Source organism: Shewanella sairae (assembly GCF_023283535.1).
Classification (GTDB): Bacteria; Pseudomonadota; Gammaproteobacteria; order Enterobacterales; family Shewanellaceae; genus Shewanella; species Shewanella sairae.
In genome coordinates this window covers 1-57671 of sequence record NZ_JAKILT010000033.1, presented here as the reverse complement: position 1 = coordinate 57671, position 57671 = coordinate 1, and the positions used below count along the sequence as shown (strand labels likewise).

The window sequence follows — 57671 nt, the reverse complement described above, 5'->3', positions numbered from 1 at the left end:
TATTGTTTTTTATTGCAGTTCATTATTTACCCGTAAAGCTGTATCTAAAATGAATGGAATAAACTGCATAACATGTGAATGGTTGGTGAATATTTATTGGTGTAGCACCAAGGTTGTTCACAACAGGATACCAATGAGAGGAAAAGATGGCTTCAATATCTGAGCAGTTATATGACGCACTAGGGATCATGGTTCTTGGCATGGCACTGGTATTTATATTTTTAAGTTTTCTTATTTTAGCGATGACCATCGTCGCTCGAAAATTTGGACCAGAACCCAAAGCGGCTAACGCGTTGCCATCGGCAGAACCTCAGGTGAGCAATACTGCTGTGAGTCCATTAATGACTGCGGTAATAACCGCTGCAATTCATCAACATCGTAAAAAAGTATAATAAAAGTAGGGAGTATTTGTATGAGCAAGCCATTGGCTTTAACTGATGTGGTCTTAAGGGACGCGCACCAATCTATTCTCGCTACTCGTTTGCGTACCGAAGATATGTTACCCATTGCACCTCTGCTTGATAAAGTGGGCCTTTGGTCTATTGAATCATGGGGTGGTGCGACATTTGACTCCTGTATTCGTTATCTGGGAGAAGATCCTTGGGAACGTATTCGCGAGTTGAAAAAAGTGATGCCTAATACACCGCAGCAGATGCTACTACGCGGGCAAAATTTATTGGGCTATCGTCATTATGCCGATGATCTTGTACACCGTTTTGTTGAACGTGCACATACCAATGGCGTTGATGTGTTCCGTGTATTCGACGCAATGAACGACGTGCGTAACCTAGAAACTGCGGTTAAATCAGTCATTGAAGTTGGTGGTCACGCCCAAGGTACGCTGTCTTATACAACTAGCCCAGTACATAACTTAGATACTTGGGTCGATATGGCTAAGCGTATTGAAGACATGGGTTGCCATTCACTCTGTATTAAAGATATGGCGGGGCTATTAAAGCCTTTTGAGGCTTTTGACTTAATCAGTCAAATTAAATCAAAAACTGATTTAGTTGTGTCTCTACATTGTCATGCGACAACAGGCTTAAGCACAGCGACTTATCAAAAAGCGATTGAAGCGGGGATTGATGTTCTCGATACTGCTATTTCATCAATGAGTCAGACCTATGGTCACAGTGCAACCGAAACATTAGTGGCTATGGTTGAAGGCACAGAGCGTGCAACAGGTTATGACATGGCACTGCTCGAAGAAATTGCCGCTTACTTTAGAGTTGTACGTAAAAAGTACGCCGCATTTGAAGGTGAGCTCAAAGGTATTGACTCCCGCATTCTGCGCGCGCAGGTACCTGGTGGCATGCTTACGAATATGGAAAGCCAATTAAAAGAACAAGGTGCAGGCGATAAGCTGGATCTCGTTTTAGAGGAAATTCCACGCGTACGTGAAGACTTAGGCTACTTGCCACTAGTCACCCCAACCTCGCAGATTGTAGGCACCCAGTCGGTGATCAACGTTCTAACAGGTGAGCGCTATAAGTCGATGACCAAAGAGACTGAAGGGGTATTAAAGGGTGAGTATGGCGCAACGCCAGCCCCCGTTAACGCTGAACTGCAGCAGCGTGTATTAGCCGGTAAAGAGCCGATTACTTGTCGCCCAGCAGATCTGCTTGAATCTGAGTTAGAGCGTATTCGTATCGAGTTAAAAGATAAAGCCGTTGAGCAGGGGATAACGTTAGCTGAAGAGTTTGATGATGACGTATTAACCTATGCGCTATTTCCACAAATAGGTCTTAAATTCTTAAATAACCGTAATAACCCAGATGCATTTGAACCAAAGCCTGACGTCGCAGCTAAGGCATTAGAAGCAGCGAAAACAGCAGAAGCAAAAGTGACAAACCAACAAGGTCCTGAAACTTACACCGTGACTGTTCAAGGGCAAAGCTTTGTTGTTGAAGTTGCAGAAGGGGGGGATATCAGCCAGATCACCCCAAGCGAGAATGTTGTGCCATTTACTGGGCCTTCGGCATCAGCAGCACCAGTCGTTGACTTATCTGCGGTTAAACATGAGCAAAATGCACCATTGTCAGGCAACATTTTCAAAGTTCACGTATCGCCAGGTGACACAGTAAAAGAGGGCGATGTGGTGATTATTCTTGAAGCAATGAAAATGGAAACTGAAGTCCGCGCTGAAGCCGATGGGGTTATTTCAAAGGTTTGGGTGAAAGAAGGTGACGCAGTAGCTGTTGGTAGCCAATTGTTGGCATTAGCTTAGGAGTCATCATGGACGGATTAATTGCATTTTGGGCTGAATCTGGCATAGCAAACTTTGATGGCGGCCAATTGTTCATGATGGCAGTCGGCTGCATATTGCTGTATCTCGCAATTGCGAAAAAGTTTGAGCCATTACTGCTGCTGCCTATTGGTTTTGGTGCCATATTGGCCAACATTCCTAACGGCGGATTTACTGACGAAGGCGGTTTACTGTACTTAGCTTATTACGTTGGTATTGAAACTGGTATTTTCCCGCTGCTAATTTTTATGGGAGTAGGGGCATTAACTGATTTTGGTGCGCTTATCGCGAACCCTAAAATGTTATTGTTAGGTGCTGCTGCGCAGTTTGGTATTTTTGCAACTTTGCTCGGAGCGATTGCACTTAACTGGATCCCTGGCTTTGACTTCTCAATGACCGATGCTGCAGCGATTGCGATTATTGGTGGTGCAGATGGGCCTACAGCTATTTTCTTGGCCTCCAAACTCGCACCTGAATTACTTGGCGCGATTGCGGTTGCTGCCTATTCTTATATGGCATTAGTACCGTTAATTCAGCCGCCAATCATGCGCTTGCTAACAACTGAATCTGAACGCCAGATTAAGATGGAGCAGTTACGTGAAGTGAGCAAGAAAGAGAAGATTATCTTCCCGTTAATGGTGCTTGGACTAACCATTTTGTTCCTACCTGCAGCTACGCCACTCGTGGGTATGTTTTGCTTAGGTAACTTGATGCGCGAGTCTGGTGTTGTTGATAGATTATCTAGCACTGCGCAAAACGAGTTAATTAATATTGTGACGATATTCTTAGGCTTAGCAGTTGGCTCTAAGCTATCTGCAGATCAGTTTTTGCAGATGGAAACCTTAGGTATCTTAGTGCTTGGTGCTGTTGCATTCTCTATCGGTACGGCATCAGGCGTACTGATGGCGAAAGTGATGAGTAAACTATCGGGTGGTAAGATTAACCCACTACTTGGAGCAGCAGGTGTTTCGGCGGTACCGATGGCGGCGCGAGTCGTTAATAAAGTCGGTTTAGAGTCGAATAACCAAAACTTCTTATTGATGCATGCAATGGGACCAAACGTTGCGGGTGTACTAGGTAGTGCGGTAGCGGCTGGTGTACTACTTGCTGTTTTGGGTTAGTGCTAGTTTACAAACTGTCTTAATTCTAAAAAGTCCTGCTCTATCGCAGGACTTTTTTATGTCTGCTAAGCGAGCAAGTCTTTACCGATTGGTATAGCGAAGTATTAAGAATATAAGATCTGGACGGAGACTTAAAGACCTCTTACATTTTGCCCTGCTGTTAGCCAAAGTAAAAAGGCGAGGGCAAATATAATGGTGAGACTGATACCAATGATATAAAGAAACCCAGTTTTACCTTGTTTCAAGGGGATACCGTTGTAGTTAAGGAAGAGTGCCCAAGCAAGAGAAAGCAATATTGGCAGAATGAAAAGTTTAGTCATGTTATAGCGCTCCAATAAAGTAAGATGTTTACTAGAATATTGAAAAGTATAAAGTAAAAAGACCGCAATTGCGGTCTTTTTGTTGGAGCTAAAGTGAATGTTAGCTGCGAACTTGCTCTACCTGCTCATTTTCCTGAGTATAGAACTGCTGTTCATCAAGCTGACCTTCAGACTTACCAATCACTACCGCTGTCATCATGTCGCCTGTCACGTTTGTTGCGGTACGTATCATATCGATAATACGGTCAACTGCTGCAATAAAGGCGATACCTTCAAGTGGCAAACCCACAACCCCTAACGTCACCGTTAGCATAACCATAGCGCTGCCAGGCACGCCTGCTGTGCCGACTGACGCAACAGTGGCAGTGACTGCAATCAGCATATAGTCGGTCATATCAAGCGGAATGCCATAAATCTGCGCGATAAAAATTGCTGCGATAGCAGGGTAAATACCGCCACAACCATCCATATTCATGGTCGCACCCAATGGCAATACAAACGAGCCATAGCGCTTAGATACGCCCATTGATTCAGTGCAGCGGGTACTAGCGGGTAAAGTGCCAAAGCTTGAGGCCGTGGTAAATGCCACAATTTGCGCAGGAATGGCCTTACGGAAAAACTGCACAGGGCTTAGCTTGGCTGCAAATTTAACTAGGCCACCGTAAACAAAAATAATATGAATAAGCGCAGCTAAATAAATGGCACCAATAAACTTACCTAGTGGCAGTAAAGTCGATAAACCATATTCGCCTACAACCCAAGCCATTAAACCAAATACACCGATTGGCGTTAATTGCAAAACCATACGAGTTAGCTGGAACATCACTTCTGCGCCAGCTTCAATGGTGCGCTTTAATGGCTCGGCTTTTTCACCAACTTTATTAATTGCGATACCAATAAGCGCAGCGAAGATGATGATCTGTAAAACCTTACCTTCAGCCAGTGAGGCAAATGGATTGACTGGGATCATGTCTAACACCACTTGGGAAAAGCCAGGAACGTTGCGCTCACGTACCTCAGTTGCCACTAGTTCCATAGAGCCACCCATATCAATCATTGAGCCAATTGTTAGGCCTATGAGCGAGGCTATGGTGCCAGTAAACATAAACATGGCTAAGGTTTTAAAGCTGAGCCTTTTAAGGCTGACTTCCGAGCCTAGCGAAGTAATACTAACAACGATGGCACAGAAAATGAGCGGCGCAACTAGCATCTTAATTGCACTAATAAACAGGTCGCCCAGTGGTTTTAATACTGTTGCCGACTCACCAAAGATGACACCGACACCGGCGCCTAAGATAAAGGCAGCTAATACTTTCTGCCAAAACGGGATATTTTTAATTGTTTGCCACATTATCAAAATTCCAAATATTTTATTTTTCTTTAAACAACTTCATATAGGTGAGCGCTTGCTTATTGCAAAGTCTAGTCTGCCGATAATCACCCATAAACACTATCGAGATTTACATTTCGTTACCCAATAGTCTTATTCTATAGATAGTGATACTTGCATCACAAACCGATTTGGTTATAACTTATCGTAATATAAGAGTTTGTTTTAATAACTTTAAATTTTAACTCTGTTGCAACATGGTAAGTGCTTTGTCGGTGCAAGTGTAAAAAATTAAGTAAATTCACTAGATAATGAAATTTTGTCGCTTCTCTATTGTCGATAAGGCAACTAACTGAGGACTAAAAGTGTTACAAAAACAGATAGCTTTTTAATCCTTTAATTTAAATATCATCGCTGGTTGTTTTTTCTGATGTGGGTAATACTAGGCGCAATATCAAGCAAGTCAGAAAAGTAACGAGCTGTTAATAAGGAGAGCGTCATTGAAAAAATGGATATTAGCTGCGGCTGTGAGTGCGGCATTAATGGGTTGTGCAGGACAACAACAGAACGAGTCTAACTTACCTGCAGGGGTTAAGTTAATTGAAAGCGTTTCTTTTAGTGGTGATCAGGTAGGGATCCCTTACCGTAAGTACCAGCTTGCCAATGGCTTAACGGTTGTTTTGCATGAGGATCACTCTGACCCTTTAGTCCACGTCGATGTGACCTACCATGTTGGTTCTGGCCGCGAGCTCGAAGGCCGCTCTGGCTTTGCTCACCTATTTGAACATATGATGTTCCAAGGCTCGCAAAATGTTGGTGATGAGCAACATTTTAAAATTATTACTGAAGCGGGTGGAACCCTAAACGGCACCACCAATACCGACAGAACTAACTATTTTGAGACGGTTCCGAATAACCAATTAGAAAAAATGCTTTGGTTAGAATCGGACCGTATGGGCTTTTTTTTACCAGCGTTAACAGAAGAAAAGTTTGAAGTTCAAAGAGAAACAGTCAAGAACGAACGCGCCCAGCGCATCGATAATCGCCCTTACGGCCGTATGGGTGAGCGCTTTAACCAAGCATTCTATCCTCAAGGTCACCCCTATTCATGGCCTGTAATTGGCTGGCCAGAAGATTTAAACCGTGCAGATGTTGAAGATGTGAAACATTTCTTCCAGCGCTGGTATGGTCCTAACAACGCTACCTTAACAATCGGTGGTGACTTTGATGAAATGCAAACTCTTGCATGGGTTAATAAATACTTTGGCGAGATCCCGGCTGGTCCAGAGGTTAATGCGCCGGTAAAAGAATTGGTCACGCTTGATCAAACCCGCTACCTATCGATGGAAGACCGAGTGCATTTGCCTCTGCTTCGTATTGGTATGCCTACGGTTTATGCACGCCATGAAGATGAAGCTGCCCTTGATTTGTTATCAAATATTCTTGGCGGCGGTAAAACATCACTGTTTTACAAAAACCTAGTTAAAGATGGTCTTGCTGTGCAAGCGGGCGTTAGTCACCCATGTCAGGAGCTTGCGTGTCAGTTCTCTATGTATGCGCTAGCGAACCCTGCTCGTGGCGGCAACTTAGCAGAAATCGAGCAAGCCATGCAAGATTCGATAAAAGAGTTTGAGCAGCGTGGTGTAACCGATGACGATCTTGAAAAGGTAAAGGTTAACTTTGAAGCTGGGACTATCTTTGGCTTGCAAAGTGTACAAGGTAAAGTGTCTAGTTTAGCCTTTAATGAAACCTTTTCTAATAATCCAGACATGATAGGTTTTGATTTAAAGCGCTACGCAAACGTTACTAAAGAAGACGTGATGCGGGTGTTTAATCGGTATATTAAAGACAAACCTATGGTTGTAATGAGCGTGGTACCGCAAGGTCAATCACAGTTGATTGCCAAACCGGATACCTTCACACCAGCAGTTGAAAAAGTTGCTGCAGTTGCGGTTGAAGGCCTCGATGTTAAACCGCAAATCGTGTCATCGTTTGATCGCAGTATCATTCCTGCAGAAGGTCCTGCGCCAGTGTTGACTATGCCAGCGCTTTGGCAAGGTGAGCTTGCTAATAAGATTGAAGTGATTGGTACTGAAACCAGTGAGACGCCGACGGTTGAAATTGTGATCTACCTTAATGGTGGTCACAGGCTACTCGGCGTAGAACAGGCTGGTCTTGCTGGCATGACTGCGGCGATGATGAACGAGTCTAGCCAAAAGCGCAGCGCTGAAGAGTTAACTCAAGCATTAGAGATGTTAGGAAGTAACGTAAGCTTTAGTGCTAGCGGTTACCAAAGCCAAGTTAAAATTTCATCACTAACAGCAAATTTAGATAAAACCATGGCGATTGTGCAAGAAAAGCTGTTTGAGCCAGGTTTTAAAGCGGCAGACTTTGAGCGGGTTAAGCAGCAAAAATTACAACATCTACAACGTGAGCTTACTGAGCCAAACTATTTAGCCTCAACGGCGTTTAGTGAGCTGCTGTATGGTAAAGGCAGCCCATTTGGCATAAGTAGCGGCGGTACCCTTGAAACTGTGTCTGCTATGACGTTAGAGGATGTAAAAGCATTCTACAAAAAGCAGTACACAGCGGGTAATGCACAAATCGTTGCCGTGGGTAATTTAAATGAAGCGCAAATGCTCACAAAGCTTGCTACGCTTTCTACTTGGAAAGGCACTGCAACGCCACGCCCTGAGCTTGTAGAGTTGCCTAAAGTGGATGGTGGTAAAATTTACATTGTTGATAAACCAGAAGCGTCGCAGTCAGTGATAAAAATTGGTAAGCGCGGGCTAAAGTACGACGCAACTGGAGAGTTCTTTAAGTCATACTTGATGAACTACCCACTAGGCGGTGCGTTTAACAGTCGCATCAACCTCAATCTTCGTGAAGATAAAGGTTACACCTATGGTGCAAGAAGTTACTTTACTGGCGGCCCTGAAGAAGGTTTCTATCAAGCAACCGCAAGTGTGCGTAGCGATGTAACTAAAGAAGCGTTAGTTGAATTTATTAACGAGATTAACGCTTTCCAAAAAGACGGTATGACGCAGAAAGAACTCGACTTTATGAAGAGCTCTATTTCACAGTCAAAAGCACTTGATTATGAAACGCCGTATCAAAAAGCGGGGCTAATGCGTAATATTCAGCGCTATAATTTGGATAACAATTACAGTGAACAACAGACTGAAATTACCAATGAAATTAGCCGTAATGAGTTGAATCAATTGGCTAAAGAACAGTTGAATTTAGACGATATGGTTATTTTGATTGTGGGTGACCGCGCCAAAATAGAGTCTGAATTATCAACACTTGGTTATCCAATTCAAGTTTTACAGTTGTAAAAGCTTGATGTAGACCATATATCCGGGAGATGGTGTCGATTCTGTGGCATCATCTCATCGTTTATTATGTTGGCAGTTAAATAAACGCTAATTTGGTACGACTTGAAATTTAAGTTGGCTATGGCGGGTCTGACTGACATGCTATTAAAGTTAGAGTCACGTACTAGAGAGTAATATATTGAAATCTTTCAATGAATTGTTAGGCAAACTGTCGGATACGGCAAGTCGTCAGGCGCTAAAATCAATGCAACGTGGCATTGAGCGTGAAGCGTTAAGAATTGAAAAGTCAGGCCATTTAGCCCAGGACAAACATCCACAGGCGCTAGGCTCTGCATTAACGCACTCGCGGATCACCACTGATTACAGTGAGTCACTGCTTGAGTTTATTACGCCAGTTTTTGAAGATATCGATGAATTAGTCGAAGATCTGACTCTGACCCATGCCTACAGTGTACGCCATCTAAATGGTCAACGTTTATGGCCAGTGAGTATGCCGTGTTATTTAGGTGACGCCGGCGATATCCCAATCGCTGATTATGGCAGCTCTAATACAGGGCAAATGAAGCGACTATATCGAAAAGGCCTAACCTACCGATACGGCGCGCAGATGCAAATTATCTCCGGAGTTCACTTTAACTTTTCTGTATCAGATCAGTTATGGAACCGACTCTATGAGCTTTCAGATAAGTCATTAACGCTTGAAGATTTTATTTCTGAGTCTTACTTTGGATTAATCCGCAATTATCGCCGCTTAGTGTGGGTGCTGCCGTATCTGTTTGGCGCATCTCCAGCACTGTGTAGCACCTTTATTCAAGATCCTAAGACCAATAACTTCCCGTTTGAAGTGATTGGCAATGGTACCTTATACCTGCCTTATGCAACGTCTCTACGCATGAGTGATTTAGGTTATACCAACCAAGAGCAAGATAATTTAAACATTAGCTACAATGGTTTACCTTGTTACTTAGAGGGCATGAAGTCGGCGATTAATATGCCGTCAGCTAACTTTGCTAAAATCGGTGTCAAAGTTGATGGCGAATATCGGCAGCTTAATGCCAATATTTTGCAAATTGAAAATGAATTTTATTCGCCGATCCGTGCCAAACGAGTTGCTAAAGGCAATGAAAAGCCATCAGAGTCTTTGGCTCGCGCCGGTGTTGAATATATTGAAGTACGCGCACTAGACGTTAACCCATACAGCTCTGTGGGTATTGAAAAGTCACAAATTCGTTTCTTAGATCTGTTCTTACTTAACTGTTTATTACAGCCCTCTAAAGCGACTGATGCCGCTGAAGAAGCTGAGATTTCTGCCAACCTAAACTCGGTGGTATTAGAAGGGCGTAAGCCGGGATTAATGCTAACCCGTTCAGGTGAAGATATTAACCTCAGTAGTTGGTTAGAGTCGTTATTTGGCAATTTAAAAGATATCGCAAAACTCCTTGATGATGAGCAAGATGATTATCAAGTCGCTTTAGCTAAGTGGCATAAAGCTGTTGATAATCCAGATGAAACCCTATCAGGCCAAATCATAAAAGGTTTGAAAGAAGATCAAATGGACCACAGTGATTGGGTGTTGCAACTTGCTGAAGATTATCACCAACAGCTAAAAGCCTATCCGCTATCAGATGCCATGACAGCTCGCTATGAGCAAGATGCAAAAGCATCTCTGGCAAAACAAGCGGCTATCGAAGCTGAGCCGAGTGTCAGTTTCGATGCGTTTCTAGCTGATTACTTTAAGGCGTAACCTGGGTGGTTATCGGCGCTAAAAATGTCTGTAAACTCGCCGCATTGTTATTGCTTGTATCAGGTTGTGCATCGCAGCCTGATACCGCTAATCAGTGCGGTATTGTATCGACCTTTTCGGAGCCTGACCGCCAAGCGAATATTTATCGAGTCGTTGTCACTCATCTCGATGGTAAACCGGTTATCTCACAGCCTAATTACCGTTTAAGCCCTGGGTTACATACATTTGTTGTTGCGGAGCTTATCGATGCCCCTAGCTTAAAGGTGAAGTTGAGTGCCCGCACGCCTAAAGAGTTGACGGTAAATGTTAGCCATAATGAGCGTTATCATATTGGTGCAAAGTTTAATGTTGATAAAGTTTACCGTGGTAACGATAAAGGGTTTTGGCAGCCAGAAGTCTGGCAACAAGAAGCCTATGAGTGTGAGTATCCTGAGCCCTTGTACTTAGTATTGTAAATTGCTTGTCTCTGCTTGATTTGTAACACAATTTAACCAAACCTCAATTGCATATTCTGCTCATCAATGTGACACTATGATTTTGCTATCACTGTCTGTTGGTATCCCCTTTTATGAAATGGCCTGCATTAATTGCGACTGTTATTCTAGCTAGCTTATTAACTGGCTGTGCAACCCCGCCACCCAAAGATCCTGAGAACCTTTGTTCTATCTATACTGAAAACCGCTCATGGTATAGCGCTGCTAAAAATACCCGTGAAAAGTGGGGCGTACCAGTGCATGTGCCGCTAGCTATGATGTACCAGGAAAGCTCTTTTAAGCATAATGCTGCGCCGCCAATGGAGTACTTTTTAGGCTTTATTCCAATTGGTCGTGCAAGTTCAGCCTATGGTTATGCCCAAGCTAAAACCATGACCTGGGATGATTACGTTAAAGAAACCGGTAACTCATGGTCTAGCCGCAGTAACTTTGATGATGCGATGGATTTTATGGGCTGGTTTATTTACAAAAGCCATAAAATAAACGGCGTTTCAAAATGGGATGCCCGTAATCAATACCTTAATTACCACGAAGGTTGGGGCGGTTATAAACGTAAAACCTACAATCAAAAGCCTTGGTTGATTAAGGTTGCAGGTAAAGTTGATGCTCGCTCTAAGCGCTACGCCGCGCAATATAGGCAGTGCCAAGAAGATTTAGATTCTTCTTGGTTATGGCGACTGTTCTTTGGTTAACCGATAGCCTTAAATCCATAAGATAGAAACATTTAGCCCCTGCAATGCAGGGGCTTTTTGTATTTTAACCATAGATAGACTTAATCTTTTTCTAGTGCGACCGATAACTATGTAGACGAGTTGTTAAAATACTTTTATTCTGCAGCTGAAATTACCAATATGCCAATAGATGGAACCTATATGCAAACGAGTTATGACAATAAACTGCAATTGAAACTGACACTTCCGATGCTTGGTATTGCCAGCATAGCGACTTTTATTTTGCTGTTTTTTTTCTCTGCCAACGTCAGTAAAATGGATATGCTGCTGTTGCTTGTTATCACGGCAACAGCTCAATTTGGTGTTTCTTGGCTGTTGTGTCGGCAATTAGTGAGTTTGCGTTTAGCAAAGCTGAAGCTGTATCTCGCGCTCGTAGTTAGCATTGAGCAAGCTCCTGAAGGTAGAATTGTTGACAATACTAATGACGAGTTAGCAAAAATATCAATCAGCTTGTGTGATTTTATTGAAGGCTTAAAAGATGTGCTGGATAAAATTCGTAATGATGCAGAAAGCTTTCGTCGGGGCTCGGAGCAACTGTCAGAGCAAATGACATCTGCTGAATCGGCGGTTGATAAAAGTGTGACTGAAAATGAACAGATAAGCTTAAGCCTGACAGAAATTGATAGCACAGCCCATGAATTAACGGGCAATGCACAAGAGCTCAAGTCGACATCAACACAGGCGAATGAATTACTGCAACTAGGCACCAATGATGCCCTTAGAAACCAGCAGTTTATGCAGGAGTTTACCCAAGGTATTGAAAGCTTAGTGAATGATTTAGACATCTTGCATCAAGATAGCTTTAAAATTGGTAATGTACTTGAAGTCATTAAGAGTATTGCCGAGCAAACTAATTTGCTGGCATTAAACGCTGCTATTGAGGCCGCGAGGGCGGGGGAACAAGGACGTGGATTTGCGGTAGTGGCCGATGAAGTCAGAGCACTTGCTCACCGCACCCAAGAGTCAACGGTCGAAATTCAAAGTATTGTTGAAGGCTTTCAAGCTAAAACCAGTCAAGCGGTAGCTGCGATAGGTGAGAGTCAAAAAGAGAGCCAAGAGAGCTTATTGCAATGCGACAGAGTTTCTAGTGCATTTAGTGAGATAGATAGCGCCTTTAATCAGTTAGACAATCTTGCGGGTAATATTCGCCATAGTATTGAGGGGCAACAAAATGCCACTTCAAGTATTAAAGGTCGTGCGACAGAAATTGCACGCTTAAGCCAAGATATACATACAAGCTTAAAATCTATCTCCTTGCAGGCGCAAGGGCAAAAAACAACGTCTGCGATGTTAGAGAAAGTGTTAAAGCGAATTTGTGTATAGGGAGTTATCTGGTGTTTGTTGTCGCTCGCAATAAAGCAAGTTAGCATTATCGTGAAGCAGCAAGGCGAATCTGAGACTCGCTTACTTTGCTGCTCTCTGTTTAAGGCGTTTGTTTTGATACATCATCTTATCAGCAATCTTAAAGCTTGCGTCTAAGTGGCCATGGTAATTGGCAATACCGTAACTGAAGCTGATTGTTGAGTGCGGCTGAGCATCTGCAGTTGATGTTGGCTGGGTAATCTCGGTGTCGAGTAATGTGCGTTCTAGCTGTTGCAAATCTGCTTCAATCTGAACTTTCGGTCCATGACAAAGGGCAATAAATTCATCACCGCCATAGCGCGCAATAAGGTGCTGTTTATGCCAGTTTTGCTTTAAAATTTTGGCAAAAGACTGTATCGCTTTGTCGCCCGTTTGATGGCCATAGTTGTCATTGATAACTTTTAAGTTATCTAAGTCTAAAACGATTAAGTAGCTGCCAAAATGGGGTTTTATCTTCCATTGCTTCACCCCTTGTTCAAAGCGCTGACGGTTATAAAGTTCTGTAAGGCTATCATAGTTAGCCAATAGGTTTATTTGGCGGCCTTTTTGGTAAAGGGCGATGGCGTTAGCGGCTTCATGAGTCAGTATTGCCACTAGGTTTCTATCGTAATGACTAAAGGCTTTTGCTCTAGCACTATCTAAGTTCAGCATGCCATAAAGAGCGCCATCAATATGGATAGGACTCGATAGGGTTGAACGAATAGGGCTGAGCGGCGCGGTTAATAGTACATCTTGCTCGGCAGCGGACAAGCTGCTGTGGGCATTGATATTCGCCATATCATCAATGACCACTACTCTGTCGCATTTACCTTTTGTCAGTTTATATTCAAACGATTGATTAAGATTAAACTGCACACTTCTGAGCTTATCGATATCAATGCCAATGGTCGATTCAAATTGTAGTTCACCCGTTGTGCTGTCGACTTTGATAATGGAGCCCATTTCCGCACCATCAATGCTACTAACAGCTTTTTTTAATAAGGCTTCAAGAAACGCGCGTTCATCTTGGTATTGATTAGCAATATTGACCAGCTCAAAGGTGGTATCACTGACATGAATAACTTGCTGTAAATGCTCCCAAAGTCGATTCAGGCGCCCTTGGTGAAAATAGTAACTTAAACTGTATCCAAGTAGATAAATAATCGCGACGAGTATGAGGTTGGCAACGGAGTTAGTTGTGGGGTTAATACTGAAAAAAATACTCCAAACAATGAGCAGCAATAGCATGGGCGTGCCTAGCAGTGCTAGATGCGCTTTTAGGCTAAGTGAGTCTATCTTTTTTTTCTTTAAGCTGTCTTTTATGGGCGTCATGAATATCCTTATTCGTATAGCTCACCGTGTAAAGTTTGAGTCTTACATTTAGAGCGACAGAATAGTCAGAATTCTAAAGTGCTATTCACCGACTATGTCCATCACCATAGGTAAAAAACGACACTGGTAAAGTCGAAGTAGACTTAACCGGATTATTATTCATTTATTTACTGCTGAATAATAATCCTATTTCATGATAATTATAGCCAAACATGCTATTAAAAATATTAATCTACTTTTTTGCCGGTTTGTTATACATATGTATGAATAAGTTATTTGCAGTTCTGCTAAAGCTTAGGGATAATTGCCTCGCAGGCTTGGGGGAAGTCTGTTTACTAAGTGCGCTAAATATCATTATAATGCGCGCAAATATAATAATGTACCGCCCTACTCAAGGACTTAAAATGAGCAAACCATTTGTTGCAGTATTAATGGGATCTGATTCAGATCTGCCTACAATGCAAGCCACCCTCGATGTGCTTAGAACTTTCGAAATCGACTTTGAAGCCAAAGTAACTTCAGCGCACCGTACGCCTGCAGCTACACACGCTTACGTAACTGATGCAGAAGCGCGTGGTTGTAAAGTCTTTATTTGTGCCGCAGGTCTTGCTGCGCACTTAGCTGGTGCAGTTGCTGGTATTACAACTCGCCCAGTAATCGGTGTTCCAGTTGATTGTGGCCCACTACAAGGCCATGATGCACTATTATCAACAGTAATGATGCCTGGCGGCGTTCCTGTAGCTACCGTTGCTATTGGCAGTGCTGGTGCTAAAAACGCAGGTTACCTAGCCGCGCAAATGCTTGCAGTAGGTGATGATGCCCTTGCTGTTGCAGTAAAAGAAGAGCGCGCTAAGTCAGCTGAAGCTGTACAAGCGAAAGATGCTGCACTACAAGCTAAACTAGCTTAAGTTAGTCGTCTATATCTAACTTCGCCTGTTAGTAATGAAATGCCGCTAAGCGTAATGCTTTGGCGGTATTTTTATTTATCCTCCCTTTTTGCAAACACTTCTTTAAGCGCTAGACAAAGCGCAACAGCCCATGCAGACTTAAGCTGAAGATATTTTTAGCTAAGGAAGATGCTGTGGAGCAGTCTTTGTCATTAGATAATCCCTCGACTGATGTCGATACCGACCAAGCGCTTATGCTGCAGTATGCAGCGGGCAGCACCCGAGCATTTGAATTGCTTTACAGCAAGCATAAAGGCCCCTTATATCGTTACTTTGTTAGACAAGTTAATGATCAGCAATTAGCTGAAGATCTATATCAAGATACCTGGAGCCGAGTGATTAAAGCTGCCAGCACTTATGAAACCAGCGCTAAATTTACCACTTGGTTATACCGTATCGCGCATAACCTTATTATCGATCATGTGAGAGCAGTTAAGCCGGTTGATAGCTTTACTGAAGTGTTTGAACCAGAACAAGATTGCGAGTCGCAGCTTGGCAGTGATCAAGCCAGTCTTGAAACCCAATTGCTCGATAGCCAAAAATCCAATTTGCTTAAAGGCTGTGTGGCCAATCTTCCGCAAGTACAGAAAGAAGCATTTTTACTTAATGTTGAAATGGGTTTTACTGCAGCCATCATTGCCGATATTGCAGGTGCCACATTAGAGGCGACTAAAAGCCGCATTCGCTATGCCTATAAAGGCTTAAAAGAGTGCGTGGATTTAAAGTGGCAAGGAGCGAATCATGACTGATAAAGAGCAAGTTGCACTTGAAGCTGAGATCCAGTCTTTGTATCGAAAAACAGCGACAGAACAGCCATCAACATCATTAGATAATGACATAATAGCCTTGGCAAAAGAGCAAGCCTCTAAGCAAAAAGTAAAGACGCAAACAAGTCAGTCTTTCTGGCGCCAACAGCGCTGGTCTCTTGCATCAGCAGCCTCGGTACTTGTCGTTGTAACACTGTTTATGATTAATCCTGCGATGCAAAATAATGACGTGTTAGAGCAGCAGCAACCAATGATGATGTCAACGCCAGAGCAGCCACAAATGATGCGGGCAATGCCAGAACCTGCTGCTAAAACTGATGAGGCAGTGCAAACGTCCCAGGGAAGTTTACCGGCAGAAAACCGTGAGCGACTTGTGCAGTCAACCGAGCTTTCTGCTGATGTTAGTTTAGTTTCAGCGCTCGATAACGTGGCAGGGTTAATTGAAGCTAAACAGATTAAGCAAGCAGATGAGTTACTCAAGCAAACTGCCAAACAGTGGCCTGAAATTATAGATGAAAGCCACCCGCAGCATGCAAGGTATCTTCGCCTGCAACACGCACTGATGTCTGGTCACTAACAATAAGTCAGATTGTTTAAGCCAGATTTTTTAAGCCATAGCAAGCCTGCAGTAGCAGGCTTTTTTATGTCATCATAGCGTTAAATTGACTTAAACCAATCCCAAATCCCCAATGACGAGTCGGCAAATAGATCGATACCCAGCGCAGATTTAAGTAAATAAAGCAGTAATAAACCAAGCAGCAGTGACATCAAAATAAATCCGCTAACACAAAGCACAAACACTAATAAAGTCAGCTGTTTCTCTTTACGACTATAGGCTCGTTTATTACGGCCAATTAACACCACATAGAAAAATCGCCAGCCAATAAAGGGTAAGTAAAAAGTGCCTCTGCTATCGATAAAGTGCTTCTGCCATTGATGACCAATCAATGCCATCCTAATCGCGTGCAGTTGCGGCTCGGTAAAACTCTCTGCGAAGTGCTTTGGCATACTATTAAGTGCGTTACATACTCTGGGGTCATCCTTAAGAGAAGGGCGCATATAATCAGGTGACATATAAACCTCTTAACTTCCTTATCTGTGAGATGGTCGCTGTATGCAGCGTTAGTGGCACTAAGTCATTGTTAGTGCTGAACTGTATACACTTGTAATTAGCTTAGCTGTTTATTTCATAATTTACGTTTTTTTGATCACGGCTTTACATATTTGCTAATACTTAATAGCGAATAATTTGCTGATGCTTTATCAAAAGTTTGCTACCTTGTTGGCCTAAAAGATATTGCCCGAATAAAGGCATTACCCGAATAATAACAATAGGATTGCTAGCTAGATGAAAATTCGTCATTCACTCGCATGCTGTATGCTTGCTCTCGGAACTTTAACTCTTTCGCCTACACACGCCTCAGAAGCCACTATTAAGCCCGGTTACTTTCGTGCGCCGGCGCTAAACGAGCAAACCTTAGTGTTTACCGCTGAGGGCGATTTGTGGACTCAAGCGCTGTCAGACACCCAAGCAAGGCGTTTAACCAGTTTGCCGGCTGAAGAGCTTGGCGCAACCATTTCAAAAGACGGTCAGTTTGTGGCTTACGTTGCCAATTATGAAGGCTCTTCTGAAGTTTATGTTATTCCAATTAATGGCGGTCAAGCTAAGCGCATTAGCTTTGAAAATAGCCGCGTGCGGGTGCAAGGTTGGACAGCTGATGGCAAAGTGCTTTACGCCACAGATAATGCTTTCGGTCCAGCTAACTACTGGGTATTAAGAACGGTCGATCCACAAACCTTACTGACAGAAGACTTACCTTTGGCCGATGCCATTGAAGGGGCGATTGATGATAAAGGTGAGTATGTTTACTTCACCCGCTTTGGCCTCCAAACAACAGGCGATAACGCTAAAGTGTATCGTGGTGGCGCAAAAGGTGAGTTGTGGAAATTTAAACTTGGCAGCAAACAAGAAGCGACGTTATTAACGGCTGCGCATCAAGGCTCAGTAAGACAACCTATGTTATGGGATTCTCGCCTTTATTTCGTTAGCGACAGCGATGGCAATGACAACATTTGGTCAATGGCAACAGATGGCAGTGATCTCAAGCAGCATACCGAGTACAAAGAGTGGCAAGTACGTAATGCGCGATTAAATCAAGGCCGCATCGTATTTCAGCAAGGCGCCGATATTAAGTTGTTTGATATAGCAACTAACCAAGAGCAAACCCTTGCGATTGATCTGATTTCAGACTTTGCCCAAAAGCGTGAGCACTGGGTGAAAGAACCAATGAAATACGCAACAGCCACTAACTTATCGCCTCAGGCTGACAAAGTGGTGATCACCGCCCGCAGCCATGTGGCAATTGCTGGCACCGATGGTCAACGTTTAGTGGAGATATCTTTGCCGGGTCATAACCGCGTACGTAACGCAGTGATGAGCCAAGATGGCTCTTGGGTATACGGTATTAGCGATGCAACGGGCGAGCAAGAAGTGTGGCGCTTTGCGGCAGATGGCAGCGATAACGCCAAGCAGCTAACTAAAGATGGCAAAACCCTAAGACTCGATCTGCACTTGTCACCTGATGGACGCTACCTTGCCCATGACGATTATGAGGGCAATGTATGGTTGTTAGATTTAAACAAAGGCAGTAATAAAAAAATCATCACTCAAGGCGAGGGTCTGGGTCCATATGCCGATATCGTTTGGTCTGGTGACAGCCAATTTATTGCATTAACCAAAGCGGAAATGGGTAAAGCGCGCCCGCAAATAGTGTTGTACTCATTAGACGATAATCGCGCTGAATCACTGACTAGCGATAAATACGAGTCATTTTCGCCAAGCTTTAGCGCCGATGGCGACTGGCTGTATTTCTTATCAAATCGTCAGTTTGTGTCTACACCGACTTCACCTTGGGGAGACAGAAACCTAGGGCCAATGTTTGATAAGCGCACCCAAGTGTTTGCCATAGCCTTGAATGAAGACGCGCGTTTTGCCTTTCAAAAGCCAAATGAGTTGTTATCAAAACCTGCAAAAGCGGATGATGACGAGATTGAAACCGAAGTCGATTGGAAAGGTTTAGCCAATCGTTTATGGCAAGTGCCAGTGCCTGCGGGTAACTACAGCTCACTGCAAATGGCAGACGATAAGTTTTACCTGCTTGATACAACAACTAGCGGTAAATCTAGCTTGAAAGTGGTTAAGTTTGATCCGTTAAGCCCTAAAGTTGACACCTTTGCTAAAGATGTTGGCGAGTATCAATTGTCTCAAGACTCAAGCAAATTATTTATTCGTAAGCAGTCTAAGCAAGGCAGCGAAATGCTGATTGTTGATGCAGGCGATAAATTGCCTAAAGAGCTGACTAACGCCAATGTACAAACCAATCTATGGCAACTGGCGATTGAGCCTGCGAGCGAGTGGCAACAGATGTTTGAAGACGCTTGGTTAATGCACCGCGATTCTTTTTATGACAAGAGTATGCGTGGACTTGACTGGCAGGCAACCAAAGCCAAATACCAACCGTTAGTTGACAGACTAACCGACCGTCATGAATTGAATGATCTGTTTACGCAGATGATGGGCGAGCTAGATTCTTTGCATTCACAGGTGCGCGGTGGTGATGCGCCAAAAGATGCCGATAAAGCAAAATCTGCCAGTCTTGGTGCACGTCTTGAGCAAACTAAGGCGGGAGTGGTCATTGAGCACATTTATCAAGGCGATCCAGAGTTACCAGCACACGCTGCGCCACTGGCGCAAATGGGCGTAAATGCCAAAGTCGGTGATGTGATTGTCGCGATTAACGCGAAGCCGCTCACTAATATTGCCGATGTGACTAAGTTGCTGCGTAACCAAGAGGGTAAGCAAGTACTACTTACTCTAAAACGTGGTCGTAAAACCCATCAAACAATTGTTGAGCCAGTAAGCCCATCTAAAAGTGCCAAGCTGAGATATACCGACTGGGTGCAGCATAACAGCGCCAAAGTTTCTAAAGACAGCGACGGCAAGTTTGGCTACTTACACCTATACGCTATGGGTAGCGGCGATATCTCAAGCTTTGCGCGAGAGTTTTACGCTAACGTCAATAAAGACGGTTTAGTTATCGATGTGCGCCGTAACCGTGGCGGTAATATTGATAGCTGGATCATCGAAAAGCTACTGCGCAGAACTTGGGCATTTTGGGCGCCAACCCATGGCACGCCATCGGGCAATATGCAGCAAACCTTTAACGGCCAGTTAGTTGTTCTGACTGATCAGCTAACCTACTCTGACGGTGAAACCTTTTCTGCAGGCGTTAAGGCGTTGGGCATGGCACCATTAATTGGTAAGCAAACCGCTGGCGCAGGTGTGTGGTTATCTGGCCGAAACTCACTTACAGATAAAGGCATGGCACGTGTGGCTGAATATCCGCAATATGCAATGGACGGTAGCTGGATTATTGAAGGGCGCGGTGTCAGTCCTGATATTGAAGTCGACAACCTGCCTTACGCAACATTTAGCGGCACAGATGCCCAATTAGATAAAGCCGTTAGTTATCTAAAAGACGCGCTTAAACAGCAGCCTGCCCCTAAATTAGTACCGAAACCAATGCCAACTAAAGGCATGGCTGAGGATGTGCGTAAAGCATTCTGATAAACCGCGAATTCGCTCACTAAGTAAGATGGCGTTATAAGCCTGCAATAATGGCTTATAACGTCTGTCTTTCATCCCTCGCTTCCTTAGCAATCTTCTTTCTCCCTTTAGCAAGCTAGACAATTAATCTCGAATGATTCCATCTGGGATCTTGTCTCCGCGATTTTGTTGAATTTATTTTACAAAAACATTGAATATTTACAGTTAGAGACACTAAACTGGATAAAAAATAATGTGAGTAATCAAGCGTTAATTCATACTAAGTTAAAGAATTTATTGCTTAATTATTTAATACGCCATTCGCGCTGAGTTTTTATTTCAGCTTGCCAGTCGGTTACCAAAGGGATGAGTATGACTGAAGAAAAAAGTGCTATCGTAAATGATGAAGTCAAGAGTCAAGAGTTAGCCAATACTGATACTCAAGCTAAGGTTAAAAATAATAAAATTCGTAAAGCGACTAATATTATTTTAATCGTCGTAAGTTTTCTATTCGTGTTCCACCTTATTGCCGACCGTTTTATTCCCTCTACCGATTTAGGCCGAATTCGTGGCTATGTTGTGCCGATTAGCCCGCAGGTTTCCGGTGAAATTATTGATATCTTGGTTGATCCCAACACCCTAATTAAACAGGGGGATGTGCTGGCTAAAATTAACCCGCAAGATTATGAAATTGCGCTGCAGCAAGCTGAGCAGTCCCTTAAAAAGGCGGGGCAAAATGTAGGCGCGCAAACGGCGAATGTTGCCGCAGCACAAGCTAAAGTGACCAACGCCCAAGCCAACCTAAAGAATGCTCAAGTGCAATCTAAACGTATCTTTACCATGGTAGATAAAGCGGTGATGTCACAGGCCGATGCGGATAATGCTAGGGCTGAACTCACCAAGGCTGAAGCCGGGGTTGCCAGTGCTAAGGCAGATCTTGCCAAGGCAGAAGAGCGTTTAGGCGCTGAAGGTGAAAATAATACCAACGTTAAATCCGCATTATTGAGCCTTGAAAAAGCCCAGCTTGATTTGGCGCGCACCTCTATTACCGCACCAACTGACGGCGTGGCGTCAAATTTCAGATTAAAAGAGGGGATTTACGCCAGTGCGGGTCAGCCGGTAATGACCTTTATCTCATCGGAAGATGTGTGGATTGAGGCTTATTTTCGTGAAAACAGCCTAGGTAATATGCAGCCCGGCGATGACGTTGAATTTGCGCTGGATTACGCGCCTGGTGAAGTGTTTAAAGCCAAAGTGGGTAGCATTGATTATGGTATTGACTGGGGGCAGAGCGAACAAACGGGCAAGCTTGCACAGGTGTCTGGTCAAACGGGATGGCTGCGCCAATCTCAGCGCTTTCCGGTCACTATAGTGTTATCTGCTGATGAGGCGGTCGGGTTAAGACGCGTTGGTGGTCAAGCAGACGTGATTGTTTATACCAGCGATAGCAGTGTCATTAATCTATTTGGCAAGTTTTGGATCCGCTTAGTCAGTTGGTTCTCTTATGTCAGATAGTGACAGCGCTTTACTAAACACTGCTGTGGCGTCAGAGGAGGCCATTTACACGCGGCGGGTGTTACGCTTTACCTTAGGTATAGGTTTAGCTGTGGCGGTTTCTGCGATTTTTGCGTGGCCGCTAGCCTTTATCGTGCCGGTATTTGTGGCTAAGTTTTTGGTTGATAGGCAAGAGCCTACAGTGCAAACGGTTTACGAGCTGCTTATTTCAATGATATTTACCATAGGGTTAGCTTGGCTGGTTAGCTTTGGGCCAACGCAATACCCTATGGTGTTATTGCCACTATTAGCCATGATGATGCTATGGGGTTATTACCTATTTAGCGATCCGCGCTGGAACTTTTTTGCGACCATATTCATTGTGGCAACATTACTTTTGCCTTACATGAGCTTGCTGCAGCCGGGAGCCGCTATTTTAGTGGGGGTTGGTTTGAGCTTTTCGGGTGTGGTTGCGGTGGCTATTTTTGCATTATTGCACGCGCTATTGCCCGATCTCTCGCCCAACAGAGAGCAATTAGCCAGTGCGGCGCAAAGTCACGACGAACGCACTCATGAAGCGTTTAGGGCGTTGATTATTGCCTTTCCTGTGATTTGCTTCTTTTACTTCTTGGAGATCTCTGGCGCGCTGCTAACGATGATTTTTATTGCCATTTTGTCGTTGCAAGCAGCAGGGGCAAAAAGTATTAAGGTCAGTTTGTTTTTATTGATCACCAATGGTATTGGCGGCACCTTGGCTATTGTGTTTTACAACATGCTTACCATAGTACCCGAACTGCCTTTTTACATTGGTATGTCGATGTTAGCTGCACTATTGTTTGGGCAAAAGATATATGCCAATCCAGAAAAAGCGCCGCTTTATGCTGGTATTTTATCTGCATTACTGGTTGTGGTTGGCTCAACGGCATCTTCGACTGATAAAGATGTTGCAGTGAATTTCTATTTAAGGATCTTACAGCTGTTTCTGGTTGGGGTTTATATGATCTTCGCATCCTTCTATTTAGAATCTCGCGATTGGAAGTTTCTTAAAAAGCGTAATAGCCTTTAGCACTCATCATCAGCTTAAGTGATGTTACAAGCACATTTGAGCAAAAGTGATAGTGATTAAACTTGTATCAAGTCGCGGTTAAGCTTTGAGGTGATATATAACTGAATCAACAGCTTGAATTTTGTGCTATACGTTAAATAGCTCGAAAAGCTCTATGTAGAGTGCTAGCGCTCTTAATGATTTTGCTAAGGATTATAATCCATGTTTCGATTTAACAGCTTCAAACTTGCCGCGATTGCCGTTCCAGTCTTTTTAGTTGGCTGTGCAACCGGTGATACACCCGATGCTAAAAAAATGCATGCGCGAGAAGAAACTCAATCTGCGTTACAAGAGATATATAAAGAACACCCTGGAGCGAAGTCTGCAGTGGTAAACTCAGTAGGTTATGTGGTTTGTACTGGCAGTAATAGTTATCTGTTTGCACTGTCTACTGGTGGTGGTGTTTGTGTGCTGCATGAAGGCAGCAAACGATCTTACTATCGTTTTGCTACTGGTGGCGTTGGCGCTGGTATTGGTTGGAAGCAAGTGGCGTTTGTGCAAGCATTCACTGAGCGTTCAGCATTAACGCGTTTTAAAGAGTCGGGTTACGAAGGCCAAGCGCAAGCAGAGGCGAGTGCTGAGTATGAGGGCAGTGGTGAGCAAGCATCTGCAAATCAGTCGGTTGACGTTGCCGGTGTAAAAACTTACCAAGTGAACTTAATGGGCGCGGCGGCGCAAGCAACAGTGCAGGGCTATAAGTATTGGGAAACTGACTTTACAGATGACTTTATCGAAAATGATGCTGACTAAGTTAGTTTATGTCAGTCTGAGTTTCTATAAAGCGCTCAGGTGATTTCCGCTAGATTTAAAGCGAGGTGATTGTAAATCACCTCGCTTTTTTTTGCGTTATAAACGCCAGCACATAAAGACCTAGTATTTGATTTCAAAAGCCGTTTCGCTGCTAAGGCTGTTAGCAATAAAACAGTTGCTGTGCGCCTTATCATGCATTTTAGTTATCACATCGTCACTAACCTCTGCTGCAAACTCGACAACGGGTTTAAGGACGATTTTACTCAAGTAAATTTTGCCTGCAGAATTTTTACCAAGCTCGGCGTAAGCCTTATCTTGGTAACTTAATATAGGTAAGCGCTTAAGGTGGGCAATCGTCAGAAACGTCAGCATATGGCAGCTGGCTAGGGCGGCTAGTAAGCTCTCTTCTGGATTGACTTTGTCGCTTGAGCCACTGTACTCAGGGGCGGATGACCCTTGAATTTGCTGACCACTACCAAAGATGATTTTATGATCACGACTGAAATTTTGCGGCTCTGTTAATGGCTCGTTCGAGTGGGACCAACTGAGGTCGATATTAAAACTCATAGTGCGGACTCTTATGGTTGATAAAGCTACACAAAATCTGTGTAGCAGCCTAACTTTGCTCAAGTCAGGCTACTCTCTAACTTATTATAGAGAGTTGATATTAATCAAATAAGCGTCATTAGTGAATCAAGATTAATAGGACATAAAGTACGTACTATAAAAGATTCACTTATAGCGTTGGCTGCCTGTTTGAGGTCACAGCTTAAAGTGTGTCTTTGTTATTTATCGTGCTGGTGGTTGCCGCATAGGTCTGCATTGTGGCGACTTGTTGCTGCTGCGCTTTTATATCGACGGTTGCCGCTCGAGCTTGATCATTATGACTAAGGTAATGCGCGGTTGCTGGCGACATATGATTGTTGTTACCCGTAGCAACATTCGCCATGTCGGCATAGATCTGATATTGGACTTTAGCTTTTCTGTATTCAACGTAAGCAGATGCTTTATCGCCATCGTTGGGTAATTCAGGCTTAGCGATAGGAGCGTTTTCAGTGCTCGTCATTGCAGTCTTTTTACTCTCTGTACTGCTAATGTCAGTAGTAGAGGTACTTTTAGCTGAAAGAGTAAGGGCTGTTGCACTTAAGGTTACCGTGTCTTGGTGTTGATGACCTTTTGTATTGGCAGCGCTATTTGCTGTTTGGTTGGCTTGATTAACGTCAGCTTGTGACTGAGGTAAAACGTTAGCGCTGGGTGCTGGGGGATTGCTGTTAAGCGGTGAGTTAGCATGGGATACAAGCATAGCGCCTCTGATTTAGTTAGCATAAATATCAATGTCTTATACTAACGTGTTTTGCAGCGCTTAAACTGTACCTAAGCTGAATAAGGTTCTTATAACGATTGGTATAAAAGATTAAAATCCAAATCAAAGTAGAGTCGTGCAGATACAAAAAAGCCTTTTGCAAAAAAATGCAAAAGGCTTTTTCTTTACACTGTTATTTTCATAAACGTTAAACGAACTGGTACTGGTTCATCACCACTAATACTGAGCTTAACAATGTGCTGATTGCCATAGAGTAAGGTAAAAGCTTGGCACGATAACTGAGCATTAAAATGACCAGTAAGCCTGCAAATGACAGTAGACCGAAAAACAAAATGCTGCCATAAGCGGCACCTTGAGTGGCTATACAGCCCCAGAATGTGCCTGCAATACCAATCCAACCAGCAACATAAAGCGCTTTTGCTTGTTGCGGGTTAGGCGCTTTGGCAAACGTATCACGATAGTGCGAAAACATAGCCAGAGCTAATAATCCAAATGCGAGATAGCTAAATCCTAAAAGACTTAAAATCACGGCTTATGCTCCCTCTTTAGTCGCGGTTGAGGCATGGTTAAATCCCTCTTTTGGGCTGCGAACGGCTGCAGCCTTCTTTGGTCTGACAGCAGTTTTGTTGATGAGTTTCTTACGTGCAAAAAATAGTGCAGCGCCCATGAATACGCACATCAGGTCAAACCCAACTAACGGCCATTGCTGTAAATTAATATTATCAATTAAATTGCTGTTAGAAGTTAGCGCATTCAGCACTGGGATCGCGCAAAGACTCGCGCCGCCAAGTGCTAAGGCAAAGCGCCAAGCTGATTTACTGCGATTAAAGAAGGCTAAAACGCCCATGGCTGCAAGGGCAATGAAGAAGCAGTTAACTTCCCATTGAGCACGATTAGCAATATCAGTGGGTAATAGCCTATTGGCATAGAAAAATGCAGCCGTTGCCAGTGGTAGACCAGTAATAAAGGTTAGGTTTAAGCCTTCAACCAAACGCAACCCAAAGCTCGCTTTCGCACCTTGTTTAATTTGCTTTTGCTGCTTCTGACGAATTTTAACCGCCCAAAGCAAGGTGCCTGTGGTGATCATTGCACAGCCTAAAATGCCACTGATAAAAAACAGTGCACGCAACCAATGTTCTGCAAAACGGCCAGTATGCAGCGCAATGAGCACATCATAAGTATTTTGTGCGCCAGAATCAGGGTCAATGCCACGGCTAGTTAACTCGCCTGTTACGCCATTGAAGGTAATAGCAGTGCGTCTATCGGTTACAGCTTCTTGAGTATCTCGGTAGAAATTAATCTTACTATTTTGATCGCCAGGGTTATTGATAACTACTTGCTTAATCGGTTCATCAGTCCAGATCTGCTTAACTTGTGGCAACAGTGTATTAAGTGAAACCAATTGCGCGTCAATCCCCACAGGTTTGACTTGCACCCGACTAGGGCTTAGCTGTTGTCGAAAAGATTTAGCATCACCATCAAATGCAGTCATTACGCCCCAAGGCATATACATCATCATTAAAGTGACAAGACCTGTGTAGGTGATCATCAAATGGTAAGGCAGGGCAAGCACTGAGCTGACGTTATGGGCATCAAGCCAAGAACGGCTGCCTTTACCGCGCCTAAAGCTAAAGAAGTCTTTGAAAATACGTTTATGAATAACGATACCGCTAATAAGGGCGACCAGCATAAACATGGTACAAAAACCCACAATCCAGCGGCTGATTTTAGCGGGCAGGTAATGTAAGTCGAAATGTAAGCGATAGAAAAAGTGCCCGCCTTTAGATTCACGCACATCTGTGATGAGCTGATCACCGGTAAGTGGTGCAATATGCTCTACAAACTTACCACGACGTTGGCCCTCTTCGGGTTGAGTTTGCCAAGCGTAGCTAACATAAGGCTTACGGTCGGTAGGAAAGTACACTCGCCAGTCACGAGCATCTGCAGCATGTTCAGCTAAATAACGCTGTGCTTTATCAAGTTCGCTAGCGACCTTGGTGCTGTCATATTGTTGGAAGACGTTTTTGTGTAACTCTGGTTTACTCCATAACGTCATTTCATAGCGGTAGTAACTTAATGTACCTGCAAAAAATACCAGGAGTAAAACCCAACAAACGAGTAGGCCAACCCAAGTGTGCAGCCAAGTCATACTGCGGAAAAATGAATCTTTCATTGTTTAACCTATAGCTAGAATAAGCAGATAAAAAACTCCGCTAAGACAAAGTGGGTCAATTAACGCTCGCCATTGGTTTGATACGCTAAATGCCCAAATACCTGCACAGGCATAAACAGAAAATGACAACATAGTGGCGGTTAATGTACTTTCGGCTGGTGGTAATGGTAGGGCTAAAGCAAGCAATCCAGTTGCTGTGGCTGCTAAAAGGTAACCGACAAAAATAGCTGAAAATGCACGCAAGCCAACATTGAAGTTGTTTGAGTCAATCCGTTGCAATAACTTGGTTTTTATTGTTTGCACTGAGTGGCACACCTAAAGACTTATGATTGTTAACTAATAAAATATTGCCGGCATTCTACATTAAATTTATTAAATGATAACTCTTTTCATTCGCGTTTAAGTGTAAATGTGCCAGACTTGAGAGTTATGTCGCAGATACAAAGCGCGAAATAGAATACTGATCTGGCTGTATATTCACCTGAGCTAGAGCGGGGAGCTTGAAAGCTTGTTGCGTTTTTAGCGTGTAAGTGTCTGATGTGAAATTTGTATATAAATAAATTTAAATTTATTTAACTAAATCGTGACTGAAATCAAGCCAAAGCGACGATTTTTGTCTAAATTAGTAGAGGAGCTTTTGAGGGTTAGATTGCTGTTTGCTAATTTTTGAAGTGCTCAAGGAAGACTGCTTAGCTTATGTTTTAACCATGTAAGCAGGCGGTGTGATTAAAATTATCAATATAACAAAAATTGTTTTTACCCTATGTACACTGGGCTGTAGCGATGAGTTGATTATTTTGCCAGCAAGCATTAGATAAATTATTTTTAATAAAAGCTTGTAATTTAACGCTAAAAACCCAAGTGTAGTAGGTGAAATCATTGTAAAAAGGAAAACCTATGAAAATAAATCTTTCTGGTCACCACGTTGATGTAACTGACGTAGTAAGACAGCATGTCCAAGAGAAGTTTTCGAAGATAGAGAGTCATTTTCCAACCCTGATCGCCCTAGATATTATCATTGCTAAAGAGCACGGCGACTTCCAGGTTGAAATTAGAACGAATTATGAGGGAAGCAGTATTTCCGCTTCTGGTAATGATCCTGTTATGTACCCAGCGATTACCAGCGCAGCTAAAAAACTCGATGCGGCACTAAAGCATCGTAAAGGACAACTGAAGGCTGATTTGCATTCTAAGCCAGTTGTAACCACACCAGAAATTGCACATGAGAAAGTGCAAGAGATGAACTTGGTATAGAGATTCAGTAAGCCTTTAAAACATGGTTTAAAGGCTGACAGTTAAAAGCCCCGCTAACTCAGGTTAGCGGGGCTTTTTTATGTTTATATCAATAGCGATTAATCACTCTCAGATTGCGAGAACTCAGTGGTGTCATTTTTCGGTGGTGGTGTCCAGCCACGCTCCAATTTAGAAAAGCTACGATAGCGCTCATTTTTCATCGCGGCACTAAGTGTTTCTTCTAATTGAATAAACATATCGCGATAGTGGACTAAGTACTTATCGTCCTCAGTGACTTGTTTCCACGCTTCATACAAGGTGTCTTTATGGGTCACCTCTGTTTCATAAAACGTTGCCCGCTGTTGTTCGGCCTTAAATGGGTGTACCCCAAGCCTAATTAACGCATGCTTACCTAGATTTAGCGCCGAGTGGAAAGTTTCACTGACCATAAAATCTGCCCCTGCATTACGCAGGCGGTATAGATGACGACGGTCAAACGCACGCGCCATTACTATCACATGGGGGTGGGTGTGCTTTATGTACTCTACCAAACCCACAGCGCGCTCAGGATCGTCAATGGCTATCACCAGCATTTTGGCTTTATCAATACCGGCGGTATGCAGAAGATCTGGCTGAGTGGCATCACCGTAATAACTCTTGGTATTAATTTTTCTTAAATTCTCAACCTGTTGTACCTCGTGATCCAGTACCACAGTTTTTACGCCATTGGTCACCAGCAGGCGGTTAACAATCTGACCGAAGCGGCCAACACCGGCAATAATTACTGTGCCTTTTTCATCGATATCATCGATATCATCGGGCTCGCGGGTGTTTTCGGTTTTTTCATAGCGCGGTAAAATCACTTTATCAAACAGGATAAATAACCCAGGTGTAAGGAACATTGATAGCGCCACCACCAGAGATAGCAGCTGCGCCAGCTCTGTTGGAATAACATGGTTTTGTACCGTGTAACTGAGCAATACAAAGCCAAACTCACCAGCTTGCGCCAAACTCAGGGCAAACAGCCAGCGGTCACTGCCGCGGATCTTAAAGATAAATGCTAACACTAATAGCACAACGGCCTTAATGAGCATTACCGCAAAGGTCATGGCTAATACGGGGGCAATATTGGCAAACAACACTTCAAAGTTAATCCCCGCACCTACGGTGATAAAAAATAGCCCGAGTAATAGTCCTTTAAAAGGTTCGATATTGGACTCTAGCTCATGCCTAAATTCACTGTTAGCCAATACCACACCGGCAAGGAAGGTGCCTAAGGCTGGCGATAAGCCGACTAAACTCATCAACGCCGCAATACCAATCACTAGCATTAGCGCAGTGGCGGTAAAGATTTCACGCAGCCCTGAGCTAGCAACATACCTAAATAACGGCCGACTTAAAAAATGACCACCCACCACCACACTGGCAATGGCTAACAGCACCACTATGGCGTAAGCCCATCCGGGTAAACCCGCAACTAAGGATATCTCTTCATGGTGAGCAGCAGCGGTTTGCGCTAAAGACTGGGCTTTTTCCACGAGCTCAGGCAAGGCGAGCAGTGGAATAAACGCCAACATGGGGATCACGGCTATATCTTGAAATAACAATACTGAAAAGGCGTTCTTACCGCCTTCGGTTTTCGTTAGGCTCTTTTCATTAAAGGTTTGCAGCACAATGGCGGTAGAAGAAAGTGAAAATATCATGCCCACGGTAAGTGCTATGGTCCAGCCGTAGCCAAAGGCCATGGCGATCCCCATCACCACTAAAGTGGATAAACCGACTTGTAAGCCACCTAAGCCGATTAATTTATTGCGCATGTCCCACAGCATTCTAGGCTCAAGCTCAAGCCCCACCAGAAACAGCATCATCACCACACCAAATTCGGCAAAGTGCTGCAAGGTGTTGGTTTCAGTGCCCACTAAGCCAATAATCGGCCCAATCACCACACCGGCAATCAGGTAGCCCAGCACGGAGCCTAGGCCTAAGCGTTTGGCAATGGGCACTGCAATAACCGCAGCGCACAAATAGATAAAAGCTTGAATGAAGTAAGCTGTCATTAGTGCTCCCGGATCACTTGGTCGAGATGATCATTTAGTTTTTCGACGTTTTGGGCTAGTGCGATATCAAGACGATCTTCACTTAGCGCAGTTAAGGTTGTTAGCCACTGATTAACATGACTATCAACGCGGTTTTCTTCAAAGGCACTACGAGCGCAAAATAGCGCAAACGGCGCAATAAAGTTCATACCAGTTAGGTTAGCGGTTTGCTCTAGCGGGCGAAGTAATTCTCTGAGGGTAAAATGATTAAAGCCATCTTCTTTATAGGCTGCTTCACTGCCGCCAGCGCTAATAACGCACATAAAGGTTTTGCCTCGTAGCGCATTACCATTAGCACCATAAGCAAAGTTGTACTCTAACACTAAGTCTTGCCACTCTTTTAAAATTGCTGGGGTGGAGTACCAATACAGCGGGAACATAAATACCACTACATCATGCTCGACAAGGCGTTGTTGCTCCTTGTCTATGTTGATCCTAAATGTTGGGTATTCGGCATACAGATCCACTGCTGTGACGTTGGCGTGCTGCTTGGTCGCATCAAATAGCGGTTTATTGATTTCAGAACGCTCTTGAGAGGGGTGAGCATATAAGACGAGGATTTTTTTTGCCGCGGTTGTCATGATTGTCCAGTCACTTTGCTTAACAGATTGTTATTAAATCTAGCATAGACATTCCGTTGAGCTAAATCTTTTTTCCGATAAGGGATTGGTGCAGAAATAATTTATCGCGAATACGCTACAGCGTTAAAAACTAACTGAGCTGTTGCTCGCAGTTCTTGCAGGCTAAAGGCGATGATACTGTTAAAAACGGCTAACATTAACAATATGCAAAGTGTTGGGGATAAGGGCTGAGATTAACGAGTTCGCTTTGCAAACTCTTTTTTACTACGATTTTACTCAGGGTAACGCAGTGCTTTTATGCAGGAGATACCTCTAAAGTTATAAGTGAAAACAGTGGGATAGTAACCTAGCTCACAGAAGCCATAATCGTTTTTAATTTCCATTGTTATCGAAAAATGACCTAGTTAAACTAAAGCTGTATTTTAAATGCAAGTTTTGTGTAAGGTTTGAACTATGCTTAATATTGATGATCCCAAAGAGACTGAAAAAATCCCTGCCATTTTTAGATTAGGTTTTCGGCCTTTCTTCTTAGGCGGCGCAGCGGTGGCTATGCTGTTTGTGCCGCTATGGTTACTCACTTGGTTTTATCCGCAATACAGCTTATTTCAAACTGACTTCTGGGTGAAGGTGGTGCCTTTATGGTGGCACCCACATGAAATGTTATTTGGCTTTGCCTTAGCCATAGTGTGTGGATTTTTGCTTACCTCGGTACAAACTTGGACCAATCAACCCGGTATGAAAGGCTGGGCGTTAGCGCTAACTTTTGGTTGCTGGTTACTGGCAAGATTGACCTTACTGCTGCCGGTCTCCATCCCCCTGTGGTTACCTGCAATACTCGACTCACTGTTTTTAAGCTTTACAGCCATTAAGCTATGGCGCTGCATTTATAAAGTAAAGCAATGGCATAACATTGGTTTCCCTATCATGTTATTGGTGGCGATGAGCATTAACTTATTGAGTTATTACGCACTAAGTCAGCGAGATTTCTCTTTGAGCCAACAAATTTGGCAGTCTATGTTGTGGTGGCTTGGTTTGCTGATCACTATAGTGGGTGGTCGTGTTATTCCATTCTTTACCGCTATTCGTATTAAGCAAACCAAGCCTAATCCTATCCCTGTGCTGGATAAAAGCCTCATTGCGATTATGATTTTATTGGTAGTGCAAGCAATTAGCCAAGCGTTGCCAAAAGAACTTGAACAGATCTTGTTGTTTGCCGCTGCAGCACTGCATTTTGTGCGCTGGTCGCGCTGGTTTCCCCATAAGACCTTAGCTGAACCTATGTTGTGGTCTTTGCAGCTTAGTTATCTATTCTTGCCTATTACCCTATTTTTACTGGCCTGGAATATCCATGACTCAATGGCATATAGGCACCTATTGCACCTGTTTGCGATCGGCACCTTAGCTGGGATCTGTTTATCGATGATTTCACGGGTGTCATTAGGCCACACCAGTCGTAATATTTATCAAGGGCCAAATATGATTGTCGCCTTTGCATGTTTACCGATAGCGGCAATTTTGCGAGCCGTGATGCCGATATGGCTGCCAGAGTTTTACCAAACTTGGTTGTGGCTTGCTGGTGGCCTGTGGTCATTAGCGTTTGGTTTGTTTGTGGTTAACTATGCCGCAATATTATCTAAGCCGCGGATTGATGGAAGACCGGGTTAGCGCTATTTGTCGTATTAAAAGTTCGCCATTTTTTATCGTAAAAAGAACGCAAGAATTTAAAAGTAGTAGTTATAAAAATAAAAGGTTGATAGTAAAAAATGATGGTACATAAGCGTGTGAAATTAGCCAGTACATTGATGATAGGCCTGCTTTGGCCAATGGGCTCAGCACTTGCTGAGAGCGCTGCGGCTGATGATAAAAAAAGCCTAAGCAAAGCAGCCGTAGAGCAACAACAACGTGATGCTGCGCTACGTGAAGCGTTTCCGGTGCAGTATCAAAGTTGGCAACAAACTTCAGAGCAAACTGAGCGCGAAGATATGCTGGCAAGCTACCCCGCAGCAGTGATTTTATGGGCGGGCTCATCGTTTGCTAAAGAATATAATAGCCCACGAGGCCACCACTTTGCGGTTGCGGATGTGACCCATACTTTGCGTACAGGCGTGCCACCAAAAGACGGTGAAAAAGGATTATCAGCAAGCTGCTGGACCTGTAAAACCCCAGATGCTACACGTTTGATGAAAGAGTTAGGCGTTGAAGGTTTTTCTGCTAAAAACTTTACCGATTTAGGCACAGAAATTAATAGCGTGGTGTATTGCACAGATTGCCATGTTGATGGTAAAGCTGAGCTAGCAATGCCGCGCCCCCATGCACAAGATGCGATGGCGAAAGTGCATATTCCATTTGATAAGCAAGACGTGAATATGCAAGGCGCGCAAACCTGTGGCCAATGCCATGTGACCTATTATTTCCAGCCAGAACGCAGCGACAAAGTGAATATTCCTTGGATCTTTGGTAACACCGTTGACGATATTGAAAAGTATTACGACACTCGCCGTTTTTATGAGTGGATCCATCCCATATCGCAAACGCCAATATTAAAGGCGCGCCATCCTGAGTTTGAGCATTGGAGCCGCAGTAAACATGCTGAAGCAGGGGTAACGTGTATTACTTGCCACATGCCAGAAGAAACCGATGCTAAGGGTAATAGCTTTACTAACCATAAGATCAGCAAGGCGTTAGACCATTTCGACGCAGTATGTCAGGACTGCCATAAGAGTGAAAAAACCATCGTAAAATCACTTGAACGCAGCAAGGCTGAAATCGATGCAAAAGCGCGTGAAGTCGAAGGTTTACTGGTTAAGGCACATTACGAAGCTAAAACTGCGTGGGATGCTGGCGCGACTTGGCCGCTAATGAACGATGCGATTATGGCAATTCGTCATTCACAGTGGCGTTGGGACTTTGCTATGGCATCGCATGGTCTGTATGCCCATAACCCAGAAGAGGGCAATGCCTTACTGGATATGTCGATTAGACAAGTTAACTACGCGCGGGCGTCATTGGCTGAGATTTTGAAAAAGTTTGACATCAGCAAGATTGACTATCCAGATATCAGCACTAAAGCGTCAGCTCACAAGGCGGTAGGTATTGAACTTGATAAACTCACAGAGCAGAAGAAACAGTTTATTAAGCAAGACGTCGATAAAAAGTGGTCTGAAGTAACCCACTACGGTTACGAATAAGCGAGCGTGTTAACGACCATTTTTTAAACGAATTAGTTAAGACGGGTTAGTTAAGGCTAGTTACTTAAGGAAATTAAGCTAACCAATAACGTTTAAGGCTCAAAGGTTCTCCTTTGAGCCTTTTTGTTTTTAAAATTGGCTAATGCCCTTTAATAATACTGGTCAGTCACGTAGTGTCTTAGATAACAATAGAAAGCCAAAGCTGATAGTCTGTTATTGGCTAATCAAAGACCTGTAGGGAAGAATCAGATTATATGCCGACTTCATCTCATCCTATTAATACCCAAGCTGTGACTCGATACAGCACGATTGCTGCTTGGTCTTTGGCGATAGCCAGAGCGCTCAGCGTGAGTGGTATTGAGCCAAATGGGCTATTTAAGCAAGCAGGCTTATGTTTACAAGCGCTTGAAGCCGCGCCCGAACAGCGGGTTAATATTGATAACATGACCCAGCTTTGGCAGCTGGCGCAAAATGCCACTGGTGCGACGGATTTTGGCTTAACCGTCGGTCAATATGCTTACCCAATTCATTTCCATTCTCTAGGCGCATTGATGCTCAGTAGCGATTCACTCGCACAAGCATTTGAAGCGTTACCTGATTACTCGGCACTGGTCAGCAATAGCGGCCGTATTCGTTTACAGCGTACTCCTCAATGGTTGGGTTTCACTATTACGCCGCTTAATGGGGTAGCAATTAGTGAGCTGGCAATAGATGCGTTTTTTAGCAGTCTAATGCAGCATGGAAAACAGATGGTCGGTCATCGCCATTTTGTTAAACGGGTTGAACTGATGCGCAGTGCACCTAAAAATGCCCAGTTATGGTATGACTACTTTGACTGCGAAGTGGTTATGAATGCCGCTGATAACTGTATGTGGATGGATAGGGGAGTATTAGAGCAAACTGCTGTGACTAAAGATCCAGTACAAGCGCTGCAAACTGAAGCGGATGTGCGGCAGTATCTACATAAGATGCAAGCGCTCAGCTGGCGCGAGAAAACCAGCCAAGGGATCCATGCCGTTTTAATTAACCAAGAGCCGACAGCACAGATGATTGCGCAGATGTTTAATGTTAGTGAGCGTAGTTTGAGTCGCTATTTGAAGGCGGAAGGCACAGGGTTTAGAGAGTTGCTTAAGTTAAAAAGCCTAGAACTTGCGCTGCATTATTTGACCAATACCGATATGGCAGTGAGTGAGATTTCAGATACCTTAGGTTATACCAGCGTGAGTAACTTTACCCGCTCTTTTACTGCTTGGATGGCTATGAGCCCGTCCAATTTCGCCTGCAAAAAGTGGCGTCAATAAAATAAACAATTGCCTTATTTACTAAAATAGAGTGCTTAAAGAGGGTGATTAAAAGGGGGGAATTAAAAGAGAGTGATTAAAAACCGGTGGCTGACAAGCGCATCTTTGATATTGGCGAAAAATGATAAACCCTGTGTTGCTTTTATGTAATAAGTTGGGGGTATCCTGTTAATTGACAAAGCGGTTTATTATGTCAACGTCTTTGATTTCTGTTCAACAAAAGCATCAACAGCTTACTCGCACTCAAGCCCGCTACTTTTCCGGCACTTATTTTAGCACTCGTTTACCCAGTACTTGCACTAAGCGTACGTTCTCCCCACCAGTTAAACTCAGCTCTATCGCTATGATGGGCACGATGTTGGTCTTGACGTTGCTCACAGGCTGTCAGCCAGATCCAAAGGTTAACTCAGTGCAAGCATCTTCAGAGTTACAAGGTGCTGATTCTGCCGGTTTTACTGCCGCAAGTTCACACACGGTTGCCGCCAATCAAGCGGTGCTTAGCTCACTGCCATTCGATAATGTACAAGACTTTGAAGACGCCAAACGTGGCTTTATCGCCAGCATGCCAGAGCTTAAAGTGGTTGATGATAAAGGCAAGGTAATTTGGGATAGAACCGCCTATGACTTTATTCAAGGGGATGCGCCCAATAGCGTTAACCCAAGTCTATGGCGTCAAGCCAGCTTAAATAATATCGATGGCTTATTTGAAGTCACCAAAGGTGTTTACCAACTGCGTGGTTTTGATTTAGCCAATATGACGGTGATTGCAGGTGACAGCGGTTGGATTATTGTCGACCCATTAACCACAGCTGAAACGGCAGAAGTGGCATTCGAATTTTTAAATAAAACACTGGGTAAACGGCCAATATCAGCCATCGTCTTTACCCATAGTCATATGGATCACTTTGGTGGCGCACTGGGACTATTTCAAAATAAAGATGGCAGAGATTTAGCCGCACTTAAGTCAGTTGATATTATTGCCCCCGCTGGTTTTATGCATGAAGCGACCAGCGAAAATGTGATGGCAGGCACAGCCATGAGCCGCCGCGCCATGTACATGTACGGCAAGCAGCTACCTCGCTCTAGCCGCGGCCATATCGATTCAGGCTTAGGTAAAGAGCCAGCCTTTGGCGAGTTCGGTATTCTCAGCCCTAATGTGGTAGTCGAGCAAGATTCAGCGATGGAGATTGATGGCGTCCCGTTTGAGTTTCAAATCGTATCGGGATCAGAAGCCCCCGCAGAGTTTACTTTTTACCTGCCAGAACAGCAGGCTTATTGCGGCGCCGAATTAGTCTCTAAAAACATGCACAATCTGTACACCCTGCGCGGCGCTAAGGTGCGTGACGCATTAGTATGGAGCCGAGCCATTGATGATGCCCTTAACGCTCAGCGAGACACCAAAGTGTACTTTGGCAGTCATCATTGGCCTATTTGGGGCCAAGCAGAGGTGAATGAGTTTTTACAAAAGCAGCGTGATACGTATAAGTATATTCATGATCAGTCGGTGCGTATGCTTAACGCAGGCTTTACTCCGGCAGAAATTGCCGAGCAAATACAGATGCCGCCGTCACTGTCTAACACCTTTGCTAGCCGTGGTTATTACGGCACAGTTAAGCACAATGCCAAGGCGGTATACCAAGCTTATTTAGGCTGGTACGACGCTAATCCCGTTAACTTAGACCCATTGCCTGCAACGGCATCAGCGGTTAAATATGTTGAGCTAATGGGCGGCGCTGACAAGATCATAGCAGCTGCCAATAAGGCGGTTGCTGCTGGCGAATACCGCTGGGCGGCAGAGCTGGTAAATCATCTCGTGGTGGCCGAACCTAAGCGTAAACAAGCCAAAGCATTGCTTGCCAGTATTTATGATCAGCTGGGTTATCAGGCAGAGTCTGCACCTTGGCGTGATGTGTACCTAACTGCTGCCTATGAGCTAAGGCACGGCAGCCCAGAGGTGGGCATTGATTTAGCTTCTATGAAACAGATTTTACTGCAATCGCCAGTCGAGAACTTTATGCAGTCGATGGCATCAAGAGTGATTGGTCCTGAAGTATTCGGCGAAGCGTTTATCCTTAATATCAATTTTACCGATCTTGATAAAAACTATGTGCTAGAGCTTAAAAACTCAGTGCTACACCATAAGCTTGCGCCCAAATCTGCTAAGGCCAACGCGACCTTAAATATTAGCCATGAACTATTTGTCGATTTGATTATTGGCAAAGCAGGCGTCAAAGAGGTGCTGTTTTCCGACGAGCTTGAAATCGAAGGCAGTAAGCTTGATTTGGTCAGCTTCTTTTCATCGTTGGATAGACCCAAAGGGGTGTTTAATATTGTCACACCCTAGTTGTAGCTATGATGATTGGGCGTCATAGCGGGGCGCCCTTGTTATTGAGGCTAACTGTGGGTCTGCGCTTAGCCATCGACCGAACCAATCAAACTTCGTTTGATAAAGGTCGTGAGCTTCCAGCTCACACTCGGGCAAAAGGGGGACAACAGCTTCCCCCTCTTGCATCACCCGAGCCGCCCCGACGAAGTTACATGCATTAGATACGGGCCTCATACTTATGGATAAATCGCTAACGCTTCCGATGGGGCATCCTGCCCCGCGAAAGCTACACCGACATCCCTGTCGGCATCACACGATTTATTCCAACGTACTTCGGCAACTTCGATGGGGAATTGGTGTTTTCTGTGAGTTTGTAATGAGCTGATAGCTTTTAGTTATGGCTAAAGCCCTAGCTCGTTGTTGGACTGGAATTGCTTAGAGTTAAAACTTTTAAAGTGATAAGTCTCATTAGGGAAAATATGGCAAGTGGATATACGGTAACACCGCGTTATAATTCTGCTTAACCACCGTATATATAGCATTCAATTGCTTTAGACCAACCACAAAATGAAATTTCTTTTATTAGGAACAAATATAGGTCTAAACAAGCCACAAACAAAAGAAAGGCTACACCAAAGGCGTATACTGGTGTTTTTTTAAACTCAAGAAAAATGTTCGGGTTTTTAATTCTTTTGATTCTGATTCTAGGGAAAAGTCCGTTTATTTTTCTTGGGCCATAATACTTGTAGTAATAAGGATGACTACTGAAATAAATAATGAATGGTGTAATTAAGCAAATTAAAGCGTTGACGCCAGGCTGATTACTACCAAGACAACCCAAAGCTAATGCAATGATAAAAAAGCCAAGCACATTGTTTTGAAATTGAAAAAATTCTAGATGGATGTTTTCAATTTCTTCTTTTAATTTTACATTCATGTACTACACAGCTCACTTGAAGAATTATTACGCCCGCATTTTCGGCTGCTTTGAAGCGCAGCGGAAATCCAGTCCGACAACATGTGCTTGTTAGGCCAAATCACCACCGTGGAAACCTTAATGGCCGACGCACTTGAAACTTATAGTATGTGAACTGCTCTTGATACCAAACAATCATTTCGCGACAGAAGTTTTTGAATTTTTCATCATTCCAAATCATCTTCATTTGTTTTTTTGACAGCCGTTGACTCGTTTCTTCTTGATGTTTTGAGCTAAAAACACGACCTGTATATGGGTTTAGTTTAGGCCATGGTTTGTTTTGACTTTTATAATGTCCGTGAGGTACAGACGGGTATGAGTCTGGGTCAGCCTTCGTGAAAACCCATTTATTAAGAAAGAGAAATTCAAGCCCATCATCTTCATTTCTCCCTGTCGAACTCTTTCCTGAAGCGTTTTTTAATACAACAGCTTCGTTCTCAGATTCAAACTCTTCACGACTATCATTCATCTCCTCTTCTGGAGGTTCTAATCTTGGATCACCGCCATCAAGTTTGCCAGATAGCCAAAGTGCAACATTAATACGCTCTTGATATTTATCCTGTCCAATGAATCCCAGTTCGTAATGAAATTCAGCCAAAGTTATAAGAGTGTTCTCCATTTCTCTCCTTGTGCCTAACGTCTTATTATCCAGAGTCTCCGATAAATCTTTTCACTTTATTAATTTACGTCAAAGTTAGCAACGCAACTCATTGATGTAAAGCAGTTAATTTCACTGGTGCTAACAAAATTTGAATTTACCACCCTCGCAAAGCAATGCAGAACATTTATCGGGTCTCTTGTTAGATTAAAGCGGAAACCTAACTGTATGATAAGCAAATGCTATTTCAGATGTTAAAAGTTTATCGATGCAATTATTTCACTTTCTAGCATTGATAAATCTGTCTGATTCATCAAGGTCATTATACCTGTATAGGATTATAGTTATTTTTGCATAAAGGGGGCGGAGCGAATAAGAGATAGATAATGAACTAGCCTTTTAGCCATTATTCCTAATCAGCAGAATAATGCTTGTCTAACCAAGTGTAGATGCGGCTGAAGCCGTCGAAAACATGGATGTTTTCGTTGAGCCTACACGGACGTACTAGCGGCGAGCTTCAGAAGTGTCTGCACATCCCCCGCTGGAGGCGATTGATAGCTATGAAGCTAAAACACATGTGGGACTTCACCGTAGCAAAAACAAAAATTGAGTTTGCTTATTTCGAAGCTAAAAAAACCACCTTGCGGTGGTTTTTGGGTGACTGTCTATTACTGCTTACAACACAAAGGGGTCCACAAAGGGGTCGGAGCGAATTAGAGACAGATAATGAACTAGCCATATAGCTACTACTCCGAATCATCAGAATTATGCTTATCTAACCAAGTGCAGATACGGCTGAAGCCGTCGAAAACATGGATGTTTTCGTTGAGCCTACAGGGATTGTACTCGCGGCGTGCTTCAGCAGTGTCTGCATATACGCCCGCTGGAGGCGATTGATAGCTATGAAGCTAAAACACATGTGGGACTTCACCGTAGCAAAAACAAAAATTGAATTAGCTTATTTCGAAGCTAAAAAAACCACCTTGCGGTGGTTTTTTGGTGACTGTCTATAGCTACTTCATGGACAGTTATCGAACTCTAATCTAGCTCTTATTTATAAGTTCGCAACTAGTTAGCGATTTTAAGCTCTGCTCGGTCGCTAATTAGGTTTAGGTCAAAATCGAACTCATCGACGCGGATGGCACGTTCACGCTTAAGATTATAGTCTTGCAGCAATTTATGCTCAGTATCGCTAATGACTTTTGCCTCAAGTGCGGCATCTAAGGTGAGTGCAAAACGAACGCCTGGCTTAAATGTCTTGGCACGAATCGCTTTTTTGACTTTTGCCAATAGCGGTAAACACTCCATTTTAGCAAGGTAAGCTTGCTCGTTAATGTCGTTACCATCGCCAGCAGTTGGCTTAACCAGATGAGTTAGATGCTGCTTAAACTCGGTATTAAGCTGCGCTTGCTCTGCTAACTCACGTACTAGATCATCGTTGATTTTTGGCATCTTGGCTGAGTAAGTCACCGTGATTAAGCGCATAAACTTACGTGTCGCTGAAGACGGGAAGTTATCTAAAAAGTCTAGTAACGCTTTTTCAGCTTGGCACAGTGACCAGCGAGTCGCGTAATGGAAGTAGGGCGCAGCTTCTTTTCGCTCGGCAGCAGTTAGCTTTTGCTCGTAGTAGCGAATTGACGCCATAGCAGCATATAAGTAGCTCATTACATCACCTAGACGGGCTGATAGCATCTCTGCTTGCTTTAACTTGCCGCCCAGTACCAGTAACGAGAAGTCGGCATAGACTGCAAGCTTAGAAGCAAGCTTGTGTACTGATTGCTCGTATGGTTTTACTTCCGCAAGCGTTGATGCCGCTGAAGCAGTAAAAGGTAATAGACCCAGCTTAAAGGCACGTAGGCTGTTACCCACACTGTAACCAACCGTTTTACGTAAAATGCCATTAAAGACTTTGTCGGCACTTTTCTCGTTTGAGTGAATAGACTCCACCATAGACTGCAAGTATGGGTGACAACGCATTACACCTTGACCGAAAATCATCAAGTTACGGGTAAGAATGTTGGCGCCCTCTACGGTGATCGCAATTGGCTGCGCCACATAACCTGAGGCTAAGGTATTTTGCGGACCACATTGAATCGCTTTACCGGCTTGAATGTCCATGGCTGAATCGAGTACATCGCGGCCAAGCTCTGTCATATGGTATTTAGCAATTGCGGTGACGACTGATGGCTTTAAGCCAAGGCCTAAACCTTCGGTGGTTAGTACGCGCATCGCTTCTTGCAGATAAGTTTTACCAGCAATATCGGCAAGCTTTTCTTGAATACCTTCAAACTTACCAATAGATAAACCAAACTGCTCACGCACTGCAGCGTATTCTGCTGATGATTTAAATGATGCTTGGCTGACTGATACGCCCAGTGCTGGCAGTGAAATACCACGTCCGGCGCCAAGACAAGCCACTAGCATGGCCCAACCACGGCCGATGTTCTTCTGACCACCAATGATAAAGTCCATCGGGATAAATACGTTTTCGCCGCGGGTAGTACCGTTGTAAAAACGGATCCCCATAGGATCGTGGCGATTACCGAGCTGCACACCTGGGTGCGATTTCGGAATAAGTGCACAGGTAATACCAAGTTGCTCTTTACCGCCCAGTAGGCCATTTGGATCTTCTACTTTAAAGGCTAGACCTAATACGCTGGCAATCGGGGCTAGGGTAATGTAGCGCTTGTCCCAAGTTACGCTTAAACCTAATACTTGCTCACCTTGGTATTCACCCATAGTGACAGTACCAATGTCTGGAATACCGCCGGCATCTGAACCTGCCTCTGGGCTGGTGAGTGCAAAACAGGGGATCTCTTGACCATTAGCAAGGCGCGGTAGCCAGTAGTTTTGCTGCTCTGAGGTACCGTAATGCATCAGTAGCTCACCGGGGCCAAGCGAGTTTGGCACCATTACGGTTACTGCTACGGCAGAGCTTTTAGCGGCGATTGTGGCAACAATGGTTGAGTTGGCATAAGGGCTGAACTCAAGGCCACCAAAAGATTTTGGAATGATTAATGAGAAGAACTTGTGCTCTTTTAAGAAATTAAGAATGTTGTCAGGCAGATGCTTGCTGCGCTGAATTTCAAAGTCATCGACCATGTCGAGTAGGGTGGCAACGGGACCATCTAGGAAGGCTTGCTCATCGCTTGATAGGCTTGCTAACGGAATATCACGTAGGGCTGCAAAGTCTGGTACACCTTGGTAAATCGAACCTTCTAACCACACATCACCGGCATCGAGTGCCTCTTGCTCTGTAGTAGAAATGCTTGGCAGTACTTTTTTTAGTTTAGTTCTAATGCTCATATTAATGCTCGTCCGACCAGAAGTTATGCTTCACATTACGTCACAAAATGAGTCATAGATCAAATTTTCAAACGATAAATTTAAACGCTTGTTTGGATTTTGTTTTGGTCGGTGTTTAGTTTTGCGCTTTTAGGGTAAAAATTTCATAAGCTTACGCGTGTACGCTTAAATGAATTTATTTTTTTAGCAAATTGATTTGATTGGTGAAAAAAGGCGGGGATTATCGATTAAGTCAAAATATCAGCAGGGATACCTATCAAGTTGTAGCAGATCTTAGCTGTAAAAAAAAGGGCAGGTGACTACCCTTATATAGCCATTATTTGTTAATGATGACTTAGCTAACTAGCAGAGTTATCCAGCCGAGTTAGCTAGCCGCGTTTATTGGCTCGTGCATTTCCTTGAACCCGCTTATACATCTTACTTAAGCTCTTATCTTTAGCACGTTTTTCAGCAATGCTTGCGCCATTTAAGGCTTGCTCTCGCATTAACTTTTGAAAACTGTGTAGGCGTCGCTCGCTTAATTGGCCATTTGCAATTGCTGCTTGCACCGCGCAGCCCGGCTCTAGCTCGTGTTGGCAGTCAGCAAAGCGGCATTGTTTTGCATATTCAACCACATCGGCAAAGGTTTCGTTTAACCCGTCCTCACAATCAGCAAGTTGTAATTCGCGCATACCCGGCGTGTCGAGTAGTAAACCCCCACTATGGGTTAAATGCAGTGAACGGCTGGTGGTTGTGTGTCTGCCCTTGCTGTCATCTTCACGAATGGCCGATGTAACTTGATTCGACTCACCTAACATGGCGTTAACTAAGGTCGATTTGCCCACACCCGATGAGCCAATAAAGGCGACCGTTTTACCTTCACTGCAATAGTGGCTCAGCGCCTGAGTGCTTTGCTTATCTAAACCATTAACGGTTTCGATTAACAAACCAGCGTCCAGTTCGCGTAGCGCTTCGATATAAGGCGTTAGGTCGGCACATAAATCGACTTTGGTTAGCACGATGACAGGGGTGACTTTGGCTTCATTGACCAGTGCTAAGTAACGCTCGATGCGATTGATATTAAAGTCGTCATTGAGCGATGAAACAATAAAGACCCAATCTAGGTTAGCGGCTATCAGTTGCTGTTCCACCTTGGAACCCGCTGCTTTGCGACTAAACAGTGAATGACGCTCAAGTAAGGACACAAACTGATGCTGCTTATCGAGTAGTAGCCAGTCGCCTACCGTCATTTCAGGCATATTTTGATGGATAGCTAAGCTTAACTCGCCGCTTTCAGTTAATAGCTGATATTGACTACGATGATGGGCACTCACTCGTGCGATGCAGGCGTAATCTACTGACTCAGTGATAAGCTGCTGCTGAAAAAAGCCATTCCAGCCTAGTTGCTTTAAACTTCTTAGGGGCGCCTCTGTTGGCGATTGAGTTGTTAGCGTATTTGCTGTGCTTGTTTTAGCAAAAGTACTTGATTTTAAATGATTGAAACGATTTGATTTGGTCATATAAACCCCAGCGCAAAGCGCCTGAATATTGATTCTGGGGGACTTGTTTCGATAAGACCCCGGTACTTAGATATAGTTACCGGGCAAAGCGCGTTAAAAAGTCAGCAGATTAGGTTGGCATGATAAATTTCATACCCGCTCGCGTGACCTGCATGATAACAATGCGTAATACAGACTCTTGTTTTGACAAGAGCGGGTACTTAACGTGCTGCAGCTGCCCAGTTAGGGTTTACTACAATCATCAAATTCTCCATTTTCTAAGGTTATCGTTAATAAGGGCGTTAGTTGAGCGTGCTGGGCACCCCAAAACAAACTTTGTCGGTAATTTAGCAACTCCTTAGTTGCCTTGCTAGGTTTGCTGAATAAATGGTGCTGAACTTGTGCTCAATCTCACAATAGCTGTTTAGTTTTTATGTTTGTAGCTGAGCACGCAAATAGTCGATAAGCGCTAAGTAGCATTGGCATACAATATCGGCTTGGTCGGCGTAATCTGGGATCACACTTGGTGTGTACAAGATACTTTTTGTCCCTGCGTTGTGGGCCGTTTGCAGATCAAACAGGTAATCACCAATAAATAAAATATTGGCAGGCTTTATTTGCCACTGCTCACAAATACGTTTAACGCCCTCTGGATGAGGTTTGGCTTTGGCGTCAAATCGAGTCAACAACGGGTCGAAATCGGTGCCGACGGTTAAGTTGAGATTGGCTAGTGTGATGTGGGCGGCTTCTGGCATGTTACGGGTTAGAATCGCCTGCGGTATATGTAAGCTGGTTAAAAACGCCATCAGTTGTTGCGCACCAGCGATCCAGGTAGCGCCGTGTGAGCTTTCAAGCTCATAGTGCTTGATTATGGCATGGGTTTGCTCTGCCTGAGTGGGCTCTGTGATGGAATTAACGTAGCTTAATATGTCGGTCCCGGGCTTGATGCCTAGCTCAGCTCTTAACCCTTCAAAATTGGGGTTTGAATTTGCTAGTGTGCCGTCTAAATCAAAGATCACTCCTTTGATTTGATTAAAATCGACATGGCTATTAATGGTTATGCTCAATGGATCATCCTTTATAAAGCGTTTTTTACTAAGCTGCTTATGATTAAAGAGGCTATGCAGTCAAAGCTGCTACTTGTATTGTTATTCTTCAGCCCTATTGAAACTAATATCTTTAAACGTGAGTGAAAATGCCCCAGGTTGCTTATCAGCCAGTAGAAAACCAATTTGCTTAACCTGACTCAATTTAAGCGCTGGCGCGTCTACCTCACGGCCTCGATATACTGGGGTAAAGTCTTGTGCTTTAAAGGTTAACTGCAACCATTGACCTTGCTTGGTATTAAAAACCTTGGAGTAAGCATAAGCGTCCCATTGCTCATCTGTTCTTAACCTGAGTTGATATTGTCTGCCATCGCCTTTAACTGCAATACGTATTAAATTGTGAGTGGCTGGCACTGTTACGGTTAATTGCGTTCTGGTTGATGCAAACCCGCCGTTTCGCTCTAATGACAACTCGCCAGAAAAGGTTGCGCTGGTGGGATCCGTTGTAACTGTGCTTTGCGAGATCCCGCCCATTACAGTATCGTTAACTGTGCGCCATATGGTTGGTGTGGTGACATCGAAGTTAATTGTTTGTTCTGCTGCGTTAGCTTGGAAACTTGCGGTCATAGTTAAGCCTAAAGTTAAGCCCATCGTTAGGGTTATGATTAGAGTATACGTGGTGCTGAAAAAGAAAAGTTTAAGCACTTTATTGTTGTTTTTACTTGGTAAACTTTCTGTAGTTGCAAGCCTTAAATCTCTGATTGTTTTTAGCATTGTTTGCCTATCATTGTAATGGCGTTTTATTGTTTACGTTGCAGTAACTAGAAAAGTTTACTGTAGCAATTAAATCAATCTCAGTAAGTGGTTTGCAGGTAAGCGATAACAAGTAAATAGCAGTGATGTGTTGGGTTTGTTTTTTATTTTTCCGCATAAAAAGGCTGCGACCCAGTGGAGAGTGAATCGCAGCAAGCTCTAGTATTTGAATTGAAGGTTAATTCATAGTGAGTACTTGTGAATCTTCGCCTTGTAAGTAGCTCCATTCTACAAATTGTGGCGCTTGACCATCATAAAACCAAATGACGGCAATCAGCTGGCTTTCATGGTTAGCGACCTTGATATCTTTAGATAATTTCCCCTTGGTCAAAGGGCCTCTAAATAAACAAGAGTTGAAGTTAACCTTGTAACCTCCACCATTGGCTTGGTAGTCATCACAAAGCGAGAAGTAACCGCGGTTACTATTACCTTTATCAATATCGACGGTTAATGTGTAGGCCGATTGCAGCTTGTTATCCGCATCAACTATTAAATCATCTAGTGATGTAGGAGTGGGTGCAGGATCCGGATCTGGCGTAGTCGTTGCTGGAGCGGGTGTCGTTGCTACCGGCGCTGGTGTTGCAGCTCCGCTGTCATCTCCTCCACCGCCACATGCGGTCAAAAGCAATGTGAAACATACCATCAAGCCAGTTGGGCGATTAAGCAAAGTGTTAAATTGAATATTCATGGCATGCTCCATTTTAGTTATTGAAAATGAGTGAGTTGTCGGCATTTTCATACCAAGTAGGGTTGGTGTTACCTGTGCTATCGGCAGCAAAGTCAACAAACTCAGTGTAGGCATTGTCTAAACGCTCTTTCTCTTTAGGGTGTTTCCAATCAACAGGGATCTCAATTGCCCATGCCATACCGTTACTATCTTGGAAGTATTGCGATGCACCAGGGTTTGAGGCGTCGTCACGAGCGCCAAAGTAGTTGGTTGAGAACTTGTCAGTAGGTGCTTGGTTCTTTAAATGGATCTCTAACTGACGGCCGGGATTAGCACCAACAACGTTTTTAGCCGCTAAGCCATGGTCGGTGTTCGGGGTTGCGAAGATAAATGGATCATAGGGGAAAGCGGGAACGCTGCTTTCGTCAACTGGAGTGTCAAAAGGAATATCAAATGACCAAGTGGTTCTAAACGCGGTTTCACAACCGGTTTCTGTACGCAGGTACTCACAGCCTTGCTCTAGGGTGACGTAGTCAGACAAATCTTGGGTAAATACAAATACTGCGTTGGTTTGTCCTGTTTCTAACGGTGAGCTCGTTTGAGCAATGTTATCAATAGACCAGCTGATTAAAGATTCTTTAATTTTTCCTCGACCCACCCCCGGTAAATGCACGGCAAATCCGTTGTGGTATGCCGCGCCCATAGCGGCGAGCTGAGCTTCAAATCCAATACGTCTGACCTTGTTATTTTTGACATACTCGATGATGCGTAACTGAACTACCACATCGTTCATATCAAAGTCACCTTGGTCGGGGTAGAGATCCTCATAGGCCAGCGTGGTGTAGGTTGAAGAGGAAGGGTAGTAGTTAATGGTGACGCCTGTTTCGGTAAGGGTTACTGGATAATCTTCGACCTCACCATCACCGATACCACCTGTAGGAGTGATGTCACGCTGGGTACTTAAACGAAAACGTGCCCAAGTAGGCCCCGGTTTTGCCCAGCTTGGTACGTCAATCGTCAGGGTGTTTTGACCGTCATCAATACGTTCACCGAGTATAATTTGTTCTTCTAAGTCAAAGGTGCCACTTTGATCCCAATCAAACCATGCATTGAGGAAGCCGTCGCCACCAGTTGCATCAACCAGTAAAACAGCACTTTCACCGAGCTCAAATCCGGTTGGCATTGAGATCCCGTCTTCATCATCAGCATTATCGCTAGCATCATCAGATAGAGGAGAGGCATAACCGTCTGATTCATTATCGACGCTGCTACCAAGATATAAACTATTACTTATGGTATGGCGAGCACCGTTAGAGGCTAGCAAGGTGCCGTAGCTGTCTGGTGCATCACCAAAATCGACTGTGTTGCCAACAACAACCTCGGCTAATGCACAGCGTGCACCGTCATTACTGGAAGAGGATGGACCATAAGCAAACAACACCGCGCTAGGAGAGGCTGAATTGACGTTAACTTTGTAGATATTACCGTTACTGTTGTTGCTGACGTAAAGATTACCGTCTGGATCAAAGAACTGTGCACCGAAGATAAAGTTACCTGAAGTTGATGTGATAACCGTACCTAAGTTGGTCGCTTCTGCTGTGGCGGGATCGATACGAAGCAGTTTACCTTTTGAGCCATTACTAATGCTATATATATAGCCGTCTGTGGGGTGAAAGGCTAGGTCAGTAATGTTATAGGTGGCGTTAGCTTTACTGCCAGCGACTATTGTCATGTTGTAGCTACTGGGGTTATCCAATGGGATTTTGAATAAACCTTTACCTTTACGGTAGCCGTACCAAACATTCTCACTAATGGCGACATCACCCACATAAAAGTTACCGGCAGAGGCGGCTGATGAGTCTTTGTTTACGGTAAGAGCCACAATCTGATAATCGTCACCTGTACGTCCTAGTGAGCCTGAGGCGTAATCCCAACCGTAGAGATAGTTGTCATGGTAGTTAAACCCCACACCGTTGTAGCCGTTGCCTGTCCCCATATCATTAGAGAGCACCACATAGCTACCTGTTGCTAAGCTAACACCATAGCTTTTTGGTGTGTTGGATTGTTTCTGGATGACAAAGGCTTCTGTGGGACATGCACTAAAAGGATTAGAGGCGCTCACATTCGCTGAGATCAGCACGCTTAAAATTAACGGGGAGCAGCGTAATGTCTTCTTTGTGGATATTTTCATAATGCATCTCTCGCAGTCATGTTATCAATGTATCCAGATAAAGCATAAGCTGTGCCAATAAATTTAAGTGTTACTTATCAGTGTTTTGGCTGTTTTTGTGGTTTTGTTTTTTACACTTATTCGCAATTTGCAAATCAGCAACGACAGAGGTTAATTGCTGTTTTTACTTTTATGAAGGTAAATGACTAATGTTATTTACGTGGTAGATTGAATGGTTATTTAAGTGCGCGGATTGAGTCTATATAAGCGGTTAAATATGGGTGAGTGGTATTCATTATGTAGAAGTTTACTAAATGGATACAGGCATACTGAGTACAAATAGTATTAAAAACAGCTAGATTGGCTGATGATTAATCTTGTATTACACTCACCAAAATAAGTTTCGCCATCATTAATGAGTGCGCGTTCAATACAGGGAGTGTTGTTAGTGAAAAAACTGACCTTAATGGCATTGTTATTGGTATCTACCTCAATGGTAAATGCTGAGGACCAATATGAAATTGGTCCCGATTCATCAACTGAAGATGAATGGAACTACTTGATAGCCTTACCTATGGTTTGGGCGCCGGATATATCGGGCACCATCAATGCTGATGCAGATCGTGTTGATATTGAAGTACCGTTTAACGACATCATTAGTAATCTTAATTTTGGGGTGATTGGTGAGCTTTATGCGCAAAAAGGCGATTGGCTTTATAGCTTGCGAGTTAACTACCTAAGGATAAAAAGCGATAGTCAAACGGCGGGGCTAACAGGGCCGATAACCGGTGGCGTTATCTCTCCAGGGCACAATATTGAAACCGATATGCACTTAGCTGTGAATGATTTTTTAGCCGGGTATGAAGTTACCCCAGGCTTGCGCTTATTTACAGGTGTACGGCATGTGTTTAGCAAAATAGATTTAAATATTAAGCCGCTTAAAGATGATGGCCTAATCAATATCAATGCCCAAGTACCTATAGCTGACGAGCACCTGTTTGACTGGCTGGTGGGCGCAACTTATCGCCACTGGTTTAGTGAGTCCTGGGGCGTATCTGCAGGGGCTGACACTAAGATCTATGGAGATAACGACAGAGACTTTGGCTTTAACGCTTCAGCCTTGTACCGCTTTGGGCATCTGCATAATGTTTGGATTGGTTATCGTTACCTGCAGATAGGCAACGACTCCGAGGTGGATGGCGTTCATTATGAAATGGACTTTGTCGAAAAAGGCCCGCAAATAGGTTGGGCCTTTAGTTTTTAATATTGTCGCGCACTGAGTTACAGTTGCTTGCTGTAACTCAGTACACCGTAGCCATGCCATTTATCACTGTCTGACTCATATTCTTGAGTATATAAATCAAAGCTCCAACTGACTGACCAAGTGGGAAAAGCCCAAATGACGCCAGTGCTTGCTTTAGCCTGTTGGTGTTTGAGCTTTGCATAGGAATCATAGGGTAAAGAGCCATCTAAGGTTAAATCATTAAATCGATAACCTGCTTGTGCTCGGGCGTAAACCGTCCAACTACCTCTTTGGCGTGCAGTATGGCTATATTGACCATAGTGGCCTGCATGGCTACTTAGTTGGCCAAAGGATTGGGCTAAGTCATCTCCCCAGCGAAACATTAAGCCTAAATTGGCTTCACTGCGAAAGTTACCTAACATATTGTGGTTGTATGCACTTATTTCCCATTGGCTGTCTTTACCTGCGGTTTGCCTAGTGAGCAAGCTGTCGGCTTCATACGCTAACTGAATTGTCAGCTGGTTTTCGACTTGGTATTTCCAGCCATTGGGTGATGTTGAATCGGTAATTCTATGGACGAACTCTTGCATGGCCTGAGCGCCAGAGGCTGGGCCAATGACGCCAATACTGAACCAGTTCTTTTGGGCAAAAGAGTCGCTAAAGCTACCGGTAAAGCTTTCTAGCTCTGCAACCCCGGCGTAGGGGCGATCGTAGGGCTGAGGATAATCAAATTCAATTTCTTTAGGTGTCCATAGCCTTTGATAGAATTTAGCTCCCCACTGGCTTGTTTGCCCAGAGTTTGACATTGGAATTTGCAACTGGCTCTGCCAGTTAAAAGGCCATGGGGCTTGGTTAAAGTCTGCTTGAGGTAGCGCTTGCCAGCCTAAAACAAATCCGTTGGAGTAATCGCCGTCTTGTCCGATGATCACATCATTATCTAAGCTAAGGTGCCACTGATCGGCTAAAGACAGGGTGGGAAAGCATAATAAAACAGCGGTAGCGCTGGATGCTTTGATGGCGCGATAAGAAACTAAGAAAGTCAATGTTTGACCCCTCTACAGTTAGGTTTATTTATGATTTCAGGCAATATCTATAAAGCTAACGCTATCAGAATAGCGGTAAGGCTTCTTATTGTGCAAATTTAAATTCCAAGGGTTGTTTGGGGAAATGTAAAACGAAAGAATGGGTTTTGTGTAGCGCCTATGTTCTAGCTCTATTTTTATACAAATTTAAGTTGACCTAATTTTTAAACAGGCGTAAATTCGCGCACTCTTTGAATTGGTGGCCTAAGTTGAATATCCGTAAGTATAATTAATTATCTATACTAACAAATGCTTATGCTTGATTCGTGGCTGCAAAGGTTCAATTTAAGCAATTTGTATAGCGTTAACATACACGGTTGCAATTAAATTCAAGTACTTACTACTGGTAGTGCTTGGTAGATATTAAATGTTTTCATTTGGCACTGCTTAATGCTCAAGTTTGACCCTATTGCTAGAAAGAAAGATCTTCCTTGGCTCATTATCGCCATGGTTTTGCTTTGCGCTGTGACTTCATATTACCTAGTACACTATCGCGTATTTACGACCTTTTCTGCAAAGGTCATAAAACTCGACAATCTTTATGTTGAGGGGGTAGCGACAGCGAATAAAAACCTGTTAGCGATTCAAGGTGAACTAAACGGACTAGAAACACAAGGCTGTTCAGTGGAAACGGTTAATGTGCTTCGAAATCATATTCTCAATTCTAGCGAGCAAGATATTGTTTGGATTAAGTTTAGTGATGAAAAACTGATATGTTCAGCGTTAGGTGCTAATGAAGTGAATGGACCAGACTACTTTAGAATTGATGAGTCTAAAGATCATGGTTTACATATTTACCAACAAGGTAACTGCAGTAACAGTGAGGCACTGTGGCCGATATACGTTGCTCGGATGACCAGTCAGTATCAACTGTTTGTAGGTGTTGATGCTGTGCAGGATATGGCCGATATTTTACCTTATGCGACATTGTCTGATGGTTTAAGTATTGATTTGGATAATGGTAATAACCTATTGAGAATCGATCATGGCGATCCAGACTCAGAGACAATGAAGTTTCATTCGCGGGTAACGGATTTGCGATATTGCTTTTCAATCGACTCACTCGCTAAGAATTTGCTTTGGTTGAATTACTTTCTATTTTCAATGCTAGCTTATGCGTTAGTTTTGTTTATTGGCTTTATTCTTCGAGGAGCGGCTAAGCAAATATACTTGAATCGATCTTTTAAGCAGGCATTGAGAAAAGAGGCGTTCTTCTTAGCGTATCAACCCATAGTCGATACCAGTGAAGATAAGGCTTTTGGTGTAGAAGTACTGCTAAGATGGCGCAATGCAGATGGCAGTATTCGCAATACTGGCGATTTTATTGGTCAGTTGGAACTGTCTCCGGTTATGCCAGAAGTTACCCGCTGGATTATGTTAACAGCACTTAATGAGCTAAGAGGTTTGCTAAAGCAGCAAACAATTGCTTGGTGCAGTATTAATATTAGTGCCAAAGAGATTGAGCAAGGGTTAATGCATCAGTTTCTACTCGAACTTGCGGAGCAGGGCTACCCGGTTGAATATTTAAGTTTTGAATTAACTGAGCGTATCCCGATTTCTGACTGGGACAAACTCAAACAATTTGTAGATGTTTGCCAACAGCTTGGTTGCAAAATAGAGCTTGATGACGTTGGTACTGGCTACGGCGGAAACCTGTGGTTGCAGAATTTAGATTTTGACTACCTTAAGATTGATCAGCAGTTTGTTAGCCGGCTTGGTAAGCCAGGGAATAAGCTATCGCTAATTTTATCTTATATGGCTATTGCTGAAGAGCTAAATATTAGTGTGATAGCGGAGGGTGTTGAAACCCAAGCTCAAGCGGATATTTTAAACTCATTAGGCGTTAATCTACATCAAGGTTGGCTGTATTCAAAAGCGTTACCAGCACTTGAGTTAGAACATTACTTATGTGATAACGCGATAGCGTGCTAGCCTTTTAAATAGTGAGCCCCTGAGACTTGTATGTTACAGGGGCTTTTTAATATAAAGGTGATTATGAATTAACGTGTTGCTTTAAATATTTGTGAGAACGATGGTGGCTGATTAATATCAATTGGTACATTGAGTTTTCTGGCGACATCGTTGGCGGCAATAAGGCCACGTATATGGTGCAGCTCGTGGTCAATCACCAGCATATGGTGTAGCCCGTTTTCTTGTAGAGCTCTTACAACATCACTGACATTGGCGGTAGCCACTTGATGATAATCAAGCGCCATCAAGCCCTCTCTAGGCACCATTAATTCAGTAACTTGCAGATCGTTAATGGTACAGGCGTTTTTGGCTGCTAACTTCATCATCTTGCTGTGGGACAGTTCGTATTGGGTGATGATCCCCAAGAAGCGATTGGTTTTATCGACGACAAGACGCATAAAAGCGTGGGTCTTGACCATGATTTCTGCGGTATCAACAGCGCTGGCTGACGAGTCGATAACCATAGGTTGGGAGTGGTCAAAGTCGGTGAAGATAGATAGAGCAGGTGAGTCTAGGTTGGCTGAATACTCTTTTTGTGACCACATTAAGTGATCGATTGACGCTGTGCTAAATAGTTCTAGGTTTCTCATCAGAATACTCCATGAATATTAATGGCTGACGGAGATGGCGAAATGTGATCTCTGTACCAGATATTTATTAACCTATTCCTGTACTGGAAATAGATCAATAAAGATGAATTACATTTAATTTTAGCTAAGCTTCTGGCTGACTCGATTGTTTTTTGTTCGCAATTCGTGATTTGTACTAGCCGTATTCATTTAGCTACCAAGATTATCTAGCTGCATTTTTAACTAAAAAATCTTTATTTTTAATCGATTAGCTTGTGGCAGTGTTTTAAGGTAAGTAGGCTGTTATTCAAAACACCGCCAGTAGGTCAACCATGAATCACACCATAAAAACCATACTTCAGCACCGCTCTATTCGTCAGTTTACCGAGCAACAAATTGAGCAAGATAAACTGGAGTTAATTTTACAGTGTGCAAATGCAGCCTCCAGTTCCAGTTTTATTCAATGTAGCAGCATTATTCGGGTAACGAATCCTGCAACTCGAGCGCAGATTGCCGAACTCGCTGGTGGGCAAAGCTATGTTGAAACCGCGGCTGAGTTTTTAGTCTTCTGCGCTGATTTTAATCGTCATTTACAAGTGAGCCCTAATGCTCAGTTGGGCTTTACCGAGCAAACGCTAATAGGTGCGATTGATACTGGCTTGATGGGCCAGAATGCATTACTGGCTGCAGAATCTATGGGGCTTGGTGGCGTCTATATTGGCGGGATCCGTAATAATCCAGATAAGATGAAGTCATTATTAGGACTACCTAAGTATGTTGTACCTTTGTTTGGTATGTGCCTTGGTTATCCTGCGAAACTTCCTGAAACTAAACCGCGTCTACCTTTAAGTATTTTGGTGCATCAAGAGCGCTATCAGGCAATCGACAGTGATGAACTCGCGCAATATGATCTGCATATCCGTGAATATTATGCGGCAAGGAGCAGTAATAATAAGCAAATTTCATGGTCTGAACAGATAAGTGCAACACTCAATAAAGAGTCGCGACCTTTTATGCAGGCATATTTAAAGGGCCAAGGCTTTAGTACTCGATAACTACGGTTTGCTACTTGAGTAAAGGCCCGCGTTAAGGCGAGGTTAAGCGTATTTTTGCTAACGACTTATCAGCATCAATAGTTGCAAGGAGCAATGCGTTTAACTGTTAAAATAAACTGTAACTATCAAAATGGATGTTTAATAAGCTTATTATGATAGTTTTGGGTAACTTTTATATTGTTGATTAACTAAACTAGATGTACATTCACAAAGACATCTAGGATCCATTATGAAGCACATCGGTTTATCTATCGCGTTACTGGCGTTTTCGGCTCACAGCTATGCGTTAGAGCTAACGAGTAATGACATCAACGAAGGGCAGTTGATGTCATCTAAGTTTGAATATAATGGTATGGGTTGTAGTGGTGGCAATTTATCGCCGCAGTTGTCTTGGAAAAATGCCCCTAAAGGCACTAAGAGCTTTGCGATAACCGCTTTTGATCCTGATGCACCCACAGGCAGCGGCTGGTGGCATTGGACGGTACTTAATATTCCAGCAGACACCACATCAGTTGCGCAAGGCGCATCTGGTAAAGTCAATATCGGCCTTGAAACAAGAACCGATTATGGTAAGCCGGGTTACGGTGGAGTTTGCCCGCCTGAAGGCGATGGCATGCACCGTTATCAATTTACGATTTGGGCATTACCACAAGCTAAAATCGATTTACCTAGCGACATATCTCCTGCTGTAGTTGGCTTTACATTGAATAAAATGGCAATAGATAAAGCAGTATTAACAGCAACCTATGTGCGTTAAGTTAGTATCTTAGTTAATGCAGCATGAGCTAGATAAGCCTAAGCGAAATCAACCTGATTTCGCTTAGGCAGTTTAATGATAAATGTTAGCTTGCAGTTGAGGAATAATATTGAGTTCACTGCTGAGAATTGATCGTTACTTTGGTCATAAGGCGCAGCCGCTGCGTAATGTGCCAGTATTAACCCCCAGTATTATTGTCGTTACTGCAGGCGTTAAATTTCTGCAGTGGCAAGGTGAGGCAATAGCCTTTAATCGTCATAACTGGTTACTTGCGGCAGAAAACCAACCATTGACCTTTATCAATGAGCCTAGCCAAGATAAGTTTCAGTCAATTCAGATTTCATTTAAATCTTTGCCGTCAGAAGCACTGCTTAAACAGTTATCTGCAGCAGCTATAGAACAAAGCGATTTACTCAATCCGCCAAGCCTTGCTGTTAATGATAGCCTTAATTTTGCATTGTCGCAGTTGATTACCATGGCTGAATTGTCATTAAGCGCTGCTGCGCAGCAGTGTTACCTTGACGGATTTTACCAACAGCTTTTTGAAGCAGGCGCTTTGTCGCAACTGTTTGCTCATAGGCAATTATCCTTGCGACAAAAACTCAGTCGTTATCTTGCTATTGATCCGGCAAGCAACCACAGTATTGAGAATACTTGTGGGCGATTTGCCATGAGCCAAGCAACCTTTATGCGTCATTTAAGTAAAGAGGGCACCTCGTTTAGAGAAGTATTAGCCGAGGTCAGAATGTTAAATGCCATTAGTGTGATGCAAACCGTTAATGCACGCAACGAGCAGCCGCTTACCCAACTTGAATTGGCATTTCGCTGCGGATATCAATCTGAAAGTCGATTTAGTCAGCGTTTTAAGACTCAATTTGGGATCTCTTTAAAGCAATATGCGCAAACTATCACTTGTTAAAACTATCACTTGTTAAAACTATCACTCGTTAAAAGTACTTAGTGCTTTGTTCTTGGGTAGTGAGTGCTAGATACAGCTGTAATCGCTTTTATTGGCTGAATGACTACACCGTAATATTAGCGAGAGCTGTATCAAGCTATAGCGCTTGCTGTGATCAAAGTGGATATATCAAATGGGTAATAAGATTCACTACGCTAAAACTGTAAGAAATCGCTGGTATTGTGTGCGATTTGACTGGTGTTTTGTTATCAAGATCAAATACTGAAAATAGCAAAGACTAGTGGGTTCACAAGACGGCTTTTTGAACCTAGCTGATAATGGAAAATTTTATTATAATATGTGTTTAAAAGGTGGATCGTTTAATGACTGTTAAAAACGGCGCATTGAGTACGATCCAACAATTTATTTATTCAAAGAGAAAATGCCATGAGCGCTATCCCACCATGCCCAAAATGTGAGTCTATCTATGTATACGAAGACGGTACAAACCTAGTTTGTCCAGAGTGTGCTCATGAATGGAATCCAAATGAAGTTATCGTAGATCCAGATGCGATTATTTTAAAAGATGCAGTGGGTAACTTGTTAGCTGAAGAAGACAAAGTCACGCTAATTAAAGATCTTAAAGTTAAAGGCTCATCGCTGGTACTTAAAGTAGGTACTAAAGCTGTGATTAAGCGTTTTGTTGATGCTGACCACGATATTGACTGTAAAGTTGATGGTCACGGCCAGATGATGCTTAAGTCTAAGTTTGTTAGAAAGCAAAACTAATCAACTGGCTTTGAAGTATAAGCTGCTTTAAAACATAAGTTGATATGAAGAAACCTGCCAAGTGCAGGTTTTTTTGTACCTGAATATCAGTGTGAGATTAAGTTCGGTACAAGGATCTACAGTTGGTATACCTAGATGTAATGAATGCACACTCTATCTACAGGCTATAGCTATGCGGAGTGAATACTTCTGTGTGGGCTAGATGTATTTTGGTCATAGAGAGACTGTTAATTATTTATTAAGGAGAGCGGACTGTATAACCCAAAAAATCATTATGATCTCTAGTACTAAAACTAGACACGGCACTAAGCAATGCTCTTTAGTTCGAATGCTTCTGGGCTGAGATAGCCATTCGCACTATGCCTT

Annotated in this window: 47 protein-coding genes; 26 read left to right on the top strand and 21 right to left on the bottom strand. The window is 43.5% G+C overall.

The annotated features are described in order from the left end of the window. Nucleotides 1–146: 146 nt before the first annotated feature. Genes L2748_RS14410 through L2748_RS14400 form a run of 3 tightly spaced genes read left to right on the top strand, consistent with a single transcriptional unit; the run spans nt 147 to nt 3366 of the window. Nucleotides 147–392 carry an OadG family protein gene (locus tag L2748_RS14410; RefSeq protein WP_220781692.1) on the top strand — a complete coding sequence of 82 codons (246 nt, stop codon included), beginning with the start codon at nt 147–149 and terminating at the stop codon, nt 390–392. A 20-nt stretch (nt 393–412) separates the two neighbouring features. Beyond that, entirely contained in the window at nt 413–2227 is a 1815-nt protein-coding gene (oadA, locus tag L2748_RS14405) for a sodium-extruding oxaloacetate decarboxylase subunit alpha (RefSeq protein WP_220781693.1), read from the top strand. Between the two features lie 8 nt (nt 2228–2235). Next, nucleotides 2236–3366, top strand: a complete 1131-nt coding sequence (locus tag L2748_RS14400; RefSeq protein WP_220781694.1) for a sodium ion-translocating decarboxylase subunit beta — start codon at nt 2236–2238, stop codon at nt 3364–3366. Nucleotides 3367–3497: 131 nt separating this feature from the next. Here L2748_RS14400 and L2748_RS14395 read toward each other — a convergent pair whose 3' ends face one another. Then, complete coding sequence (locus L2748_RS14395) at nt 3498–3686, bottom strand: hypothetical protein (RefSeq protein WP_220781695.1); 189 nt, start codon at nt 3684–3686, stop codon at nt 3498–3500. A 100-nt stretch (nt 3687–3786) separates the two neighbouring features. Continuing rightward, nucleotides 3787–5040 (bottom strand): dicarboxylate/amino acid:cation symporter, encoded by a 1254-nt coding sequence (locus L2748_RS14390; protein ID WP_220781719.1) that lies wholly within the window; start codon nt 5038–5040, stop codon nt 3787–3789. A 476-nt stretch (nt 5041–5516) separates the two neighbouring features. On the opposite strand from L2748_RS14390, the gene L2748_RS14385 reads away from it, so the two are divergent. The 5 genes from L2748_RS14385 (at nt 5517) to L2748_RS14365 (ending at nt 12646) form a co-directional block, all read left to right on the top strand. Then, the gene (locus tag L2748_RS14385; RefSeq protein WP_220781696.1) at nt 5517–8354 is read left to right on the top strand and encodes a M16 family metallopeptidase; all 2838 of its coding nucleotides are present in this window, start codon (nt 5517–5519) and stop codon (nt 8352–8354) included. A 178-nt stretch (nt 8355–8532) separates the two neighbouring features. Beyond that, a complete protein-coding gene (gene gshA, locus L2748_RS14380) occupies nt 8533–10098 on the top strand; it encodes a glutamate--cysteine ligase (protein WP_220781697.1) in 1566 nt (521 codons plus the stop codon). A gap of 5 nt (nt 10099–10103) precedes the next feature. Beyond that, entirely contained in the window at nt 10104–10553 is a 450-nt protein-coding gene (locus L2748_RS14375) for a hypothetical protein (RefSeq protein ID WP_246616181.1), read from the top strand. Between the two features lie 113 nt (nt 10554–10666). Continuing rightward, entirely contained in the window at nt 10667–11284 is a 618-nt protein-coding gene (locus tag L2748_RS14370) for a transglycosylase SLT domain-containing protein (RefSeq protein WP_220781698.1), read from the top strand. Nucleotides 11285–11464: 180 nt separating this feature from the next. Continuing rightward, nucleotides 11465–12646: a methyl-accepting chemotaxis protein gene (locus L2748_RS14365; protein WP_220781699.1), complete on the top strand. Its 1182-nt coding sequence runs from the start codon at nt 11465–11467 to the stop codon at nt 12644–12646. Between the two features lie 81 nt (nt 12647–12727). Here L2748_RS14365 and L2748_RS14360 read toward each other — a convergent pair whose 3' ends face one another. Further along, a complete protein-coding gene (locus tag L2748_RS14360) occupies nt 12728–13996 on the bottom strand; it encodes a sensor domain-containing diguanylate cyclase (protein WP_220781700.1) in 1269 nt (422 codons plus the stop codon). Between the two features lie 404 nt (nt 13997–14400). Here L2748_RS14360 and purE point away from each other — a divergent pair, with 404 nt between their 5' ends. The 3 genes from purE (at nt 14401) to L2748_RS14345 (ending at nt 16287) form a co-directional block, all read left to right on the top strand. After that, nucleotides 14401–14904, top strand: a complete 504-nt coding sequence (gene purE, locus L2748_RS14355) for a 5-(carboxyamino)imidazole ribonucleotide mutase (RefSeq protein ID WP_220781701.1) — start codon at nt 14401–14403, stop codon at nt 14902–14904. A 233-nt stretch (nt 14905–15137) separates the two neighbouring features. Next, nucleotides 15138–15692: a sigma-70 family RNA polymerase sigma factor gene (locus L2748_RS14350; protein WP_220781721.1), complete on the top strand. Its 555-nt coding sequence runs from the start codon at nt 15138–15140 to the stop codon at nt 15690–15692. Continuing rightward, nucleotides 15685–16287 carry a hypothetical protein gene (locus L2748_RS14345; RefSeq protein ID WP_220781702.1) on the top strand — a complete coding sequence of 201 codons (603 nt, stop codon included), beginning with the start codon at nt 15685–15687 and terminating at the stop codon, nt 16285–16287. Before L2748_RS14350 ends, L2748_RS14345 begins: the two co-directional genes overlap by 8 nt. 80 nt (nt 16288–16367) lie before the next feature. Here the strand turns inward: L2748_RS14345 and L2748_RS14340 are convergent, their stop codons facing one another. Beyond that, on the bottom strand, nt 16368–16784 hold the full coding sequence (locus L2748_RS14340) for a hypothetical protein (protein WP_220781703.1): 417 nt from the start codon (nt 16782–16784) through the stop codon (nt 16368–16370). 274 nt (nt 16785–17058) lie between these two features. Between L2748_RS14340 and L2748_RS14335 the strand changes: the two genes are divergently transcribed. From L2748_RS14335 to L2748_RS14320, 4 genes are all read left to right on the top strand, one after another. Next, complete coding sequence (locus L2748_RS14335) at nt 17059–20337, top strand: S41 family peptidase (RefSeq protein WP_220781704.1); 3279 nt, start codon at nt 17059–17061, stop codon at nt 20335–20337. 351 nt (nt 20338–20688) lie between these two features. Beyond that, nucleotides 20689–21831, top strand: a complete 1143-nt coding sequence (locus L2748_RS14330; protein ID WP_246616182.1) for an HlyD family secretion protein — start codon at nt 20689–20691, stop codon at nt 21829–21831. After that, a complete protein-coding gene (locus L2748_RS14325) occupies nt 21821–22876 on the top strand; it encodes a DUF2955 domain-containing protein (protein ID WP_220781706.1) in 1056 nt (351 codons plus the stop codon). Before L2748_RS14330 ends, L2748_RS14325 begins: the two co-directional genes overlap by 11 nt. A 201-nt stretch (nt 22877–23077) precedes the next feature. After that, a complete protein-coding gene (locus tag L2748_RS14320) occupies nt 23078–23665 on the top strand; it encodes a lipid-binding SYLF domain-containing protein (RefSeq protein ID WP_220781707.1) in 588 nt (195 codons plus the stop codon). 120 nt (nt 23666–23785) lie between these two features. Here the strand turns inward: L2748_RS14320 and L2748_RS14315 are convergent, their stop codons facing one another. From L2748_RS14315 to L2748_RS14295, 5 genes are all read right to left on the bottom strand, one after another. Continuing rightward, nucleotides 23786–24232 (bottom strand): OsmC family protein, encoded by a 447-nt coding sequence (locus L2748_RS14315; protein WP_220781708.1) that lies wholly within the window; start codon nt 24230–24232, stop codon nt 23786–23788. Between the two features lie 202 nt (nt 24233–24434). After that, a complete protein-coding gene (locus tag L2748_RS14310) occupies nt 24435–24968 on the bottom strand; it encodes a hypothetical protein (protein ID WP_220781709.1) in 534 nt (177 codons plus the stop codon). Between the two features lie 208 nt (nt 24969–25176). Beyond that, on the bottom strand, nt 25177–25518 hold the full coding sequence (locus L2748_RS14305; protein ID WP_220781710.1) for a DUF3325 domain-containing protein: 342 nt from the start codon (nt 25516–25518) through the stop codon (nt 25177–25179). A gap of 3 nt (nt 25519–25521) precedes the next feature. After that, complete coding sequence (locus L2748_RS14300; protein ID WP_220781711.1) at nt 25522–27162, bottom strand: PepSY-associated TM helix domain-containing protein; 1641 nt, start codon at nt 27160–27162, stop codon at nt 25522–25524. 3 nt (nt 27163–27165) lie between these two features. After that, nucleotides 27166–27465 (bottom strand): hypothetical protein, encoded by a 300-nt coding sequence (locus L2748_RS14295; RefSeq protein ID WP_220781712.1) that lies wholly within the window; start codon nt 27463–27465, stop codon nt 27166–27168. 594 nt (nt 27466–28059) lie between these two features. Here L2748_RS14295 and hpf point away from each other — a divergent pair. Then, complete coding sequence (gene hpf / locus L2748_RS14290; RefSeq protein ID WP_220781713.1) at nt 28060–28416, top strand: ribosome hibernation-promoting factor, HPF/YfiA family; 357 nt, start codon at nt 28060–28062, stop codon at nt 28414–28416. 98 nt (nt 28417–28514) lie between these two features. Here the strand turns inward: hpf and L2748_RS14285 are convergent, their stop codons facing one another. Both L2748_RS14285 and L2748_RS14280 read right to left on the bottom strand, forming a co-directional pair. Continuing rightward, nucleotides 28515–30452: a monovalent cation:proton antiporter-2 (CPA2) family protein gene (locus L2748_RS14285; protein WP_220781714.1), complete on the bottom strand. Its 1938-nt coding sequence runs from the start codon at nt 30450–30452 to the stop codon at nt 28515–28517. Further along, nucleotides 30452–31072 carry an NAD(P)H-dependent oxidoreductase gene (locus tag L2748_RS14280; protein WP_220781715.1) on the bottom strand — a complete coding sequence of 207 codons (621 nt, stop codon included), beginning with the start codon at nt 31070–31072 and terminating at the stop codon, nt 30452–30454. Before L2748_RS14280 ends, L2748_RS14285 begins: the two co-directional genes overlap by 1 nt. 453 nt (nt 31073–31525) lie before the next feature. Here L2748_RS14280 and L2748_RS14275 point away from each other — a divergent pair, with 453 nt between their 5' ends. The 4 genes from L2748_RS14275 (at nt 31526) to L2748_RS14260 (ending at nt 37905) form a co-directional block, all read left to right on the top strand. After that, complete coding sequence (locus L2748_RS14275) at nt 31526–32737, top strand: NnrS family protein (RefSeq protein ID WP_220781716.1); 1212 nt, start codon at nt 31526–31528, stop codon at nt 32735–32737. Between the two features lie 158 nt (nt 32738–32895). Then, a complete protein-coding gene (locus L2748_RS14270) occupies nt 32896–34260 on the top strand; it encodes an ammonia-forming cytochrome c nitrite reductase subunit c552 (RefSeq protein WP_373317221.1) in 1365 nt (454 codons plus the stop codon). 254 nt (nt 34261–34514) lie between these two features. Further along, nucleotides 34515–35561, top strand: coding sequence for an AraC family transcriptional regulator (locus L2748_RS14265; RefSeq protein WP_220781718.1), 1047 nt, complete (start codon nt 34515–34517; stop codon nt 35559–35561). Nucleotides 35562–35904: 343 nt separating this feature from the next. After that, entirely contained in the window at nt 35905–37905 is a 2001-nt protein-coding gene (locus L2748_RS14260) for an alkyl/aryl-sulfatase (protein WP_373317222.1), read from the top strand. 502 nt (nt 37906–38407) lie between these two features. Here the strand turns inward: L2748_RS14260 and L2748_RS14255 are convergent. The 8 genes from L2748_RS14255 to L2748_RS14220 form a co-directional block, all read right to left on the bottom strand. After that, the gene (locus L2748_RS14255) at nt 38408–38824 is read right to left on the bottom strand and encodes a hypothetical protein (protein WP_248957710.1); all 417 of its coding nucleotides are present in this window, start codon (nt 38822–38824) and stop codon (nt 38408–38410) included. A 100-nt stretch (nt 38825–38924) separates the two neighbouring features. After that, entirely contained in the window at nt 38925–39482 is a 558-nt protein-coding gene (locus L2748_RS14250) for a hypothetical protein (protein WP_220782776.1), read from the bottom strand. 1047 nt (nt 39483–40529) lie between these two features. After that, nucleotides 40530–42767: an acyl-CoA dehydrogenase gene (locus L2748_RS14245; protein ID WP_220782775.1), complete on the bottom strand. Its 2238-nt coding sequence runs from the start codon at nt 42765–42767 to the stop codon at nt 40530–40532. 368 nt (nt 42768–43135) lie between these two features. Then, complete coding sequence (gene rsgA / locus L2748_RS14240) at nt 43136–44266, bottom strand: ribosome small subunit-dependent GTPase A (RefSeq protein ID WP_220782774.1); 1131 nt, start codon at nt 44264–44266, stop codon at nt 43136–43138. 410 nt (nt 44267–44676) lie between these two features. Continuing rightward, nucleotides 44677–45312, bottom strand: a complete 636-nt coding sequence (locus L2748_RS14235) for an HAD family hydrolase (protein ID WP_220782773.1) — start codon at nt 45310–45312, stop codon at nt 44677–44679. Nucleotides 45313–45393: 81 nt separating this feature from the next. After that, nucleotides 45394–45918, bottom strand: coding sequence for a CIA30 family protein (locus L2748_RS14230; protein ID WP_220782772.1), 525 nt, complete (start codon nt 45916–45918; stop codon nt 45394–45396). A gap of 364 nt (nt 45919–46282) precedes the next feature. Beyond that, entirely contained in the window at nt 46283–46792 is a 510-nt protein-coding gene (locus L2748_RS14225; protein WP_220782771.1) for a hypothetical protein, read from the bottom strand. A 13-nt stretch (nt 46793–46805) separates the two neighbouring features. Further along, entirely contained in the window at nt 46806–48962 is a 2157-nt protein-coding gene (locus L2748_RS14220; protein ID WP_220782770.1) for an LruC domain-containing protein, read from the bottom strand. 427 nt (nt 48963–49389) lie between these two features. On the opposite strand from L2748_RS14220, the gene L2748_RS14215 reads away from it, so the two are divergent. Further along, entirely contained in the window at nt 49390–50205 is an 816-nt protein-coding gene (locus L2748_RS14215; RefSeq protein ID WP_220782769.1) for a hypothetical protein, read from the top strand. 17 nt (nt 50206–50222) lie between these two features. Here the strand turns inward: L2748_RS14215 and L2748_RS14210 are convergent, their stop codons facing one another. Beyond that, the gene (locus L2748_RS14210) at nt 50223–51227 is read right to left on the bottom strand and encodes a lipid A deacylase LpxR family protein (RefSeq protein WP_220782768.1); all 1005 of its coding nucleotides are present in this window, start codon (nt 51225–51227) and stop codon (nt 50223–50225) included. Between the two features lie 429 nt (nt 51228–51656). On the opposite strand from L2748_RS14210, the gene L2748_RS14205 reads away from it, so the two are divergent. Then, nucleotides 51657–53198: an EAL domain-containing protein gene (locus L2748_RS14205; protein ID WP_220782767.1), complete on the top strand. Its 1542-nt coding sequence runs from the start codon at nt 51657–51659 to the stop codon at nt 53196–53198. A 68-nt stretch (nt 53199–53266) separates the two neighbouring features. Here the strand turns inward: L2748_RS14205 and L2748_RS14200 are convergent, their stop codons facing one another. Then, nucleotides 53267–53827 carry a CBS domain-containing protein gene (locus tag L2748_RS14200; protein ID WP_220782766.1) on the bottom strand — a complete coding sequence of 187 codons (561 nt, stop codon included), beginning with the start codon at nt 53825–53827 and terminating at the stop codon, nt 53267–53269. A 311-nt stretch (nt 53828–54138) separates the two neighbouring features. On the opposite strand from L2748_RS14200, the gene nfsA reads away from it, so the two are divergent. The 4 genes from nfsA (at nt 54139) to L2748_RS14180 (ending at nt 57305) form a co-directional block, all read left to right on the top strand. Next, the gene (gene nfsA / locus L2748_RS14195; RefSeq protein ID WP_220782765.1) at nt 54139–54861 is read left to right on the top strand and encodes an oxygen-insensitive NADPH nitroreductase; all 723 of its coding nucleotides are present in this window, start codon (nt 54139–54141) and stop codon (nt 54859–54861) included. Nucleotides 54862–55090: 229 nt separating this feature from the next. Next, the gene (locus L2748_RS14190; protein WP_220782764.1) at nt 55091–55618 is read left to right on the top strand and encodes a YbhB/YbcL family Raf kinase inhibitor-like protein; all 528 of its coding nucleotides are present in this window, start codon (nt 55091–55093) and stop codon (nt 55616–55618) included. Between the two features lie 109 nt (nt 55619–55727). Beyond that, the gene (locus tag L2748_RS14185; protein WP_220782763.1) at nt 55728–56537 is read left to right on the top strand and encodes a helix-turn-helix transcriptional regulator; all 810 of its coding nucleotides are present in this window, start codon (nt 55728–55730) and stop codon (nt 56535–56537) included. A 426-nt stretch (nt 56538–56963) separates the two neighbouring features. Then, nucleotides 56964–57305 carry a zinc ribbon domain-containing protein YjdM gene (locus tag L2748_RS14180; RefSeq protein WP_220782762.1) on the top strand — a complete coding sequence of 114 codons (342 nt, stop codon included), beginning with the start codon at nt 56964–56966 and terminating at the stop codon, nt 57303–57305. Nucleotides 57306–57671: the final 366 nt, after the last annotated feature.

Coding starts and splice junctions, on each gene's coding strand:
- L2748_RS14410 (WP_220781692.1), top strand. CDS start 147: ATGGCTTCAATATCTGAGCAGTTATATGACGCACTAGGGATCATGGTT.
- oadA (WP_220781693.1), top strand. CDS start 413: ATGAGCAAGCCATTGGCTTTAACTGATGTGGTCTTAAGGGACGCGCAC.
- L2748_RS14400 (WP_220781694.1), top strand. CDS start 2,236: ATGGACGGATTAATTGCATTTTGGGCTGAATCTGGCATAGCAAACTTT.
- L2748_RS14395 (WP_220781695.1), bottom strand. CDS start 3,686: ATGACTAAACTTTTCATTCTGCCAATATTGCTTTCTCTTGCTTGGGCA.
- L2748_RS14370 (WP_220781698.1), top strand. CDS start 10,667: ATGAAATGGCCTGCATTAATTGCGACTGTTATTCTAGCTAGCTTATTA.
- L2748_RS14365 (WP_220781699.1), top strand. CDS start 11,465: ATGCAAACGAGTTATGACAATAAACTGCAATTGAAACTGACACTTCCG.
- L2748_RS14360 (WP_220781700.1), bottom strand. CDS start 13,996: ATGACGCCCATAAAAGACAGCTTAAAGAAAAAAAAGATAGACTCACTT.
- purE (WP_220781701.1), top strand. CDS start 14,401: ATGAGCAAACCATTTGTTGCAGTATTAATGGGATCTGATTCAGATCTG.
- L2748_RS14350 (WP_220781721.1), top strand. CDS start 15,138: ATGCTGCAGTATGCAGCGGGCAGCACCCGAGCATTTGAATTGCTTTAC.
- L2748_RS14345 (WP_220781702.1), top strand. CDS start 15,685: ATGACTGATAAAGAGCAAGTTGCACTTGAAGCTGAGATCCAGTCTTTG.
- L2748_RS14340 (WP_220781703.1), bottom strand. CDS start 16,784: ATGTCACCTGATTATATGCGCCCTTCTCTTAAGGATGACCCCAGAGTA.
- L2748_RS14335 (WP_220781704.1), top strand. CDS start 17,059: ATGAAAATTCGTCATTCACTCGCATGCTGTATGCTTGCTCTCGGAACT.
- L2748_RS14330 (WP_246616182.1), top strand. CDS start 20,689: ATGACTGAAGAAAAAAGTGCTATCGTAAATGATGAAGTCAAGAGTCAA.
- L2748_RS14325 (WP_220781706.1), top strand. CDS start 21,821: ATGTCAGATAGTGACAGCGCTTTACTAAACACTGCTGTGGCGTCAGAG.
- L2748_RS14320 (WP_220781707.1), top strand. CDS start 23,078: ATGTTTCGATTTAACAGCTTCAAACTTGCCGCGATTGCCGTTCCAGTC.
- L2748_RS14315 (WP_220781708.1), bottom strand. CDS start 24,232: ATGAGTTTTAATATCGACCTCAGTTGGTCCCACTCGAACGAGCCATTA.
- L2748_RS14310 (WP_220781709.1), bottom strand. CDS start 24,968: ATGCTTGTATCCCATGCTAACTCACCGCTTAACAGCAATCCCCCAGCA.
- L2748_RS14300 (WP_220781711.1), bottom strand. CDS start 27,162: ATGAAAGATTCATTTTTCCGCAGTATGACTTGGCTGCACACTTGGGTT.
- hpf (WP_220781713.1), top strand. CDS start 28,060: ATGAAAATAAATCTTTCTGGTCACCACGTTGATGTAACTGACGTAGTA.
- L2748_RS14285 (WP_220781714.1), bottom strand. CDS start 30,452: ATGACAGCTTACTTCATTCAAGCTTTTATCTATTTGTGCGCTGCGGTT.
- L2748_RS14280 (WP_220781715.1), bottom strand. CDS start 31,072: ATGACAACCGCGGCAAAAAAAATCCTCGTCTTATATGCTCACCCCTCT.
- L2748_RS14275 (WP_220781716.1), top strand. CDS start 31,526: ATGCTTAATATTGATGATCCCAAAGAGACTGAAAAAATCCCTGCCATT.
- L2748_RS14270 (WP_373317221.1), top strand. CDS start 32,896: ATGGGCTCAGCACTTGCTGAGAGCGCTGCGGCTGATGATAAAAAAAGC.
- L2748_RS14265 (WP_220781718.1), top strand. CDS start 34,515: ATGCCGACTTCATCTCATCCTATTAATACCCAAGCTGTGACTCGATAC.
- L2748_RS14260 (WP_373317222.1), top strand. CDS start 35,905: ATGATGGGCACGATGTTGGTCTTGACGTTGCTCACAGGCTGTCAGCCA.
- L2748_RS14255 (WP_248957710.1), bottom strand. CDS start 38,824: ATGAATGTAAAATTAAAAGAAGAAATTGAAAACATCCATCTAGAATTT.
- L2748_RS14250 (WP_220782776.1), bottom strand. CDS start 39,482: ATGGAGAACACTCTTATAACTTTGGCTGAATTTCATTACGAACTGGGA.
- L2748_RS14245 (WP_220782775.1), bottom strand. CDS start 42,767: ATGAGCATTAGAACTAAACTAAAAAAAGTACTGCCAAGCATTTCTACT.
- rsgA (WP_220782774.1), bottom strand. CDS start 44,266: ATGACCAAATCAAATCGTTTCAATCATTTAAAATCAAGTACTTTTGCT.
- L2748_RS14230 (WP_220782772.1), bottom strand. CDS start 45,918: ATGACCGCAAGTTTCCAAGCTAACGCAGCAGAACAAACAATTAACTTC.
- L2748_RS14225 (WP_220782771.1), bottom strand. CDS start 46,792: ATGAATATTCAATTTAACACTTTGCTTAATCGCCCAACTGGCTTGATG.
- L2748_RS14220 (WP_220782770.1), bottom strand. CDS start 48,962: ATGAAAATATCCACAAAGAAGACATTACGCTGCTCCCCGTTAATTTTA.
- L2748_RS14205 (WP_220782767.1), top strand. CDS start 51,657: ATGCTCAAGTTTGACCCTATTGCTAGAAAGAAAGATCTTCCTTGGCTC.
- L2748_RS14200 (WP_220782766.1), bottom strand. CDS start 53,827: ATGAGAAACCTAGAACTATTTAGCACAGCGTCAATCGATCACTTAATG.
- nfsA (WP_220782765.1), top strand. CDS start 54,139: ATGAATCACACCATAAAAACCATACTTCAGCACCGCTCTATTCGTCAG.
- L2748_RS14190 (WP_220782764.1), top strand. CDS start 55,091: ATGAAGCACATCGGTTTATCTATCGCGTTACTGGCGTTTTCGGCTCAC.
- L2748_RS14180 (WP_220782762.1), top strand. CDS start 56,964: ATGAGCGCTATCCCACCATGCCCAAAATGTGAGTCTATCTATGTATAC.